The sequence below is a fragment of the Acinetobacter sp. NigerLNRRAM0016 genome, assembly GCF_054112845.1.
In genome coordinates, this window is the sequence record NZ_JBSYVT010000020.1 from 1 (window position 1) to 57093 (window position 57093).

At 42.7% G+C, this 57093-nt stretch carries 57 protein-coding genes (1 of these 57 only partly in view); 32 read left to right on the forward strand and 25 right to left on the reverse strand.

Going from position 1 to position 57093, the window contains the following annotated elements:
• Positions 1-649: P-loop ATPase, Sll1717 family (locus ACWQ4X_RS12670; protein ID WP_457903881.1), on the reverse strand; the 649-nt coding region annotated here is incomplete at its 3' end.
• A 70-nt stretch (positions 650-719) separates the two neighbouring features.
• Here ACWQ4X_RS12670 and ACWQ4X_RS12675 point away from each other — a divergent pair.
• A complete protein-coding gene (locus tag ACWQ4X_RS12675; protein WP_004637176.1) occupies positions 720-1652 on the forward strand; it encodes an IS5-like element ISAha1 family transposase in 933 nt (310 codons plus the stop codon).
• On the opposite strand, the gene ACWQ4X_RS12680 is transcribed toward ACWQ4X_RS12675, so the two are convergent.
• A complete protein-coding gene (locus ACWQ4X_RS12680; RefSeq protein WP_457903882.1) occupies positions 1620-2294 on the reverse strand; it encodes a P-loop ATPase, Sll1717 family in 675 nt (224 codons plus the stop codon). The genes ACWQ4X_RS12675 and ACWQ4X_RS12680 overlap by 33 nt on opposite strands.
• Positions 2295-2721: 427 nt before the next feature.
• Between ACWQ4X_RS12680 and ACWQ4X_RS12685 the strand changes: the two genes are divergently transcribed.
• Positions 2722-3192 (forward strand): hypothetical protein, encoded by a 471-nt coding sequence (locus ACWQ4X_RS12685; RefSeq protein ID WP_457903883.1) that lies wholly within the window; start codon positions 2722-2724, stop codon positions 3190-3192.
• 47 nt (positions 3193-3239) lie between these two features.
• On the opposite strand, the gene ACWQ4X_RS12690 is transcribed toward ACWQ4X_RS12685, so the two are convergent.
• Both ACWQ4X_RS12690 and ACWQ4X_RS12695 read right to left on the reverse strand, forming a co-directional pair.
• Entirely contained in the window at positions 3240-3755 is a 516-nt protein-coding gene (locus ACWQ4X_RS12690) for a hypothetical protein (protein WP_457903884.1), read from the reverse strand.
• Positions 3756-3836: 81 nt separating this feature from the next.
• Entirely contained in the window at positions 3837-4721 is an 885-nt protein-coding gene (locus ACWQ4X_RS12695; protein WP_457903885.1) for a LysR family transcriptional regulator, read from the reverse strand.
• Between the two features lie 113 nt (positions 4722-4834).
• Here ACWQ4X_RS12695 and ACWQ4X_RS12700 point away from each other — a divergent pair, with 113 nt between their 5' ends.
• From ACWQ4X_RS12700 to ACWQ4X_RS12715, 4 genes are all read left to right on the forward strand, one after another.
• The gene (locus ACWQ4X_RS12700) at positions 4835-5410 is read left to right on the forward strand and encodes a chromate transporter (protein ID WP_457903886.1); all 576 of its coding nucleotides are present in this window, start codon (positions 4835-4837) and stop codon (positions 5408-5410) included.
• On the forward strand, positions 5407-5922 hold the full coding sequence (locus ACWQ4X_RS12705) for a chromate transporter (RefSeq protein ID WP_457903887.1): 516 nt from the start codon (positions 5407-5409) through the stop codon (positions 5920-5922). The genes ACWQ4X_RS12700 and ACWQ4X_RS12705 overlap by 4 nt, the downstream gene beginning before the upstream one ends.
• A 163-nt stretch (positions 5923-6085) precedes the next feature.
• Entirely contained in the window at positions 6086-6238 is a 153-nt protein-coding gene (locus tag ACWQ4X_RS12710) for a hypothetical protein (protein ID WP_457903888.1), read from the forward strand.
• Positions 6239-6494: 256 nt separating this feature from the next.
• Positions 6495-7073 carry a DJ-1/PfpI family protein gene (locus ACWQ4X_RS12715; RefSeq protein ID WP_457903889.1) on the forward strand — a complete coding sequence of 193 codons (579 nt, stop codon included), beginning with the start codon at positions 6495-6497 and terminating at the stop codon, positions 7071-7073.
• 67 nt (positions 7074-7140) lie between these two features.
• Here ACWQ4X_RS12715 and ACWQ4X_RS12720 read toward each other — a convergent pair whose 3' ends face one another.
• The 4 genes from ACWQ4X_RS12720 to sbmA form a co-directional block, all read right to left on the reverse strand.
• Positions 7141-7977, reverse strand: a complete 837-nt coding sequence (locus ACWQ4X_RS12720; protein WP_457903890.1) for a hypothetical protein — start codon at positions 7975-7977, stop codon at positions 7141-7143.
• 73 nt (positions 7978-8050) lie between these two features.
• Positions 8051-8977, reverse strand: coding sequence for a hypothetical protein (locus ACWQ4X_RS12725; RefSeq protein ID WP_457903891.1), 927 nt, complete (start codon positions 8975-8977; stop codon positions 8051-8053).
• 284 nt (positions 8978-9261) lie between these two features.
• Entirely contained in the window at positions 9262-10344 is a 1083-nt protein-coding gene (locus ACWQ4X_RS12730) for a DUF1176 domain-containing protein (RefSeq protein WP_457903892.1), read from the reverse strand.
• A gap of 133 nt (positions 10345-10477) precedes the next feature.
• On the reverse strand, positions 10478-11671 hold the full coding sequence (sbmA, locus tag ACWQ4X_RS12735) for a peptide antibiotic transporter SbmA (RefSeq protein ID WP_100242169.1): 1194 nt from the start codon (positions 11669-11671) through the stop codon (positions 10478-10480).
• Between the two features lie 476 nt (positions 11672-12147).
• Here sbmA and ACWQ4X_RS12740 point away from each other — a divergent pair, with 476 nt between their 5' ends.
• Both ACWQ4X_RS12740 and ACWQ4X_RS12745 read left to right on the forward strand, forming a co-directional pair.
• Entirely contained in the window at positions 12148-12342 is a 195-nt protein-coding gene (locus tag ACWQ4X_RS12740) for a hypothetical protein (protein ID WP_457903893.1), read from the forward strand.
• A 260-nt stretch (positions 12343-12602) separates the two neighbouring features.
• Positions 12603-13421: a tetratricopeptide repeat protein gene (locus ACWQ4X_RS12745; protein WP_100242167.1), complete on the forward strand. Its 819-nt coding sequence runs from the start codon at positions 12603-12605 to the stop codon at positions 13419-13421.
• A 78-nt stretch (positions 13422-13499) separates the two neighbouring features.
• Here the strand turns inward: ACWQ4X_RS12745 and ACWQ4X_RS12750 are convergent, their stop codons facing one another.
• Entirely contained in the window at positions 13500-14423 is a 924-nt protein-coding gene (locus ACWQ4X_RS12750; RefSeq protein WP_457903894.1) for an AEC family transporter, read from the reverse strand.
• Positions 14424-14540: 117 nt separating this feature from the next.
• The gene (locus ACWQ4X_RS12755) at positions 14541-15650 is read right to left on the reverse strand and encodes an NADH:flavin oxidoreductase/NADH oxidase (RefSeq protein WP_457903895.1); all 1110 of its coding nucleotides are present in this window, start codon (positions 15648-15650) and stop codon (positions 14541-14543) included.
• 190 nt (positions 15651-15840) lie between these two features.
• On the opposite strand from ACWQ4X_RS12755, the gene mutM reads away from it, so the two are divergent.
• Both mutM and ACWQ4X_RS12765 read left to right on the forward strand, forming a co-directional pair.
• Complete coding sequence (gene mutM / locus ACWQ4X_RS12760; RefSeq protein WP_457903896.1) at positions 15841-16692, forward strand: bifunctional DNA-formamidopyrimidine glycosylase/DNA-(apurinic or apyrimidinic site) lyase; 852 nt, start codon at positions 15841-15843, stop codon at positions 16690-16692.
• Entirely contained in the window at positions 16689-16973 is a 285-nt protein-coding gene (locus ACWQ4X_RS12765) for a peptidylprolyl isomerase (protein WP_100242163.1), read from the forward strand. Before mutM ends, ACWQ4X_RS12765 begins: the two co-directional genes overlap by 4 nt.
• A 63-nt stretch (positions 16974-17036) precedes the next feature.
• On the opposite strand, the gene ACWQ4X_RS12770 is transcribed toward ACWQ4X_RS12765, so the two are convergent.
• The 3 genes from ACWQ4X_RS12770 to typA form a co-directional block, all read right to left on the reverse strand.
• Complete coding sequence (locus ACWQ4X_RS12770) at positions 17037-17366, reverse strand: gamma-glutamylcyclotransferase family protein (protein ID WP_457903897.1); 330 nt, start codon at positions 17364-17366, stop codon at positions 17037-17039.
• A gap of 130 nt (positions 17367-17496) precedes the next feature.
• Positions 17497-17931 carry a large conductance mechanosensitive channel protein MscL gene (gene mscL, locus ACWQ4X_RS12775; RefSeq protein ID WP_457903898.1) on the reverse strand — a complete coding sequence of 145 codons (435 nt, stop codon included), beginning with the start codon at positions 17929-17931 and terminating at the stop codon, positions 17497-17499.
• Positions 17932-18114: 183 nt separating this feature from the next.
• Positions 18115-19944, reverse strand: coding sequence for a translational GTPase TypA (typA, locus tag ACWQ4X_RS12780; RefSeq protein ID WP_100242160.1), 1830 nt, complete (start codon positions 19942-19944; stop codon positions 18115-18117).
• 170 nt (positions 19945-20114) lie between these two features.
• Here typA and ACWQ4X_RS12785 point away from each other — a divergent pair, with 170 nt between their 5' ends.
• From ACWQ4X_RS12785 to ACWQ4X_RS12795, 3 genes are all read left to right on the forward strand, one after another.
• Positions 20115-21485, forward strand: coding sequence for a uracil-xanthine permease family protein (locus tag ACWQ4X_RS12785; protein WP_457903899.1), 1371 nt, complete (start codon positions 20115-20117; stop codon positions 21483-21485).
• A gap of 67 nt (positions 21486-21552) precedes the next feature.
• The gene (locus ACWQ4X_RS12790) at positions 21553-22569 is read left to right on the forward strand and encodes a methyltransferase (RefSeq protein ID WP_457903900.1); all 1017 of its coding nucleotides are present in this window, start codon (positions 21553-21555) and stop codon (positions 22567-22569) included.
• Between the two features lie 17 nt (positions 22570-22586).
• A complete protein-coding gene (locus ACWQ4X_RS12795) occupies positions 22587-24053 on the forward strand; it encodes an amino acid permease (protein ID WP_374529727.1) in 1467 nt (488 codons plus the stop codon).
• Positions 24054-24413: 360 nt separating this feature from the next.
• On the opposite strand, the gene ACWQ4X_RS12800 is transcribed toward ACWQ4X_RS12795, so the two are convergent.
• A complete protein-coding gene (locus ACWQ4X_RS12800) occupies positions 24414-25100 on the reverse strand; it encodes a YggS family pyridoxal phosphate-dependent enzyme (protein ID WP_457903901.1) in 687 nt (228 codons plus the stop codon).
• Between the two features lie 123 nt (positions 25101-25223).
• On the opposite strand from ACWQ4X_RS12800, the gene ACWQ4X_RS12805 reads away from it, so the two are divergent.
• Positions 25224-26261 (forward strand): type IV pilus twitching motility protein PilT, encoded by a 1038-nt coding sequence (locus ACWQ4X_RS12805; RefSeq protein WP_100242154.1) that lies wholly within the window; start codon positions 25224-25226, stop codon positions 26259-26261.
• A 29-nt stretch (positions 26262-26290) separates the two neighbouring features.
• On the forward strand, positions 26291-27409 hold the full coding sequence (locus ACWQ4X_RS12810) for a PilT/PilU family type 4a pilus ATPase (protein ID WP_100242153.1): 1119 nt from the start codon (positions 26291-26293) through the stop codon (positions 27407-27409).
• 143 nt (positions 27410-27552) lie between these two features.
• Here the strand turns inward: ACWQ4X_RS12810 and omp38 are convergent, their stop codons facing one another.
• Positions 27553-28569 carry an outer membrane protein Omp38 gene (gene omp38 / locus ACWQ4X_RS12815; protein WP_457903902.1) on the reverse strand — a complete coding sequence of 339 codons (1017 nt, stop codon included), beginning with the start codon at positions 28567-28569 and terminating at the stop codon, positions 27553-27555.
• Between the two features lie 376 nt (positions 28570-28945).
• Between omp38 and ACWQ4X_RS12820 the strand changes: the two genes are divergently transcribed.
• The 3 genes from ACWQ4X_RS12820 to ACWQ4X_RS12830 all read left to right on the forward strand — a co-directional run bounded on the left by ACWQ4X_RS12820 (position 28946) and on the right by ACWQ4X_RS12830 (position 31334).
• Entirely contained in the window at positions 28946-29464 is a 519-nt protein-coding gene (locus ACWQ4X_RS12820) for a GspH/FimT family pseudopilin (protein WP_457903903.1), read from the forward strand.
• A gap of 100 nt (positions 29465-29564) precedes the next feature.
• Complete coding sequence (locus ACWQ4X_RS12825; protein ID WP_457903904.1) at positions 29565-30740, forward strand: thiolase family protein; 1176 nt, start codon at positions 29565-29567, stop codon at positions 30738-30740.
• Positions 30741-30887: 147 nt separating this feature from the next.
• On the forward strand, positions 30888-31334 hold the full coding sequence (locus ACWQ4X_RS12830) for a VOC family protein (RefSeq protein WP_457903929.1): 447 nt from the start codon (positions 30888-30890) through the stop codon (positions 31332-31334).
• 93 nt (positions 31335-31427) lie between these two features.
• On the opposite strand, the gene ACWQ4X_RS12835 is transcribed toward ACWQ4X_RS12830, so the two are convergent.
• From ACWQ4X_RS12835 to ACWQ4X_RS12855, 5 genes are all read right to left on the reverse strand, one after another.
• Positions 31428-31913, reverse strand: coding sequence for a DUF934 domain-containing protein (locus ACWQ4X_RS12835; protein ID WP_457903905.1), 486 nt, complete (start codon positions 31911-31913; stop codon positions 31428-31430).
• The gene (locus tag ACWQ4X_RS12840) at positions 31906-33549 is read right to left on the reverse strand and encodes a nitrite/sulfite reductase (protein ID WP_457903906.1); all 1644 of its coding nucleotides are present in this window, start codon (positions 33547-33549) and stop codon (positions 31906-31908) included. The genes ACWQ4X_RS12835 and ACWQ4X_RS12840 overlap by 8 nt, the downstream gene beginning before the upstream one ends.
• Positions 33550-34252: 703 nt before the next feature.
• Positions 34253-36643, reverse strand: coding sequence for a glucose/quinate/shikimate family membrane-bound PQQ-dependent dehydrogenase (locus ACWQ4X_RS12845; protein ID WP_457903907.1), 2391 nt, complete (start codon positions 36641-36643; stop codon positions 34253-34255).
• A 141-nt stretch (positions 36644-36784) separates the two neighbouring features.
• Positions 36785-37993: a carbohydrate porin gene (locus ACWQ4X_RS12850; protein WP_457903930.1), complete on the reverse strand. Its 1209-nt coding sequence runs from the start codon at positions 37991-37993 to the stop codon at positions 36785-36787.
• Positions 37994-38155: 162 nt separating this feature from the next.
• Positions 38156-39274, reverse strand: a complete 1119-nt coding sequence (locus ACWQ4X_RS12855) for a CaiB/BaiF CoA transferase family protein (RefSeq protein ID WP_457903908.1) — start codon at positions 39272-39274, stop codon at positions 38156-38158.
• Positions 39275-39484: 210 nt separating this feature from the next.
• On the opposite strand from ACWQ4X_RS12855, the gene ACWQ4X_RS12860 reads away from it, so the two are divergent.
• Entirely contained in the window at positions 39485-40495 is a 1011-nt protein-coding gene (locus tag ACWQ4X_RS12860; protein WP_016165386.1) for an AraC family transcriptional regulator, read from the forward strand.
• A 114-nt stretch (positions 40496-40609) separates the two neighbouring features.
• Here the strand turns inward: ACWQ4X_RS12860 and ACWQ4X_RS12865 are convergent, their stop codons facing one another.
• Positions 40610-41155: an adenylate kinase gene (locus tag ACWQ4X_RS12865; RefSeq protein ID WP_457903909.1), complete on the reverse strand. Its 546-nt coding sequence runs from the start codon at positions 41153-41155 to the stop codon at positions 40610-40612.
• A gap of 187 nt (positions 41156-41342) precedes the next feature.
• Between ACWQ4X_RS12865 and ACWQ4X_RS12870 the strand changes: the two genes are divergently transcribed.
• The 3 genes from ACWQ4X_RS12870 to ACWQ4X_RS12880 all read left to right on the forward strand — a co-directional run bounded on the left by ACWQ4X_RS12870 (position 41343) and on the right by ACWQ4X_RS12880 (position 45165).
• A complete protein-coding gene (locus ACWQ4X_RS12870; protein WP_457903910.1) occupies positions 41343-42548 on the forward strand; it encodes an acetyl-CoA C-acetyltransferase in 1206 nt (401 codons plus the stop codon).
• Positions 42549-42563: 15 nt separating this feature from the next.
• The gene (locus tag ACWQ4X_RS12875; protein ID WP_457903911.1) at positions 42564-44699 is read left to right on the forward strand and encodes a 3-hydroxyacyl-CoA dehydrogenase NAD-binding domain-containing protein; all 2136 of its coding nucleotides are present in this window, start codon (positions 42564-42566) and stop codon (positions 44697-44699) included.
• A gap of 175 nt (positions 44700-44874) precedes the next feature.
• Positions 44875-45165 carry a hypothetical protein gene (locus ACWQ4X_RS12880; protein ID WP_457903912.1) on the forward strand — a complete coding sequence of 97 codons (291 nt, stop codon included), beginning with the start codon at positions 44875-44877 and terminating at the stop codon, positions 45163-45165.
• 56 nt (positions 45166-45221) lie between these two features.
• Here ACWQ4X_RS12880 and ACWQ4X_RS12885 read toward each other — a convergent pair whose 3' ends face one another.
• Complete coding sequence (locus ACWQ4X_RS12885) at positions 45222-45653, reverse strand: GNAT family N-acetyltransferase (RefSeq protein WP_457903913.1); 432 nt, start codon at positions 45651-45653, stop codon at positions 45222-45224.
• 31 nt (positions 45654-45684) lie between these two features.
• Positions 45685-46908 carry a class I SAM-dependent methyltransferase gene (locus tag ACWQ4X_RS12890; RefSeq protein WP_457903914.1) on the reverse strand — a complete coding sequence of 408 codons (1224 nt, stop codon included), beginning with the start codon at positions 46906-46908 and terminating at the stop codon, positions 45685-45687.
• A 102-nt stretch (positions 46909-47010) separates the two neighbouring features.
• Here ACWQ4X_RS12890 and trhA point away from each other — a divergent pair, with 102 nt between their 5' ends.
• A complete protein-coding gene (trhA, locus tag ACWQ4X_RS12895) occupies positions 47011-47652 on the forward strand; it encodes a PAQR family membrane homeostasis protein TrhA (RefSeq protein WP_457903915.1) in 642 nt (213 codons plus the stop codon).
• A gap of 144 nt (positions 47653-47796) precedes the next feature.
• On the forward strand, positions 47797-49107 hold the full coding sequence (locus ACWQ4X_RS12900; protein ID WP_457903916.1) for an MFS transporter: 1311 nt from the start codon (positions 47797-47799) through the stop codon (positions 49105-49107).
• A gap of 100 nt (positions 49108-49207) precedes the next feature.
• Here the strand turns inward: ACWQ4X_RS12900 and ACWQ4X_RS12905 are convergent, their stop codons facing one another.
• Complete coding sequence (locus ACWQ4X_RS12905; protein WP_457903917.1) at positions 49208-50221, reverse strand: metallophosphoesterase; 1014 nt, start codon at positions 50219-50221, stop codon at positions 49208-49210.
• 100 nt (positions 50222-50321) lie between these two features.
• On the opposite strand from ACWQ4X_RS12905, the gene ACWQ4X_RS12910 reads away from it, so the two are divergent.
• A complete protein-coding gene (locus tag ACWQ4X_RS12910) occupies positions 50322-51953 on the forward strand; it encodes a phospholipase D-like domain-containing protein (RefSeq protein ID WP_457903931.1) in 1632 nt (543 codons plus the stop codon).
• Between the two features lie 18 nt (positions 51954-51971).
• Here the strand turns inward: ACWQ4X_RS12910 and ACWQ4X_RS12915 are convergent, their stop codons facing one another.
• Positions 51972-52805 (reverse strand): lysophospholipid acyltransferase family protein, encoded by an 834-nt coding sequence (locus ACWQ4X_RS12915; protein ID WP_457903918.1) that lies wholly within the window; start codon positions 52803-52805, stop codon positions 51972-51974.
• A 185-nt stretch (positions 52806-52990) separates the two neighbouring features.
• Between ACWQ4X_RS12915 and ACWQ4X_RS12920 the strand changes: the two genes are divergently transcribed.
• From ACWQ4X_RS12920 to ACWQ4X_RS12950, 7 genes are all read left to right on the forward strand, one after another.
• Positions 52991-53125: a hypothetical protein gene (locus ACWQ4X_RS12920; protein WP_457903919.1), complete on the forward strand. Its 135-nt coding sequence runs from the start codon at positions 52991-52993 to the stop codon at positions 53123-53125.
• 69 nt (positions 53126-53194) lie between these two features.
• On the forward strand, positions 53195-54526 hold the full coding sequence (hflX, locus tag ACWQ4X_RS12925; RefSeq protein ID WP_457903920.1) for a ribosome rescue GTPase HflX: 1332 nt from the start codon (positions 53195-53197) through the stop codon (positions 54524-54526).
• 48 nt (positions 54527-54574) lie between these two features.
• Entirely contained in the window at positions 54575-54946 is a 372-nt protein-coding gene (locus tag ACWQ4X_RS12930) for a hypothetical protein (protein WP_100242132.1), read from the forward strand.
• Positions 54947-54957: 11 nt separating this feature from the next.
• On the forward strand, positions 54958-55632 hold the full coding sequence (locus tag ACWQ4X_RS12935) for an LrgB family protein (protein ID WP_100242131.1): 675 nt from the start codon (positions 54958-54960) through the stop codon (positions 55630-55632).
• A gap of 90 nt (positions 55633-55722) precedes the next feature.
• A complete protein-coding gene (locus ACWQ4X_RS12940; protein WP_100242130.1) occupies positions 55723-56169 on the forward strand; it encodes a DUF2147 domain-containing protein in 447 nt (148 codons plus the stop codon).
• A gap of 189 nt (positions 56170-56358) precedes the next feature.
• Positions 56359-56811, forward strand: a complete 453-nt coding sequence (locus tag ACWQ4X_RS12945) for a DUF2147 domain-containing protein (RefSeq protein WP_457903921.1) — start codon at positions 56359-56361, stop codon at positions 56809-56811.
• Positions 56812-57024: 213 nt separating this feature from the next.
• A protein-coding gene (locus ACWQ4X_RS12950; RefSeq protein WP_457903932.1) for a DUF2147 domain-containing protein crosses the window boundary here: on the forward strand, positions 57025-57093 show its start. 375 nt of this gene lie beyond the right edge of the window; 69 of the gene's 444 nt are visible here — the first part of the coding sequence; its start codon is at positions 57025-57027; its stop codon lies beyond the right edge, outside the window.

The following is a 57093-nucleotide window of genomic DNA, read 5'->3' on the forward strand; positions in this document are numbered from 1 at the left end:
TCTGAGACACACTATAAAATGATGATAATTCGTTTGTAAGCTCTTTGATTAATTCGGTAGCATACAACCCTATCAAGTTATTTACATAATATTTATTTAAAGGTATTTCATATTCACCATTTTCTAAAGGCTTTAATAAAAGAATAAAATCCCTAGGTCTCAAATATGTATGATCCGAAATATATTTAAAACTAGACTTTGGAGTAAAGTCATCATTAATTAAACTATCCCAAGCCGAACTAGAGTTGTAATTAAATCCTGCCTTTTCAAAAGCGTATTTAGTTCTTCTTTCAACTAGTTTTTTTAAGCCTACACTGCTCTCTTTATCTAAGCTTTGATATTCATCTTGATACCAATCTAATCGAGTGGAATATGATGAGAATATCTTAGCAATATCTGCCCCTTGAGAAGAAAGTGTTCGTTCAACATCATCCCTAATTAATATGATAACTTTAGCTAAAATTCCATTTTTTGCAAAAATGTTATTATTGACATGCTTACTAGCTCTAAGCAATTCCATGATTGTCAATAAAGATTCCTCACTATCGGCATTAAAACCAATATCAAGATCATCAAAGAAAATAACATACTCATTATTATTATTTTTCTCAATTTCAGATTTTAGAATATTTATAATAACTGTTTCCAAGTGTGGTATTAATTTAGGCTTTGTTGCACAAACCTATCTCTAAAGGCTTATTCCACAATATAATTCTCAAATGAATAAGCCCACACCTAAAATCTATCGTACAACCAATTGGTCTTCTTATAACAGTGCATTAATAAATCGAGGAAATCTCTCAATTTGGTTTGATCCCAAGACTCAATGGTACGCTCAACCCAAAGGTAAACATGGTCGAAATCAAACTTATTCAGATACAGCCATCCAATGCTGTTTAATGATCAAATCCTTATTTCGTCTTTCTTTACGCATGGTCACTGGCTTTGTGCAAAGTCTCATTCATCTTTGTAGATTAGATTGGACAGCACCAGACTATTCCACCATCTGCAGAAGACAAAAGCATATTGATATTGCAATTAACTATCAAAAAAGCAGTAATGGTCTCCAGCTACTCGTCGATTCTACTGGCTTAAAGTTTCTAGGCGAAGGTGAATGGAAGCGTAAGAAACACCAACCTGAATATCGTCGCCAATGGCGTAAACTTCATATTGGTATAGATGCTGAAACCCTTCAAATACGCGCTATTCAACTCACTACAAATAATGTGAGTGATTCACAAGTGCTTGGTGATTTACTCGATCAGATTCCACAAGATGAGCAGATTGACTCTGTCTATACTGATGGGGCTTATGACACCAAGCAATGCCGTCAAGTAATTGCAGACCGACAAGCACATGCGGTGATTCCGCCAAGAAAAAATGCGAAACCTTGGAAAGATACAAAGACCAGCTCGCTAGAGCGAAATGAATTACTTCGAACAGTTAAACGTTTAGGAAGAACAATATGGAAAAATTGGTCAGGCTATCATCGCAGAAGTCTGATAGAAACCAAGATGCATTGCATCAAATTATTAGGCGATAAACTCCGTGCGAGAAACTTTCAAAGCCAAGTCAATGAGATTCATGCACGTGTGGCCGTATTAAATAAATTTACAGATTTAGGCCGACCTCACACCCAAGTTGCCACTTAAATTTAGATAACTTGGAAGAAGTTTAGCTTTTGAATGTTTGTGCAACAAAGCCATTAATTTATAAAATGGAGCACGTGATTCTTTAATTTGAATATCGCCACCAATTTTACCTTTAATAAATCTTTTAAGTTGTTCAATATTAATTTCAAAATTATATTTTTTAACTAATTCTAAAATCTCCCCCTTATTGATATCAATAAATCCTGAATTCTTTTTTAAAAACTCTTTTAACAAATTAAATTCTGGTGCATCTTTGATTGCCTCATTCTTAAAAAAAAGGCTTAGTAAATTAGTATAAATCAACCATTTAAATAGCTGTTCCTTCGATATTTCTCCTTCTTTATCCGCCCCAATTTGTACAAGTTTTTCAAGACTAACAACATCTTGTCTTATAAATTTACAAAATATATTTGGTTCATTTTGAGATAGTAAATATGTATATTCTGCAAAAGCACTTTTACCGGAACCTTTTCGGCCTACTACAATAAACTTTTCACTTGCCAATTCAGTATGTAAATCATGGTGATCTTCATAAACATCTGACAAAAATACTCTAGAATTTGGAAGTGACTCTGCTTCCGCTTCTGGTGCACCAAAATATAAAGCAGTTTTATCTTTTTTTCTTAACCCATTGAAAAACATAGTCCACCCTCTTATAAACCATTATAATTAATAATGTTTTTTGAAATTTAATTTTATAATTGGATTATATTTCTAATTTAACCTGAAAGATATTCAATTCTAAAATTTTAAATATAAAATTAATCAAACACCTCACACCAAAAACAACATGACCATCAAAAAAGTATCCTCTATCGCCAAACTCGAAGACTTAGGACATATCCAACTTTCAAAGTCCTTTTTTATACGCGATTTCTGAATCCCTCTAAATCTCCCTTTTAAAAAAGGGAGACTTTGTCATGTGATTAATTTGATACGCGAAGTTCCCTATCCTTTTAGGAGAGGGCTAGGGAGAGCTAAAACTACCTAGCTAATTCCCCAAAATCCGCTAAAATCTGCAAATAATTTTATTACTTCATCCATAATGAACTTAGAACTTTAGAACAATATGAAACTATCTATTATTACGTTGGCTACGCTTACACTTCTAAGCACAACCACCTTCGCTGAAACCAAACCCAATGTTCCAGCTAAAGAAGCTAGCCAAATCTTTAAAGCAGCTGGCTTCAAAAAAACAAAGTATGGTTGGGAAGGCGACTGTGACACAGGTGAAATCACCACATATAAAGACTTAAATGGTGACGGCTTAAAAGACGCAGTCATTTCAGACTACAGCACCATGTGCTATGGCAACACTGGCGTCGGCTATTACATATTGGCACAGCAAAAAAATGGAAACTGGGTAACTATTTTAAAAGAAGCAGGTATGCCCGATTTCTTAAAAACCAAGGGTAAAGACGGGTGGCCTGATATTGAAAATGGTGGCCCAGGTTTCTGCTTCGAAGTTTTACGTTGGAATGGTCAGCAATATAAGGTTCATCACTATGAGTATCAGGGCAAAGCATGCTCATTAGAATGAATGAAGGTGTCATAAAATAAAATCCCTCATGAACGAGGGATTTTTTATTAACGCACCACACCCAACTTATTCCAAATCTCAGGCGTCAAAAAGGTCGTCACCATCTTATTTAAATCCACATAACGCAACAAACCATTTAACTGCTGTTTTACTTCAGTATTCTTTACAATTTCCTCACCCGTAATACGCCCCAACTGCTGAAAACTTTCCCCAACCGCTTGAATACCATCTGCCTGAATCACGGCTTTGGTCTGTGCCGAACATTGTTCAACTAAAATGCGCTGTAACACCTGCGCCACGTTTTTATCCAGTGCGGTTTTCTGATCTTCCGTGACCTGACTGTACTGCTGTAAATCAGGATGCGTCGATAACGCCACAAAAGTCCATTGCAACACCGCAGTTTTATCGGTCGCTGTGGTCGACTTCACCAAACAGTCACTCAGTTGATCCACTGTAGTACTTGCCATACTCATTTGCGTTGCACCCAAAACCGTGGCTGCCAACAACACCGCACGCCCAAGACCCGACCATTTCCCCTGAGTTTTCACAAGCAGAACCGACATATGCTGAATTCCTTTAAATCATTGGCTTCTTTGTAGCATAGCCATTACAGCTCAGTTGTTATGACTCTGTATCTCGTGAAGCTATTTACCTAATAATTGCAACACATGCTGCAAACGGACATTTTCAGGGTTGTGCTTATACACCGCATAAATTGGGGCAATACACGGTAAATCTGCCTTTAAAGGCTTATACACAATCTGTTTATTCCAGAAATCACGAATAGCTTCAGGCACAATGGATAAGCCAATACCCGCTGCAATCAGGTTTAAACTGGAGGTTAAACGCGGGGCTTCTTGCACAATCTTCGGACTAAAGCCCGCCTGATAACAACTTGCCATAATATTGTCGAATAAGTCCTGCCCCGCTAAACGGCGATACAACACAAAATCATACGGTTCCAAAGCCAGCAATTGAATGGCATTCGGCTGTTCCGCCAGTGGATGATTATTCGGCATTGCCACAATCAAGGGTTCATCCAGTACATGCAAGCTATTTAGCCCCGCGCCAAGCGGTGCAGGTTTGCGTAAAAATACGATGTCGTTTTTATCATTAGTGATGGAATCAATCAGTGAATTACTGCCATCTTCTTCTAAATGAATCGACACCACAGGAAAGGTTTCTCGGAAATTACGCAGCAAGGCGGGTAAAAAAGGATGCAAGCCGACTGAATTGGTAAAGCCAATATTCAACTGCCCTTCCAAACCTTGGGTAATGTTCTTGACCCGCTGCGGAATGGCCTGTGCATGTGCCAGTATGGTCAATGCTTCCTGATACAAAACTTTGCCCGCTTCAGTTGCCTCGACACCACGCGGCAAGCGCTTAAGTAACTGTGCATTTAGTTCATCTTCCAGCCCTTTAATAATGCGGGTCAACGGCGGTTGTTGCATATTCAAACGCACCGCTGCACGTGAGATATTGCTCTCTTCCACCACAGCAACAAAGGCTTTCAGCTTGTGAATATCCATCCAATTTCCCGTTATAAAGCATACTTTTTAAGTATAGATTAGATCATAAATAGCATTTTTCATTATATCTCAACAAGCTCATACTTTTGATATTCCAGAGAGCGAGGTTGGAAATGAAAACTGAAATAATTCCCTTAGAGCAAGAGATTCATCCCAATTCTCAGGAATTATTTATGGGATTTATGAAGCTCGGTCTGATGGGGTTTGGTGGGGTGTTACCTCTGGCACATCGCATGATTGTGGATGATCGTAAATGGCTGACAATTGAGGAATTTACCCATTTACTCGGGGTGTGCCAACTGCTGCCCGGTGGTAATATCATCAATATGGCAGTGGCAATTGGCTATCAATTTCAAGGGGTCAAAGGTGCCATCAGTGCTGTGGTGGGTTTAATCTCTGCCCCGACTTTCATTGTGATTCTGCTGTATGAACTGTATGCCCAATTTCAGTCGATTCCTACGGTCAAACACATGCTTGAAGGTTTGGCTGCGGCGGCTGCGGGCCTGCTGTTTGCCATGGGGCTGAAAATGCTGCGCCCGATTATGAAACGCTATTTAACATGGTTCACCATCGCCCTAACCTTTGTGTTTATGCTGATGATCAAAATCCCGTTGCTGCTGACCCTTTTAATACTATTTGCCATCAACATTGGTGTACTCAGTCTGAATAAAGGGGGAAACAACGCATGATTCTGATTGCTCTCGCCATCGTTTTTACTCAATTGTCTTTGCTGGCTTTTGGGGGTGGCAATGCCATTTTGCCAGAAATGCAGCATCAGGTCGTTGAAGTCCATCACTGGTTAACCGCAACCGAATTTAGCACCATGTTTGCCATGGCACAGGCAGCACCCGGTCCGAATATGATGGTTGTACCCTTGGTCGGTTGGCATGTGGCAGGTCCCGCAGGACTCTTGGTGACGTCACTGGCAAAATTTGGACCATCCTCCGTGATTACCGTATTTGCGCTGAAATTCTGGAATCAGTTTAAAGACCATCCTTTACGCGAACGTTTTGAAAAAGCCTTAAAACCCATTACAGTCGGTTTGATTCTGGTCAGTGCATGGATTATTGCCGATGCTTCTGCTCAAAATGTTTTACTGATCGCTATCGTTGTTATATCAACCATACTCAGTATGTTTAAAAAAGTGCATCCGCTATGGGTGATGTTGTTTGGTGCAGTGATGGGTGCAGCCCTGCTGTAACCGCAACTTACGCAATGGCCGAACTATGAATAAAGCATGAAGAAAACCTTACATAATCACGTTCAAACTGTCCTTTATCCTGTTTTTTAAAGCGTCATCATAAGGACGATTTTATTGAAGAGGAATCGTCATGGGCAAAATCAAAATCGCCATTGCTGGTCTGATGGTGATCAGCACACTAGCAACATCGGGATGCGTATTTTTCGATCCGTTCTGGTGGGGTGATGATGGACATCATCATGGTGGGCATGACGGCGGTGGTAGAGGTGGTCATGGTGGCGACCGCGGTGATTATGGTGATCGAGGACCACGCTAAGTTGATGCCAAGCATTCTTTCCCAGCACAGATGTTGGGAAAGAATAAAGAGCGATAATTTTAAAAATACAATTAATACACACTCAACAGCAGTTACTCGCCTAACCCTACACCGTAGTTCTCTCTAGCACTCGGCTAAATGATCTCGCACGCACGTCCATCCGACTAAAGACAACAAAGCACCGCTTAAATCAGTCATCTGGCTATGCTATGGTGATGTCAAACCACTTCATCAATAACAACTCAGAGAGAACAACATGTCTAAACAAATTCTCATGCTGGTCGGTGACTATGCCGAAGATTACGAAACCATGGTGCCTTTTCAATTTTTGACAGGACTGGGCTATAGCGTACATGCGGTCTGTCCAGATAAAAAATCGGGTGACAGCATTGCCACAGCCATTCACGATTTTGAAGGCGAACAAACCTATAGCGAAAAGCGCGGACATAACTTTGCCATTAACTATGATTTTAATGACGTGAACACCGCAGACTATATCGGTCTGGTCATTCCAGGGGGACGTGCGCCAGAATATTTACGTATGAATACGCGCGTGATTGAGATTGTGCAAGAGTTTGATGCTGCGAAAAAACCAATTGCCGCTGTATGTCACGGTGCACAAATTCTGGCTGCAGCAAATGTACTGAATGGTCGTACCTGTTCTGCTTACCCTGCGTGTGCCGCCGAAGTAAAACTGGCGGGCGGTCACTATGCCGAAATTGCCGTGACTGAAGCAGTTACCGATGGTCATTTGGTGACTGCACCTGCTTGGCCTGCACATCCTGCTTGGATGGCACAGTATGTCAAAGCACTGGGAGCTACCATTCAGATTTAAAAATTTGTGTTGAAGCCATCCTGCTTGCGTTCCAAACAAAACATTTGGAACGCATACCAGTCTTGAACTATTTCATCAAGGGCAACTGATGGTGGATGGTCGGAGATTTGTTCCAGTACCAATAAAAATAGCCCCCCTGATTGAGCAACAAAGTATGTGTCTTTAAAACAGTTTGTTGTGCCTGTCCCCAGCACGCATGTGCCGAGTTACGGTTATTGTGCAGGTTCATGTATTCCCGCTCTGAATGCGCAGGCTGAGGCGGTAAATACAGGGCTGAACCCACAGGAATCCACAAATCAGCCAGATAGATTTTCTTACGCTTCGGCCAATAACGCGCCACGCTAATCACCAAAGGTAAGCTTTCATCTGTAGAAGCAAAGATATGTGGAAAATCATGATGTTCCAGATCGGTGCAGATAAAAGGAAATAAAGTTTTGCCACTGCCCGCAGCTGTGCCTGCATCTAGATAGGGGCACCAGTAACTTGCCCACATGCCATAGTCATATTCAATCTGGGACAATTTGGTGACTGGACTTTGAATTTGAATGGCTTGACCCGCTTCGACTAAAGTAAAGCCAAAAGCGGCCGCATTTTCTCGGGTTGCCCATAAAGCTTCAAACTCAAACTGGGTACCTTCAAATTCCAGTTGTGTTTCTAGACCATAAGGTGCTGTGTCTTTGCTGCCTAAAGAGCGTGGAACGCGGTACTCTTTGCCTTTATTTTTCTGACTTTCAGGTGCCAAGCTTAAGGGTTTGACCTTATCTGGCAAAGTGGTGAGATAGCTAGGTCGACCCGCATCATTATAAAAATAAGGGGTGAGCTGAATATCAACCTCATACTCTCTCACCTCCCGATCCAATAAAGGAGCTTCAAAGTAAACGCCATTATCCGAACTGTTACACATCCCATGTTCCTATTGATTGGTTCTCATTCCGTGACCACACCAGTTGCATCTCCCAAATCCATCAAGCCATTATTTATTGCCCCTGTTTTAACATGCGCTTTGCTCCCGCATGGTTATAGTTGCTGGCAAGGTTCTGCAAAATTTTATTGGCTTGACCCTTTGGATTGGAAAAACGGCTACTGTAAGCAGGCACACTGGTCAAACAGCGTGCAACGAGCATGCCTGAATCGGTATAGACATTGGCATTGGTGCCTGCCAGTTTGCCGAAGTTATAGGCACGTTGGGCATTGTTACAAGCATTTAATTTGTTGGTGCCCTTATTCAGATCACGGCGGGCTGCCACATAGGCTTTTAATTGCTGCTGCTGAGGTGTTTCAAGCACAGCTGCCGAAGCGGTTTGTGCTACTTCTGCAGCAGGCTTATTGTCTTTCTTCTTCTCGGCTTCTTTTTTATCTGTGTCTTTGCTGCTTTCTGCTTTGTTCGACTTGGTTGAAGTTGTAGTCTTTGCCGATTTTTTCTCCGAAGCTGCAAATCCACCATTTTTATAGAATTGCTTGGCTTCATCTGCACTTAAAACACGAGTCTGTAAACTCACTGTACGTGCCTTTGCATTCGAATCCAGTTTACCTTCTGCGGTCGGCTCAATCGAAACAATCCATCGTTCATCCGCCATTACACACTGATATGCTCCGACCCCTTGCTTGACTTGGCTATTGGCATTCAGGCGCTTTTTCTGCACCTGATCTTTCACCAGTTGCAGATTACTTTTATACAGCAAGGCAAATTTTCCGCCTTTGGCGTGACAATAGTTGCCTAAATACTTGCGCGGATACAACGCTTGAGTTTCCGTTGAATTCTGTTGTTGTCCCCAGTCATAGACATATTCTTTCGCACTGCCATTTGCTGCATTCAAGTTTTTTTGGTCAATTAACGCTTGTGCAGAGGCATAATTATTATTGGAATCTGAACTAAAACCACCCAAATGGTTACAGCCTTGCATAGTAAATCCCAACACCCCGATAAAAATGAATTTTTTTAAATTCACGTCGTCGTTCTCAATAATTATTTTATTGTTTAAAAATATCGCATATTACATAAAATAACAAACCATAGCTTATTGATTTTATTATTCATTTTTATATTTTTATTGAAAGCTTGATCAAACTTACCCAATTAAATGCCAAACATTTTTTCTTTTTAGAGCTTTGCTTGTTTCAATTAACAGAAATAAAGAATGAGGAACAACTCCCCATTCTTAATGTTCAAGCATGAATAGTCGTAACACTACTTCACGTCCGCTTCAATTTTGTCTAAATTCCAAACTCCACCTGCGGCTAGGCCTCGACACATACCTGTCCAACGATCCATGGTTTGCACAAACTGCTGACCATTCCACACCCATTCGGCAATAGCCCAGCAATCACCAATACCACGTCCTTTTTGTCCACTCACAATCCTCCCTTCGGAAAAGTCGGAAGCCGTTTCCGTGACAAAAGTTGCAGGACCTTTCAGTGAAGCATCTAAAACCCACATGCCATAACCTTCATTATAGGCAGCGCGCCAGCACAGCGTTGAGGCTAGAACTTTTTGTCCACTTAATTTATACAGTTGTATTGGTTGTGGCTCCTCCCCATCTCCCGAATAAACGCCCTCACAAAATCCTTCAGGAACCTCATCCCCTTTGGGTTGTGCCGAGATCAGGGTCTTATACAATGCTTGATATTGGCGATGCTGAGGTTCTAATGTGAGATAAGGTGAATTGGCTGTTTTCACCTGTTTGACTTGTAACTTCGGCGCCGCTGCACGGACTTGGGCTTCGCTTTTCTGCCCTTTTTGAATTAAAGCGCCGACTGTATTGACCCGCTTCTGAACATCATCCATTTTGAGCAAAACTGCAGTCATTCCTACATCAGAAATTTGCCAAGACAAGTCCTGAGTCTTAAATTCTATTTTGGCACTATGCACTGCCAGTTGAAGCAAGGCATTCACTTGTGAAGCGGATAACTTCCCCATCACAGGGAATTCATGACTGTCGACCTTGACCAGTCCTAAATCACGACCATTCAGATAAAAATGAATATTTTTAGCGGCTTGTTGCGCTAAGCTGTCCTGCTCAAAACTAGCGAGAGCAAATTCTGCCCGAACAGGTTGTTTCTCTCCCGCCTGACGCGTCAAAAGAAGAGATGCAGGTTCTAACTCACCATCTTCATCATTTTGATAACCTGCTGCACGGCAAGTCCCCGTATTACTACAGTAAAGTTCCCAGTCTTCATGCGCAAAGGACATGCCTTTCATTTCCTGTGCCCATAGCGTTGTACTGATTGCAGAGATACAGCCTATTGAAAGTAAAGCAAAAATAGATTTCATAAGGAATACGCTGTTATTTATTGTCATCGTGATGCTTCAGTTTAATGCTTTTCCCTATTTTTGCCAGTTCAGCACTCTAGCGTGCATAAAAAAACCTGCTTTTCGCAGGTTTTAAATTAGAAGAATCCGTCCTTTATTCATCCAGAATGGATTCAAAGGCTTTTAAACGCTTGTAAATCGACAACAGTTCAATAATGGTTTTCCACGACATGATCAAATATTGAAACGATTCACGGACTTTATCAAACACGTTCCCAATCTGATTGACCAGACCTAAGGTCATTTTTCCCGCAGCAATCGATGGGAACAGCACCACCAAGCTATACAGGATATCCAATTGGCGGTACCACGTAGCAACCAAGTTAAAATAAGCATAATGAAAATACAGACGGAAATAGTTTTTGCGTACGCGACTAAACAATTCGGTAAGGGTCGCAGGTTGCGCCCGATCTGCATGATCTTCCCCATAGACCAGCTCTTTACGGTATGCGGCTTCGACTTTCTGATTGTTAAATTCCAAGCCTGGCAATTTACTGCCGACCACCATCAACAACACGGTTCCAAAAATTGCCCAAATAATCGAAGCCCAAACCAGTGAATGTTGGATTTCACCGACAATGGGTAACACAGGCACATGCTTAGACAGATCAAATAGAATAGGCAAAAACGCCACCAACACCATAATGGCTTTAATCAGTTCAACGCCTAAATCTTCCATAATGGTTGCGAAGCGCATGGTATCTTCCTGCACACGCTGTGACGCCCCCTCAATACGACGTAACTGTTCCCAACGCTCGGTGTAGTATTCATTCATGGCAGTCCGCCAGCGGAACACATAATGGCTGGTAAAAAAGGCATTTACCACCGCAAAAGTCACAGCAACCATGGCGATATAAAGGAAGGTTAATGTTCCCGTATACAGATCTTTAATATCCCCGCCTTTACCCAACATATTCTGGATTAAATCCCAGAAAGGTCCATACCACGCATTAATCGCAACGCTGACCTGCACGCCAAACCAGATGTTAAATAAAATGAATGCGGAACCCCAAATTGACCAACGCTGCCACTTGTTATCCGAAAAAAATCTCCAAAAAGCAGCGAACAAGGCCGTTGAAATAAAGAACCAAAGATAGAACCATAAGAAGGACGCTGACCAGAAACGGCTCACTCCAATCGGCAGTTCAGCACTTGCATATCCCTGTGGCCATCCAATGGCACTTCCCCATGTATTTCCGCCCGTATACCACAGGGCTACATTGATCACCGACCAGATCAGTACGGAAATAAAAAACCATTTGGGATTTGGAAAAAATGATTTAAACATCGAACCCGAAAATCCTTGAGTTATTGGAATGAATATCCTTGGAATACTAATCCTAATTCTGTAATTTCTGGTACGAAGTTTTGCATAAATTTGTACTTTTTTCTTTTTGAATCACCCACTTATGTAAATAATTCTCATTTATATATTATTTTAGTTGATCTATCTCGTAATTTTTCCAAACCTAGTCAGTTTTCCACTTGCGGTTCGGTTTTCTTCTCACACTTCAGCTTACTTTACATAATTGTTCTATTCCTTTTCATCATCCAACCTTATATTTCTGGTTTATTGCACTTTTTTTAAAAAAATTAAGCTTTACTGAGACCTAATTTAAGTCATTTAGAAAATCGCTTTTACTCTCCCTTGTGATTAGTAATTCCATGACTTATTTCGCATTTCAGATAAATAGCGATAAATGTTTCTGATGAACAATGCTACACTGCTGCCATAAATTTAACCCCATGCATAAGGAGAATAATATGGAATCTTTTGTCATCGAACTGATCAAACCGATTACCCTCGAGAAAGAAAATTTTGCGCCAAAAGTCTTTGAAGAAGGAACTGTACTCAAAGTTTTACTTAAAACACCCAATTCACTCTTGGTGAGTGATGATGCCAAATTTAGTTTTACTGTCGATCTCAGTGCTGAAGATGTGATTTGGCGTAGGCTCTAAGGTTGCAATTTCTCTATTCTCAGTTTTTTGAATCCCGCGAATACACGCTCCATATCTTCTATATGGAGTTCTTCTTCAAGTCCGCAGTGATGTGGTCAACCATCAGACCGCTGTTTCATCCGAATACACAAATACAAAGAATTATTTCTGACAAAACCACTTTGTGATATTTACATTCAAACAATTCAACTTATGATGTAAATGTTTCTCTATCCTACGCACAGATGGAATTGTGTGGACACCCCATAAGGTTTTAAACGATGAAAAAAATAATTCTTGCCAGCCTAATTGCCATTTCGACCCAGTTTGCTTTTGCAGAAAATAAAGCACCAACCGCTGATCCTGCCTTTGCCGAAGTCGAAGCCATGGTGAAAGCCAATAACATGACGGGTGCCTATCAAGCACTGGAAAAACTCGGTAAGGCGGGGAATGCTCAAGCCCTGTATAATTTGGGTTATTTAACCCAGACAGGACAAGGGGCACCCAAAGACGAAAAGAAAGCCATTCAACTGTATGAACAATCTGCCAGCAAAGGCTATCCAGTCGCGGACTATGTCTTAGGTAAAAACTATCTTGCAGGTTCACTGGGTGTAAAACAGGACACTGCCAAAGCGAAACAATATTTTGAGAAGGCCTCTGCTAAAGGCTTCAGTGATGCGACGGTCGATCTTGCCGTGTTACTGTTTTCAGAAAATAATCCCGCATCGGATAAGTTGGCACTACAAAAGCTGGATCCTTTAATCAAAAAAGGTAATTTCCAAGCCATTCATGCCAAAGCCTTATATGACATCAGTACGGGTTTCAAAAATAAAGACGAAGCACCCATCAAGCAAGGTTTAGCCAGCATTCAAAGCTTGGCACAAAAAGGCTATATCCCTGCCTTAATGGCGGTAGGCAATATGTTCACCAATGGTAATATCGTGCCGCAGAACCTGCCTGAAGCGAAAAAAATCTTCTCTGCACTCGCGAAAGAAAATGTACCACAAGCGCAAGAATCATTAGCCGTGGTTGAAAAAATGATGGCTGAACAAGCCAAAGCTCCTGCAACTACAGCAACCAAAGCTGCGAAAAAGAGCTAATTGATTTAAAGTGCTGATCAAAAGCAAAAGAATGCCCATCTTGAATGATGGGCTTTTTTTATCTAAATATTAATGCACCTATCCCCACCATAAAGCAATCAGCCCACTAATGACCCCAAAACCCAAAACAGTGCTCAGCATGAGTGGCGTCAAAGCTTTTTCATTCAGTCCATAAGTTTGACCAAAAATTCCAAAGGCGATCGGCATCGGTAAAGCTGCCAGTAAAGTGCCTGCATACAACATTTCTTGACTGACATTGGGCAACACTGAAAACAACCCAAAGATGGTCAAGGGCATCAACACAATTTTAAATAACACTAAAATCAGACTTTGAATATCTACCGCTTTAAGACCAATACCGACCAGACTGCCACCAATCACAAATAAAGCCAGTGGCGATGCCGTTTTCCCCAGCATTGCTAAAATCTGATCAACTACATTCGGCAGTTTCAGTCCCAGCAGCACGCAGCCCATCCCCAGAATAATCGCCAGAATCACCGGGTTTTTCAGCAGATTTTTTAGGGTAGAAACAACTACCTGTTTCAAACTCCCCTGTTGCAAGCCTGCCTCGGCAATCATCAACACCAATGCCACAATCAACAAATTTTCAATAATTAAGGTCAGTGAAATATAGATGGCCGCATGTTGTCCAATCAACATGGTCAAAATTGCAGTGCCAATGAAGCCCGTATTCGACATTGATGCCCCCATCGCCATGACCGCCGAAGCAGTTAAGCGATGTTGAAAATATTGCCGATACAAAACAAAGGCCGCTACGAACAGCAGCAAGGAGCCACCACCATAGGCAATGAAATAACTCGGATGCCAAATTTCATGCAGGTTACGGCTCGCCAAGGCATGTAATAAAAAGGCTGGTAATGCAATTTTAATCACGAAGGCACTTAGGGCTTTAATTTGCTCAGGCAAAATTAATCCACCTTTGACACAAGCAAATCCCAACATCACCAATAAGATGATGGGTAAAATCGTACTTAAGACCATGCTGGTGCTCCATGCCGCTGACGTTTCAAAATCGCTCCCTAGATTGTCTTGCAAATGCAGCCTTTACTGCACATTTCCCAACTTAATTTTTAAATTCAATTGGGGTGTTCTTCTGGTTTAAGCCGAAAAAGGCTGAAACAGTTGCTTTACCCCATGCGGTTGGCAGCGTAAATATTGAGGGGCAATTTCCATGATTTCACCCAATTCGGCTGCTGCATGCCAAGGCCAGCGTGGGTCATACAGCATTGCACGTGCCAAACCAATCGCATCGGCTTGTTGTTGTTGCAACACTTGCTCTGCCTGTTGTGCTTCGGTAATCAAGCCCACAGCAATCACTGGAATATCAAGTGCCTGCTTCACCGCTTGTGCAAAAGGCACTTGGTAATTGGCACCAATTTGAATCGCTTGTTCGACATGTAAGCCACCACTCGACACGTGAATATAAGCAGCGCCCAGTTGTTGCAGACGTTTAGACAATTCCACCGATTCCTCAACTGTCCAGCCACCATCAAACCAGTCTTGAGCCGAAAGACGTATACCTATCGGATAACCTTCTGGAACTGCAGCTTGCATGGCCTGAAAGGTTTCCAAAGTCATACGAATTCTGTTTTCAAAGTCACCGCCATATTCATCATGACGCTGATTCGCGAGTGGGGACATAAACTGATGCAGTAAATAACCATGTGCTGCATGTAGCTCAATCAATGCAAAGCCCGCATCGGCTGCACGAACTGCGGCCTGAGCAAAATCCTGCTGTACCTGTTTCAGTTCCGCAACGGTCAGTGCATGCGGAGGCAAATCTTTGGGATTAAAGGTAATATCACTGGCAGAAACCGTTTGCCAGCCATGCTGATCTTCAGGTGGAATTTGCCCTCTGCCTAACCAAGGTTTATCGGTTGAAGCTTTACGACCTGCGTGCGCCAATTGAATCGCAAAAGGCATGGGCGAAATGGAGCGGACTTTTTCTAATAACGCACGCATCTGATCACGTTGCTGATCATTCCAAAGCCCTAAATCTGCAAAGCTAATTCGCCCTTCTGGCTGCACAGCCGTGGCTTCAACAATGCACAAACCTGCCCCCGAGAGCGCATAGTTAGCCCATTGTTGTTCATGCCAATAGCTTAATTCACCCTTATCATTGGCTGAATATTGACACATCGGCGCAATAACGATGCGATTTTGCACTTGAAGTGATCCATACTGAATGGGCTGAAATAAGCGTGACATGCAAGGCCTCTTCATTCTAATTTTCGTGACTTATCACGTTATACAGATTCTTACGAGGCTGCAAATACTCTTTTCATCTATTGTTTGAGTTTCATGCTCAAAAGAAATTGAGCGAATTTGGAAAAAACTTGCATTCCCGCGCATTCAGCCCGATATTAGCCATGTTGTTTCTGAGCTGTCATTAAACCCTATGCCTGAATTACCCGAAGTTGAAACCACCAAAACCAGTTTACTGCCTTTGATTGGGCAACAGGTAAAATCCGTAACGGTGCATGAATCACGCTTACGCTGGCCCATTCCAGAAGATCTGCAAAGCCTTCAGGGACAAAAACTGCTAAAACTCACCCGTCGCTCCAAGTACATTTTGGCGGAGTTTGAACGTGATCGCATGCTTTGGCATTTAGGTATGTCAGGCAGTTTTCGCCTATGTGAAGCCCATGAGGACAAACGCAAACATGATCATTTGATTATTCAGTTTGATGACATGCAATTACGTTACCACGACCCACGCCGCTTCGGCTGTATTCTGTGGTGGGATGCGGAGACTGAATCCAAACTTCTAGCTCCTCTAGGACCCGAACCTTTAAGCGATGCTTTTAATGCTGAATATTTAATGCAAAAACTGAAAAATAAGCAGGTCGGCATAAAAGTTGCAGTAATGGATAATCATGTTGTGGTTGGTGTGGGGAATATCTACGCAACAGAAAGTTTGTTTAATCTAGGCATACATCCAGCGCAACCAGCTTCCAGTTTAACGCCCCATCAGGTTGAGAAACTGGTGTTGGAAATCAAACGCATTTTAAAACAAGCGATTGATCTTGGTGGTTCAACCTTACGTGACTACACGAATGCCATGGGAGAAAACGGTTATTTCCAGCAAACCTTGCTCGCTTATGGACGTGCAGGTGAAATGTGTGTGAACTGTGAAACAACACTGGAAAATTTGAAACTGGGACAACGTGCCAGTGTCTTTTGCCCCCAATGCCAACCCTTGAAAAAAGTCTCTACAACTGCATCGATCAAGCGAGGTAAGATCAAATGAAAACAGCCATTGTTCGACATATTCTGGTCAAAGATAAAGATTTAGCCGACCAGTTAAAAAAGAAGATACTTGATGGTGCCGATTTTGCCAAAATTGCCAAGCAATATTCGACTTGTAATTCGGGTAAACGCGGTGGCGAACTGGGTGAGGTGAAAAAAGGACAATTGGTGCCTGTGATTGATAAGTTGGTCTTTACTGGCGCAGAAAATGTGCTGCATGGCCCGATCAAAAGCCAATTTGGCTTTCATCTGGTCGAAATTAAATTCCGTATGGCTTTCTAAAAGACGCTATGGAATGAGAAGTACCTATTCAACATTTTAGGTACTTCCCTGCTTGTTTCGGATTCAATCAATCTTCATCTGATAAACCCAAGCTGTGCTTGGTTCACCTGATTCCAATTCTACTGGTACGCAGACGCGCTCATATTGCATACCTTCAAACTCATCTAAAGCATCCCAATGATCTGTCAATTTGTCTGAAATAAAGAGATAGCCCTCGACTTTCGGTGCATGCTGATCCAGCACAATAGCAAACAGCCCTTTGTCTGGTCCCCAGTCCAAAATATGCACTACACCATTGACATACGCTTTCTGCCAAGTGCCACCAATACGTTCCAGAAGATGCGCATTTTCATGATTGGGACGTAAGGTTCCATAGACAAATAATTGATTCATCGGTGATTCATTTTCAATTTAATAATCTGAACAAATCTTAATGGGTATACAACATAAAAACCAGTGCCCATCCCCCAATTCAAGACGAAAAAAACGGCAACTTAAATTGCCGTTTCGGAAGATCAATTCATTAAGATTTATGTCTTAATTCATCACGAATTTCACGTAACAATTGGATGTCTTCAGGAGTTGGTGCTGGTTCTGGCGCAGCTTCTTCTTGCTTACGACGCATACGATTGATCATTTTCACCATTAAAAATACTACCCATGCCAAGATGATGAAGTTAATGAAAATAGTGAGGAAGTTACCATAAGTCAGAACATTCACACCTGCTTTGGTCAGTTCATCCAAAGATTGCAGGTTATTTGGATTATCCCCCAAAACCAAGAATTTTTGCGTGAAATCTACACCGCCACCTGTAATGACCGTGATTAAAGGCATGATGATGTCTTTCACCAATGAATCAACAATCTTACCAAATGCCCCACCAATGATGACACCGACAGCCAAATCAATCATGTTGCCTTTTACCGCAAATTCGCGAAACTCTTGCACAATACTCATTTAAATCTCCAGTTCTTTTTTGACTTTCATTTATGTGACGAAGTATACATTATTGAAATCTAACTATTTCCATCTAATTTACTTGGTTTTGTAAATTGTCTACAACGCTTTGTTGAATAACTTATACAAAAAAAACCGCTGATCGAAATCAGCGGTTTTTTATCATCAGAAAATAAGAATAACTTATTTGTTACGCTTACGTTCGTTTTCAGTCAACCAGCGCTTACGGATACGGATTGACTTAGGAGTTACTTCAACTAATTCATCATCTTCAATGAACTCAAGCGCTTGTTCTAGCGTGTATTCAACCGCAGGAACAAGAGTCAACGCATCATCCGTACCAGAAGCACGTACGTTAGTTAACTGTTTCGCTTTAGTTGGGTTAACTACCATATCGTCTGAACGTGAGTTAATACCTACGATCATACCTTCGTAAACTTCTAACTGTGGTTTAGCGAATAGACGACCACGGTCTTGTAAGCTGAACAATGCATAGCCCAAGCAAGTACCTTGAACCATAGAAATCAATACACCGTTTTGACGCTTCGCAACAGTACCTTGTTTCATTGGACCGTAGTGAGAGAAGCTTGAAGTCATGATCCCTGTACCAGAAGTCATGGTCAAGAATTCAGAACGGAAACCAATTAAGCCACGTGAAGGAACAGTTGCTTCAATACGGATTCGACCTTTGCCGTCAACTTCCATATTGGTCATTTCGCCTTTACGGTTACCCATTTGTTCCATTACAGCGCCTTGGTGCTGTTCTTCAACGTCAAACGTTACGTTTTCGTATGGCTCTTGCTTTTCGCCATCAACTTCTTTCAAGATTACTTGTGGACGCGATACGCCCATTTCGAAACCTTCGCGACGCATGTTTTCAATTAAAACTGAAAGGTGAAGTTCACCACGGCCAGAAACTTTGAAACGGTCTGGACTGTCAGTGTCTTCTACACGTAATGCTACGTTGTGAATCAATTCGCGGTCTAAACGTTCACGAATGTTACGTGAAGTGACGAATTTACCTTCTTTACCCGCAAACGGTGAGTTGTTTACTTGGAAAGTCATGGTCACTGTAGGTTCATCTACAGACAATGGCGGTAAAGCTTCAACATTTTTCGGATCACAAATCGTGTCAGAAATATGAAGTTCGTCAATACCTGTGATACATACGATATCGCCTGCTTGAGCAGAATCAACATCAATACGCTCTAAACCGTGGTAACCCATGATTTTTAAGATACGGCCGTTACGCGTCTTACCGTCTTTATCAATCACAGTTACAGGTGTATTAAGTTTTACAGAACCGCGTTGAATACGACCAACACCGATAACACCTACGAAGCTGTTATAGTCAAGCGAAGAAATCTGCATTTGGAATGGACCATCAACATCAACTGCTGGTGGTTCAACAATGTCAACGATGGTTTGGAACAATGGCGTCATGTCTTCAGCCAATTCTTCTGGAGAAGGACCAGCAACACCACGTAGACCAGATGCATAAACAACTGGGAAGTCTAGCTGTTCATCAGTACCGCCCAAGTTGTCGAACAAATCAAATACTTGGTCAATAACCCAGTCTGGACGCGCGCTTGGCTTGTCTACTTTATTGATAATTACGATTGGCTTCAAACCACGCGCGAACGCTTTTTGCGTTACGAAACGAGTTTGCGGCATTGGACCTTCTTGAGAGTCAACAAGAAGAAGTACGCAGTCAACCATCGACATTACACGTTCAACTTCACCACCGAAGTCGGCGTGTCCAGGGGTGTCGACGATGTTAATACGATACTCAGTATTCGTACGTGCATCTAACCATTTGATTGCAGTGTTTTTTGCAAGAATGGTAATACCACGTTCACTTTCAATAGCGCCCGAATCCATGACACGCTCAATCTCACCTGCGCGATCACCAAGAGCACCTGATTGTTGAAGTAATTTATCGACAAGTGTGGTTTTACCGTGGTCGACGTGGGCAATAATTGCAATATTGCGGAGATTTTTGATATCTGACATAGAATTCGATAAGCCTAAAACTTGAGGGCAAATTATACAGAAAAATTATAGATTTTAGTAGTGACAGTTTATTGACAAGCTCATTTTTTTTAACGACTGATCGGCATTTTGTTTTGTAAAGCTGTGTATCTCGATTAGAATAGCGCCATCTTGCTAACGCCTTTTGACATATGTCTGATCAAAATCTCTCTCCCAATCAACCAGATCAGCTCGATTTGGTCTACGGTTTAAATGACCGCCCACAACCCTTTATTGCCTTTCTTGCAGCCTTCCAACATTTACTCGCAATTATTGTCCCAATTGTTACACCCGGCTTACTGATCTGTTTAGCTTTAGGTGTTTCAAAACAAGACACCAACATGATTTTATCCATGTCTTTGGTAATTTCGGGCATCGCAACCTTTTTACAATGTAAAAAAGTTGGACCCTTTGGCGCGGGCTTATTGATTGTTCAAGGCACCAGCTTTAACTTCATTGGTCCCATCATCGGGATTGGTTCAGCCATGGTGGCTGCGGGGACACCTGTAGAATCGGTCATGGCCGCAATTTTTGGTGTGGTGATTTCAGGTTCATTCATTGAGATGGGTGTGTCACGTATTTTACCTTGGATCAAAATGCTGATTACCCCATTGGTCACAGGCATTGTGGTGTTGTTGATTGGTCTGACTTTAATTAAGGAAGGCTTAATCAGCATGGGTGGTGGCTATCAAGCCATGTCGAACAATACATTTGCCAATACCGACAACTTAATTATGTCTTGTACAGTGCTCGGCTTAATTATCTTGTTGAACCGTATCCGTATTACTTGGGTAAAAAGTTCAGCGATCCTGATTGCCTTGGTTGCGGGATATGCCCTTGCGGGCTTTATGGGACATCTGGATTTTTCTGGTCTTAAAGATGCACCTTTAATCCAAGTCCCGACACCAATGCACTTTGGACTCAGCTTCTCTTGGAGTCTATTTATTCCAATAGCCTTTATTTACCTCGTGACTTCTTTAGAAGCGATTGGTGATATCACGGCAACCTCGAAGCTTTCCAACCAGCCAGTCGATGGTGAAACTTGGATGCAACGCATTAAAGGCGGTGTCTTGGTTAATGGTGCAAACTCTTTCCTTGCGGGTATTTTCAACACCTTCCCAAGCTCAGTCTTTGCACAAAACAACGGTGTGATTCAACTGACTGGTGTTGCCAGCCGTTATGTCGGGATTTGGATTGCGGCCCTATTGGTGATTTTAGGCTTATTGCCAGCCGTTGCAGGCGTGATTCAAGCTGTTCCGCAAGCCGTACTCGGTGGTGCAGTAATGGTCATGTTCGGTGCCGTGGCTGCATCAGGGATTAACATTCTTGCAGGGGTTCATTTAGATCGTCGTGCGCTGCTGATTATTGCCATCTCATTGGCACTGGGTCTGGGTGTTGCGCAAGTGCCACAAATTTTGGAACATCTTCCAGAACTTTTCCGTAACATCTTTAGTTCAGGTGTTGCGACGGGTGGTATTGCCGCACTGGTATTAAATATTGTGCTTCCTGAAACGAAGAAATAAAATTTAATCCGTATTTAAACACTGCCCAGCTTTGTCTGGGCAGTGTTTTTCAATGGAGCATTCCTTTATGGATCCACGTAGTGAAGTCGTTATTCGACAACAAGATCAACTCAAAGGACGCGTGCTGTTTATCCATACGCCTCACGATCAACTATTAAAAGAATTAGACAGCAATATTGAAGCATCCATCTGGACGTGGAATTATGCCGATTATCAAGGCTTCCTTAAAATGGGCTTAGACGCTCATTTTGGTATCCATTTTCCAGAAAAAACCGTAGATCAGGTGGTTATTTTTGTTCCTAAGTCTAAGGAATTGTTGAATTATATCCTGCATGTTGCCGTCAGCCATCTATCAATTGGTCAGCAAGTGTTTCTGGTGGGCGAGAAAAAAGGTGGTGTAGAGCGTGCTGCTAAACAATTACTGCCTTATGGTAAAGCCATAAAACTGGACAGTGCACGACATTGTCAATTCTGGCAACTGCAACTGAATAAAACTGAACAACTGAAACCCCTAGAAGCTTGGGTTAAATCTTATGAAATTCAATTAGATGATCAGAAGATTGAAATCTGCGCCCTGCCTGGTGTGTTTAGTCAAACTAAACTCGATGTCGGCACAGCCGTACTTTTGCCTTACCTAAAACAGGTAAAATCGGGTACACTCGCCGACTTTGGTTGTGGAGCCGGGGTGATTAGCTGCTATTTAGCCAAGCTTAATCCTGCACATTCAATCATTGCGATGGATGTAGATGCCTTTGCATTGCACTCCACACAACTGAGTTTTGAACGTAATTCAATTCCTGCTTCACAACTCCAGATTCAGGCTGTAACCAGTTTTAGTGATGCCCCATTCAACTTGGATGCGATTGTGAGCAACCCTCCTTTCCATCAAGGTATTCACACCAATTACGATGCCAGTGAAGGCTTATGTCATGAAGCCAAACAACATCTGAACTCGGGCGGTGAACTTTGGATTGTGGCGAACCGTTTTTTAAATTATCCAATTTTGATTGAACAGCATTTTGGTCAATGTACTGTAAAAGCTGATCAACAAGGCTTTAAGGTGCTTTATGCCTGTGCGAAATAATGTGAATAAGGAAAACCATGAGCGAGATTGATCAATCTACCCATCTAAAGCGCAAGCTTGGGGCACGCCATCTGAATATGATTGCGATTGGTGGTTCCATTGGTACAGGTCTATTCCTTGCATCAGGAGCAACTATTGCAAATGCAGGTCCCGGCGGGGCTTTGCTGGCCTATGCTTTAATTGGGGTAATGATTTACTTCTTGATGACCAGCTTAGGTGAACTAGCTACGCATAACCCAACATCTGGTGCATTCTTCACTTACGGCAGTAAGTATGTCGAAGGTGGATTTGGTTTTGCACTGGGCTGGAACTACTGGTACAACTGGGCAATTACCGTTGCATTTGAATTGGTTGCGGTACAGTTCATCATGAAATTCTGGTTCCCTGACATCCCAGGGTTTTACTGGAGTGCAATCTTCCTTGCAATTATCTTTGCCATTAACGCCATGACCGTAAAAGGTTTTGGTGAAAGTGAATTCTTATTCTCCTTGGTTAAAGTGATTGCGATTATCGCCTTCATCATCATTGGTCTCGCCATGATTGTAAAAATCATGCTGACACCAGATATGGTGACTTTTGGCAACTGGACAAAAGGCGAAGCACCTTTTGTTGGGGGCTTACAAGCCATGATTGGGGTTGCCATGATTGCAGGATTCTCCTTCCAAGGCACTGAAATGGTTGGTGTTGCCGCGGGTGAATCCAAAGATCCGAAAAAGACCATTCCTGTTGCGATCAAACAAATCTTCTGGCGTATCTTGTTATTTTATATCGTGTGTATTTTTATCATCGGTACGCTGATTGCCTATGATGACCCACGTTTATTACAAGCAGCATCGAGTGAAAACATTACCCTTTCACCATTCACCTTGCTCTATGAAAAAGCTGGTTTTGCTTTCGCAGCAGGCTTAATGAATGCGGTAATTTTGACTGCGATTCTTTCTGCGGGCAACTCAGGCATGTATACCTCAACCCGTATGCTGTTTAACATGGCACGTCATGGCAGTGCACCTGCTTGGTTTGGCAAACTAGACCCACGCGGTGTGCCAATGAATGCCTTATATGCCACTACAGCAATTGCTGCGCTGTGCTTCCTGACCACCTTTATTGGTGAAGAACAAGTATTCAACTGGTTACTCAACATGTCAGGGATGTGTGGTTTTATCGTTTGGCTGGGAATAGCGGTTTCACACTATCGCTTCCGTAAAGGATATATCGCTCAAGGACATAAATTGGAAAACTTGGCTTACACGGCCAAATTCTTCCCTTTTGCACCATGGTTTGCCTTTATCCTCTGTTCAATTGTAGTCCTAGGTCAGAATTACCAAGCGGTACTTGCGGGTGAGTGGTTATCAGTTTTATCAACCTATATCGGTATTTTCTTATTCTTGGTAATTTGGCTAGGTTATAAATGGAAATATAAAACCAAGTTAATTTCTTACAAAGAAATGGATGTAACCCCAATGAACATTGATCGTGAAGATTAAGTTCAAGCGATTAAACAGCCTACGGGCTGTTTTTTATTGTCCGTTTCATGCCTATTTTGAAATGATGAAAGACTCTATTATAAAGATGATTGGAGTTCCCTGTTTTTAGCATAAATCCAAGCTTTGCTAATCAAAATGAGGCTCAAACTAAAAAGCCCCGACATCCTGTCGGGGCTTTTTTAGATCTTGCTGCGGCATAACTCCTGTCGTACCGTATTGCATCCATTCACCACTATTATTGTTATTCTAAGGAAACATCCTGTTCCTGATGAGTTCAGTATAGAAAGAATCAAAGAGGGTAACTAGACGCCAAAAGGCGCAAATCTTGTCAGCCAAAACCTACAAATACCCCTCACAATTTTATTTTGAATAGTCACGTGCACCAAATAATGCTGTGCCAATCCGCACCATGGTCGAACCTGCTGCAATCGCAGCATCCAGATCAGCCGACATCCCCATACTTAAAGTATCCCAATCTTGAGGATGTGCATGCTGTGCTTTGACTTGATCAAACAACTTTCTTGCCTCCATCAAGGCCGATGTATTGTTTGGGGCTGGAATCACCATAATGCCACGCAATCTTAAATGAGGAAGCTGACTGATTTGACCGACCAACTGCGCAACTTCTTCTGGCTGACATCCGTCTTTGGTATCTTGCCCATCAATATTCACTTGTAGACAAATATTTAAAGGTGGCTGTGTCGCTAATCGCTGACTCGATAATCGCTCTGCAATAATCAAACGATCCACGCCATGCACCCATGCAAATTTTTCCGCCAAATGCTTGGTTTTATTCCGTTGTACATGCCCAATAAAATGCCACTCTATGTCTAAATCCGACAATGCTTCAATCTTTTCCAGTGCCTCTTGCAGATAGTTTTCTCCAAATGCACGCTGCCCTGTTACATACATCTCACGCAATGATTCACTTGGATGAGTTTTTGAAACCGCAAGTAATTGTACCGTTTCAGCTTCACGTCCAGCACCTGAACAAGCAGCCTCTATTTGCTCTAAAACCTGATTTCGCGACTCTTTCAAACTATTCATTGACGATCTTCTCATTTCATTCATCTTTTTTTACGTTCCAGCAACTCTAACTGTTGGTTAAGCAGCAGGAAAGCCTTATTATTCTATCAAAATAATTAAGATTTATATGATCTCGGGGAATTCATGGATATTACAGAATTATTGGCTTTTTCGGCAAAAAACGGGGCTTCCGACTTACACTTATCTGCGGGTATGCCTCCAATGATTCGCGTAGATGGTGAAGTAAGACGTATCAACCTGCCTGCATTAGAACATAAAGAAGTACACAAACTGGTGTACGACATTATGAATGATAAACAGCGTCGCGATTATGAAGAACAACTGGAAACTGACTTCTCTTTTGAAGTTCCTGGAGTTGCCCGTTTCCGTGTGAACGCATTTAACCAGAACCGCGGTGCAGGTGCTGTATTCCGTACCATTCCATCTAAAGTTTTAACCATGGACGACCTTGGTCTGGGCAATATCTTTAAAGAAATCTGTGATTACCCTCGTGGCATCGTGTTGGTCACAGGTCCGACTGGTTCTGGTAAATCAACAACCCTAGCCGCAATGCTGGACTACATTAATGATCGACGTTATGACCATATTTTAACAGTCGAGGATCCAATCGAATTTGTACACCAATCCAAAAAATGTCTAATTAACCAGCGTGAAGTGCATCGTGATACGCATGGCTTTAATGAAGCACTCCGCTCAGCATTGCGTGAAGACCCTGACATTATTCTGGTCGGTGAGATGCGTGACCTTGAAACCATTCGTCTTGCTTTAACTGCTGCTGAAACGGGTCACTTGGTTTTCGGAACACTGCATACCACCTCCGCAGCGAAAACCATTGACCGTGTCATTGACGTATTCCCTGCCGAAGAAAAGGACATGGTTCGCGCCATGCTCTCGGAATCATTACAGGCGGTTATTTCACAAACACTCTTAAAGAAAAATGGCGGTGGTCGTGTCGCTGCGCATGAAATTATGATTGGTATTCCTGCGATTCGTAACTTGATTCGTGAAAATAAAGTGGCACAAATGTACTCTGCCATTCAAACCGGTGCCAACTATGGTATGACCACCTTAGATCAGAGCCTGAAAACACTGGTATCTAAAGGTGTCATCAGTCCTCAAACAGCACGTACTGTTGCTAAACAACCAGAATCATTCTTATAAGAATACTGAAACGGAATTAGGATAAGGTTATGGACTTTAACGACTTACTCAATTTAATGATTCAACAAAAAGCCTCGGATCTTTTTGTCACGGCAGAAGTTGAACCTTCAATGAAAATTAATGGTCAAATTGTACCTGTTGCAAAGACCAAGTTGACTGGCGAGATCGTTGGACAACTAATCAATTCAATTATGAGCGATAAGCAACGTAAAGAATTTACCGAGACTCGTGAATGTAACTTTGCGATCATGAATCGCGAAAAAACAGCACGTTTTCGTGTTAGTGCGTTTCAACAACGTGATCAACCCGGTATGGTACTCCGTCGTATTGAAACCAAAATTCCAACCATGGATGAGCTTAAACTTCCTCCTGTGTTGAAAGACTTAGCCATGACCAAACGCGGCATCATTATCTTTGTTGGTGCGACGGGTACTGGTAAATCGACTTCTTTGGCTTCAATTATTGGTTATCGTAACCAAAACTCTAAAGGTCATATTATTACCATTGAAGACCCGATTGAATTTATTCACGAACATGCAGGCTGTATTATTACCCAGCGTGAAGTAGGCATTGACACGGATTCTTTCGAAATTGCCTTGAAAAACACCTTACGTCAAGCACCCGATGTCATCCTGATTGGTGAGATTCGTTCACGTGAAACCATGGACTATGCCATCGCCTTTGCAGAAACTGGACATTTGGTTTTTGCCACATTACACGCCAACAACGCTAACCAAGCCATTGATCGTATTATTCACTTCTTTGAAGCAGATCGTCATGGACAATTGTTCATGGACTTGTCGTTGAACCTAAAAGCGATGGTGGCTCAGCAGCTCATCCCAACAGTTGACGGTAACTCACGACGTGCTGCAATTGAGATTCTCATCAACTCCCCTTTAATCTCTGACTTGATCCGCAAAGGCGATATTCATGAAATTAAAGATTTAATGAAACGTTCACGTGAACTGGGCATGCAGACCTTTGACCAAGCACTCTATGATCTCTATAAAGCCAAACAAATCACCTATAAAGATGCTCTGAAACATGCCGATTCGCCAAACGATCTACGTTTACAAATCAAACTTTCAGAAGAAGGTGCGGATCGCTTAATGAATGCCAGCTCACACATTACCTTCGATGGTCAATAAATAGAGCTATACTTATCATTTTTAGAACGAGCCAATAGGCTCGTTTTTTAATTTGAGACAAACTCTTTTTTCATTTTTATAATTCATAAAGCAAAGAAAAAGCAGCCTTAAGGCTGCTTTCTCAAATCAAAATCAATAATGAATTATTGAGCTTGACCAGGTTGTACTGTAACAGTACGGCTACCAGTGATTGTCGCGAATACACGACGGTTCATAGCACGACCTTCTTTAGTTTTGTTATCAGCAATCGGTTGATCCCAAGCGAAACCTTGAGTAGACAAACGAGCTGCATCTACGTTGTATTCATTTACAAGAGCAGATTTAACAGAGTTAGCACGAGCTAAAGATAAACGTTCGTTTAGTGCACGTGGACCAGTATTATCTGTGTGACCTTCGATGCGAGCAGTAGCGTTTGGATATTCAACTAACTTCTCAGCAACTTTAGCAATTTCTGGTTTGTATTGATCTTTGATGTTTGATTTGTTCGTATCAAAGAACACACGAAGTTCCATGTTAAGATCTTCAGTCAATTGCTCAGGAACTGGTTCAACTGGAGCAACTGGCTCAACTTCTACGACTGGAGCAGCAGGTTTTAAGTGACCGCCAAGAACAACGTTAAGACCAGCTAAAGCTGTGTAGTTCCAGAACTTTTCATCAAAGTCATAAGTACCACGGGCTTCAGTACGAAGAGATAAAGCATCGTTTAAGCGCCAGAAAGCACCTAAACCAGCATTACCAATTGTGTCTTCTTTATCTTCATAAATGCCATCAAAGTCAGTTTTAGTCTGACCAGCACCTAAAAGTACGTATGGCTTGATTTTGCTGTCGTAGTTTTTAGTAAACAAATCAGAAGTAGCGTAGAAGTTACCTGCAATTGTACGTTGCTTATATTCAGCACCAGCTACAGGAGTACCATCAAGGTCACCTTTCACTTGGTTATATTCAGCTTCAAAACCTAACCATGGAGTCAATTCAACACCAAGTGCTGCACCAACGAACATGTCGTCTTGTAATTCAGCATGACTAGTTAGTTTGTCATTATTATGCTCAGAATCCTGCCAAGTATAACCAAGCATTAAAGGAGTAATGGTTACACCTGCGTTAGCAGCAGCCAAAGGTGCAGCAACGAGGATCGCTAAAGCAATACGACTCATTTTCATGGATTTATCCTCCAGAGATAAACAATTGTTGTTCAAGCTAAGCCTAAAATTTTTGCTATCCTGAGATAGGCTTTTTTAAATACCCCAGTTTTATTTTTAAGCTACTCACCTTGAATAATACAAACACTGAGTTCGTTTGTCCAAGTGTTTGATAATTTTAATCAAGTAAATTATTGACAAAATTACTTACAATTTCAGTTGTAGTTCAGTAAATTTATGGTCTCTTTATTTTTAAGAATAGCTTATTGTCACTTGCGTTTCACTATAGCATTTTCTTATTGGTAGAGAAACACATTTTTCATTATAAAATGAATAAAAAACAAGACATTAATATTCATTATTAAATTAAATAATACAGATACTTAGGTTGTTATTTATGCACCTCAACAAATATATGGCTTTTACATTAGTAGAACTTGCCATCACCGTATTGGTTTTGTCAATACTAATTACGTTAGCTTTGCCTTATTACCATCAATTTAAATCAAGCCAAGAACGTCATCTTGTTTTCAGACTAATTAGCAATAATATTCAACTAGCTAAACAACATGCTGTGATTCATCACACAAACGTCGTAATCTGTCCATCCATTGACATGCTTTCTTGCAAAGATTCAATGTGGGGGCAAGGCTTTATTGTATTTCTCGATTTAAATAAGAATAGACAAGTGGATTACAATGAATCCCTAATTGCAAAAGAACAAACCAATTTATATTACGGTACCTTGAATTGGCGAGGTACTCTTCATTTTTCAAGTCTGAGTTTCATGGCTGAACATGGTCTCCCTATAGGCTCCAATGGCAGCTTTTATTATTGCTCATCCACATCAAAAAATTTAAAAATCATTCTCAACAAAATGGGAAATTCACGCAGTGAAGATCTGTCTCGTTGTTGAAAACCGATGAGTCAACTGCAAAAACAACTTTTAAATTGCAGTTTTCAATATACTGCTGTGGATTGATAAAAATTGATTATAGAGATTCGGAGAGAGATCAATGACTGATATCGTGATTGTAAATGGTGCACGTACTGCCATGGGCGGTTTTCAAGGAAGTTTATCTGGCTTGACGGCACCAGAACTTGGCGCAACAACAATTAAAGAAGCCATTGCTCGCGCTGGTTTACAACCTAGCGATGTAGAAGAAGTCATTATGGGCTGTGTTTTGCCTGCTGGTCTTAAACAAGGCCCTGCACGTCAAGCCATGCGTCAAGCGGGTCTACCCGACTCAACAGGTGCCGTCACAATTAACAAACTCTGTGGTTCTGGCATGAAAGCAGTGATGCAAGCTGCGGATATGATTAAAGCTGGTTCCGCTGAAATCGTGGTTGCAGGGGGTATGGAGTCGATGACCAATGCACCTTATGTATTAACCAAAGCGCGTGCTGGTTACCGAATGGGTCATGGTGAAGTTAAAGATCACATGTTCCTAGACGGCTTAGAAGATGCTGAAACGGGTCGTTTAATGGGTTCATTTGCACAAGATATGGCTAATACGCGTGGCTATACACGTGAGCAAATGGATGAGTTTGCAATTCGTTCTTTACAACGTGCGCAAACTGCAGTTCAAGAAGGTTATTTTGCAGATGAAATTGTCCCTGTAACTGTTTCAACCCGTAAAGGTGATGTTGTTATCGATAAAGATGAACAACCGTTTAATGCCAATATCGATAAAATTCCGACTTTACGTCCAGCATTTGCAAAAGACGGCACGATTACAGCAGCGAATGCCAGCTCAATTTCTGATGGTGCATCAGCTTTAGTTTTAACCTCAGCTGACAATGCATCTGCAAAAGGTTTACAGCCATTGGCTAAAATTTTGGCTTATGCATCAAACTCTCAACACCCTTCTGAGTTTACGATTGCTCCTGTAGGTGCCATTGAGAAAGTCTTGAAGAAAACAGGTTGGGATGCGAAAGACGTTGATCTTTGGGAAATCAATGAAGCCTTTGCGATGGTCACCATGTGTCCAATGGATGACTTCAAACTTGATCCAGCGAAAGTCAACATCAATGGTGGTGCTTGCGCACTTGGACACCCTGTAGGTTCAACAGGCTCACGTATTATTTTGACTCTCATTCACGCACTAAAACGTACTGGCGGTAAAAAAGGTATTGCAGCTTTATGTATCGGTGGTGGTGAGGCGACTGCTGTTGCAATTGAATTGCTTTAAGTTAAAAAAGTACCGTTACTCATTGATTGAGTAAGTTAAAAATCCCCCTTTCATGGGGGATTTTTTATGCTTACATATTTTTCATTCGTCTTTTGCATGGAGGCTGATAAATTAAATCACTCAAAACAAAAAATGGAACTTATAACAATGCTACTCAACCATTATCTTAATTTTCAGGGTGAAGCCGAGGCTGCATTTAATTTTTACAAATCCGTCTTTGGTGGTGAATTTGCCATATTGAAGCGTTATGGCGAAATGCCTTCTGATGGAAACTCTAATCTCAGTGATGCCGAAAAAAATTATCTTCTGCATGTTTCGTTGCCGATTAATGAGTTTACAATTTTAATGGCGTCAGATACCACCGAACAGTTCTGTGCAGCCAACCATCCTTTTGTAAAAGGTACCAATCATTACATTTCAATTAATCTGGATAAACATGAGCAAGATGAAGCCAAACGCTTATTTGAGGCACTCTCTGTCAATGGTCAGATTGAAATGCCCTTAGAAAAAACTTTTTGGGGTGCGCTGTATGGTGCTTTTACTGATCAATTTGGAGTGAAATGGATGGTGAATTGCCAAATTGAAGAGATGTAAACTTTTATGAAATAAAGTTTTATTTTTATAAAAAAGCATCAATCTAAAAATAAAAAAGCCAGATTAAATCTGGCTTTTTTCTAACTAAAGGACTTAAGCCCCAGTTTGATAACTTGCTTGAGCAACCGCAGTTGATGCTTGGTACGGATTGGTGAAGTCACCTAAACCAGCCGCAGCTTCCTGAACATCTTTACCTTCTTTAATCACGAAAGTATCGAAACCAGAGCGCTTCATATAGTTTAAGACATCCTTAAACACATCGCCTGTGGCACGCAATTCACCTTGGAAACCTTGGCGACGTAACAATGCTGCAAATGAATAACCACGACCATCGTTAAAACCAGCGAAATCAATAAAGATCGCATCTAACTGGTCTAACGGAAATTCATTTACTTCAGGAGAAGCATCAACCGTAATCAATAACGCTTTTTTACCTGTAATGTTGGCAAGCTGATCCAACTGTTCAACAGTCAGCACCACATCACCTTGCGGTAATACAGCATCTTCACCAATCAACTGGTAGCTATTGTCTGCAACAGTGCCATCTTTAGAGAGCACTTGTAGTGCGGTATTAAGCATAAGCACGCTCCTTAAATGGTTGAATGCCAACACGGCGGTAAGTTTCAATGAACTCTTCACCTTCTTGACGTAAATCAAGATAAGTATTCAAAATTTCTTCGATGATGTCAGGCACAGCTTCAGCTGCAAATGATGGTCCTAAGATGTCACCAATTGAAGCATCATGGTCTGCATTACCACCTAAAGTAATTTGGTAGAATTCAGCGCCTTTTTTATCGACACCTAAAATACCAATATTACCCACGTGGTGATGACCACAGGCATTCATACAGCCTGAAATATTCAAGTCGATATGACCCAAATTGTAAACCGTATCTAGATCGTCAAAACGACGTGAAATCGCTTCAGAAATAGGAATCGATTTCGCATTCGCCAATGAACAGAAATCACCGCCTGGGCAGCAGATAATATCGGTAATAAAACCAATATGCGCACGCGCCAAGTCGTGTTGTTCTAGGGTTTGCCACAATTCAAACAAATCTTTTTGCGGTACATCAACCAAAGAAATGTTTTGTTCATGCGTGGTACGTAATTCACCGAACGTGTATTTGTCTGCAAGGTCGGCAATCAAATTCATTTCTTCAGTGGTCACGTCACCTGGTGCAATACCCGCACGTTTTAGTGAAATGGTGACAACACGGTAGCCAGCGACTTTATGAGCATTGGTATTAATGTTAAACCACTGTTTGAACTTCGGATGTTCAGCAAACAATGCTGTGAAGTCTTCATCCGCCAATTGTTGATAAGCAAATGGGGTAAATTCTTCATCAAGTTTCGCTAAAGTTTCAGCATCGACTTTTAATGTTTTAATAGTGTGAGCAAATTCTGCTTCCACTTTTTCAGCAAACACTGCAGGCGTTAATGCTTTTACTAAAATTTTGATACGTGCTTTATATTTGTTGTCACGGCGACCATGCAAGTTATACACACGCAGTACCGCTTCAAGATAAGCAATCAAATCTTCACGTGGCAACCATTCTTTGATGATTGAACCAATGATTGGCGTACGACCTAAACCACCACCCACTTTGATTTTATAACCAATCTCGCCTGCCTCATTTTTCACAATATACACACCGATATCGTGGAATGAGGTTGCAGCACGATCGACTTCTTCTAAAGCAGACACGGCGATTTTGAATTTACGTGGCAAGAACGCAAATTCTGGATGGAACGTTGACCATTGACGAATCAATTCGCAAGTCGGACGTGGGTCAGCAATTTCACCTGCCACAACACCCGCATATTGGTCAGTCGTCGTATTACGAATACAGTTACCTGAAGTTTGAATGGCATGCATTTGTACAGTTGCCAATTCGGCAAGCATGTTAGGCACGTTTTCAAGTGCTGGCCAGTTAAACTGAATGTTTTGACGTGTTGACACGTGTGCATAACCACGGTCATATTCTTTCGCCAATTCCGCAACCTTGCGTAACTGCATAGAGCTCATCAAACCATAAGGAACAGCAATACGTAACATTGGCGCATAGCGTTGTACGTATAAACCATTTTGGAGACGTAGCGGACGGTATTCATCTTCAGTGAGTTTACCCGCTAAATAACGTTCCGTTTGGTCACGGAATTGTGCAACACGTTCATTGATCAGTTGCTGATCAAAATCAGTATATAAATACATGGCGTACAGCTAGTAGTTTCATTATAACGACTGACAGCATAACGACATTTAAACTATCAACAAAATGCGTTTTTTACATATTTCATAGCGGTTTTATTGATAAAGATAAATATTCGTGGCATTCAGCTCAAATCCTTGCAGATTTTCTTACTTTAATTATTTTTTATTAGATAGTTATGAACAATTGATATAACGTGGTCTTGCAACAGACAATACCCGATTTTATTGGGATTCAGGCTAATTTTAAAACTCGCATGACTTTCTTCGATGAGCAAAACAAAGCAAATTCAAGAGATAAATTTTAAAATCGGCAGCGCTTGTGAACGCACATCATCATATTAATAATTTTCGATCATCAGCCAATACATGCGCTATAACGTCTTAACTTTAAAACCCTACTGTTGATCAAAAAGATCATCTCTAGAAAAAATTGAAAAGAATCTAGATGACTGAAACACGATTGAGCAAGCTCATGCCATAGGCTCAATAAAGTCGAACAAGCCAATTATCTTCAGAAAAATGCCCTTTCAGTTAAGTGATGTGCTGTACTTTCAAAAACTCACTTAATGAAAATTCATGAATCCGCCTGATTGACATGCATTGCTCCATCACTTACAGGCGAAGACACACTTTTATTTTCACCTCCCAATTCAGACAACAAAAAGCCTGACGAATCAGGCTTTTTTATTCAAGATACAGTCCGTTATTGCAAGGCATAGGCGACCAAGTAGTCCCCCATCTTGGTGCCAAAGGAGCCGTGTCCACCAGCCATAATCACGACATATTGCTTACCATTGATTTCATAGGTCATGGGTGTGGCTTGCCCCCCTGCGGGTAAACGCCCTTCCCACAACTGCTCACCATTCGTGACATTAAATGCGCGAAGATAATTATCTTGTGTACCCGCGACAAACATGACATTACCAGCGGTTGAAATAGGCCCACCCAAACCTGGCACCCCTATTTTTAAAGGCGGCAACTGGAACAATTGCGGCAGACTGTCGCGAATAGTACCAATCCGTTTTTTCCAGACCACTTGATGAGTTTTTAAATCCACCCCTGCCACATAGCCCCAAGCAGGTTGTTTACATGGCAAGCCGAGTGGCGATAAGAACGCACTGATTTCTACGCCATAAGGCACGCCATACATCGGTTGCACTCCTTGTTCAGTGCCTGCACCTTTCGCCATCTCTTGTCGGTTTGGATCGGCTGGAATTAAACGACTGACAAAAGGCAAGCCGATAGGATTCATCACAGCGACCTGTCGATCGGCATTCACTGACATGCCGCCCCATTCAAATACACCTAAATTCCCCGGAAAGACCAAAGTACCATTTTCAGAAGGCGGGGTATAAATGCCATCATAATTCAAGCGATGGAAAGATACGCGGCAAATCAACTGATCAAACATGGTCGCACCCCACATATCTTTATCTTTTAACTTTTCTTGAGGGGCAAGATTCAAAGTAGAAAATGGTTGGGTTGCTGCATAATGCTCACCTTGAGTTTGTGGTCCACGTTTCACGGCTTGAGGAACGGCACGCTCAGTAATTGGCACAATAGCTTTTCCTGTCCGTCGATCCAGCACAAAGACATTGCCTGTTTTGGTTAAGACATAAATGGCAGGAACAGTTTGACCAGTGGCATCTTGTACATCGGCCAAAGATGGTTGCGCAGGCACATCCATATCCCATAAATCATGATGTGTGGTTTGGAAATGCCACACCAGTTTGCCTGTACTGGCATTGATAGCCAGCATGGAATTGGCATAACGTTCTTTTAGTTCGCTACGATCTCCGCCCCAAATATCGGGTGTTCCCACGCCTGTTGGTACATATACGATATCCAGTTTCGCATCATAGGCCAAAGGTGCCCACGCATTCGGTGAGTTATGTACAAAAGTGGTACTTTCATTGGGCATGGCATTCGGATTTTGCGCCCCTGTATCAAAGACCCAAAGCAATTCACCCGTATTGACGTCATAGCCACGAATCACCCCTGAAGGTTCTTTAGAGGAGTAATTGTCTGTGACTGAACCCGCAATCACGATGGTCGTGCCTGAAATAATCCCTGGAGATGTGGGGTTATACCCCCCTGGATAGGCATACGGCATAAATTTTTGTAAATTCACCTCACCTTGCTCACCAAAATCACTACAGACTTTTCCTGTGTCGGCATTGACTGCCACCAAGCGTCCATCATTCACAGGAACAATCACTTTACGTGGACATTCCGCAGATACGGTTTTTCGACTTTGCAAGCTGGTGGCGAATTCGGCGGTATTATTAGCATCGTAATACATCACCCCACGACAGGTCAGATGCTGAAAGGTATGATCGGCTTTGAGTTTAGGATCATAACGCCATTTTTCTTGACCACTGGCAGGGTCTAAGGCAATCAACCATTGATGAGTGGTACACATATACAGATTGTCACCGACTTTAATTGGCGTCACCTGATTGGTGGTTTCCCCTGAATCCTGATCGGTTTTGACATCCCCCGTACGGAATGTCCACACGACCTTGAGGTCTTTGACATTTTTATCATTAATCTGTGTCAGTGGAGAATAGCGCACTCCTGCTTGAGTCCGCCCATAGGCAGGCCAGTCCTGTTCTGCAATACCATCTATTGCCTGCGCTGACTCTGGCTGTGGTTGCTTGATCACACCATTAATTTCTTGCGGATCATTAAAAATCGCATAGACCATAATGCAGATTGCAATCAGCAACGTCCCTGAAAGGGCAATTTTACTACTCTGTACTGCACTCATGTTGCGGGTCACCGCAGGAATCAACAGCCATAATCCGAGGATTCCCAAGATATCCAGTCGGGGGGCTAACGCCCAAAAGTCGGTTCCAACTTCCCATAGACTCCACAAGATGGTCGCCAGCATCAACAAACTATAGAGCCATAACGCAGAAGATTGCCTCTGTTTAAGTAAAAATGCGGATGCGAGAAGCAACAACGCTGCGATCACATAGTAGATGGAACCTCCCAGCACAATCAGCCAGACACCACCAATCAATAAGTAGGCAGCAATCACCAGCATCACAATGACGGTCAAGGTTCGCAGGGTATTCGATGGGTTACTCATTCTATTCACCTCATTCATTTTATTCTGGGTGGCATGTTCTGCAATGTCCTACATGACAGAGTGCCTATTGTTTTGGTTTCTTTTATAGTTCGCTGCAAATTGATGTTGATAAAATTCATTCAGAAAGGATGCTTGAGGCATTTAAAATGCAGTCTGGAACTTGATTCCCCCAACCCAGACATTTTCTCCGTCCTTATAGGCGCCGACATGTCGGATGTATTGCAAATTTGGGCGGATCATCAACCAATGGGTCGCCTGTAAACCGTAATACAATTCCGTGTTGTATTCTTCGTCTTGCCCCGTGTTTAAATCATCATTCAGATGAATACGCGCAAATCCCAATGCAATTTCATCTCTCGGGCGCATGTCCAGCAGACCTGTATAGATCAGACCGATATTCTGCATGTTATCCACACTATTGGTCTTGTCATCATGCATGGTCAGATTGATAAATCCCGTCACTCCACGGTGAGGATCTTGCGCATGTTGCAATAACTGTTGTTTTGCCACCATCCACATGCCTTGCTTATGCGATGTGGCATTCGGATTCTGAATTTCTACGGCATCCGCACTGCTATAGTAATAGCCCAGTCGATATTCACCAGTTTTGTCTTGCACGCCAATTTTAGGCTGCCAGACCAACTCGATTGGGACAATGACACCATCCGAGCCCGAAGTACTTAAATTAAAGCCCTGACTGCGTTTTAAGTTCTCGGGGTTATATTCATAGGCTCCTATTTGGCTAAAGAGTTCAGGGGAGATTTGATATTTCACTCTTGCCGCCCATTGACTAACGGGCCAGTTAAACCATTGATCTCCAACCCAGTTCCCTACCTGAGAACCGCATAAAGCCAAATTCTGAAAATCACAATCGAAACTATTAAAGTCCTCGCCTTCGCCAAAGCGTCCGACTTTGATATCCAATTTTTGATTTAAAAATTGCTTTTTAATCCAGAGATTGGTCAAGCGCCAAGTTTGCCCACGCCCCCAGACTTCTTGAGTTGAGCTTAAGTGCCCTTCCAGTGCATCCGAGGTTTGCGATAGCGAATGTCCATTGCGTTCCGTGACAATGATTTGCACTTCCGTATCTTCCCAGCCGAGAATCTGCCCGAGATCAAAATGGCTTCCAAGCACAAACTGATCGGCATATTCAGTGCCATGATTGGAATGAACTTTGGCATCCATTAAAGATGCCATTTCACCCGTATAGCCCAAATTAAAGCTGTACCCCTTGGCTTGCAATTCAGTTCGGGCACCGTTCCAATCCCCAAACATCCAAGGGCTGTCTAGAGCAAAGGCGGATTGCGCATGAGCCCCAGAATTCATACTCAAGCCCATCAAACAGCACATGAAGCAGTTCCTTGTGATTCGGAGCTTTTGCATACCTGCAACCTTTTATAATTATGTTATTCCTGTTCAGGTTACGCCTGTTTTTTATGGTTAAAATATGATCTTTTTGTCGTTTTTTTGTTAAAATCCTCATCATCAATGGCTGAATTTATGAGATGCAGCTTACCAACTGCCTGCACCTAAAGCCTGCCCCATAAAGTCATAACGCATGACAGAACGGGAAAATTTGATTGGACAGGCCAATTGCGCTTGGGTTTCAGTGGACTGTTCCTGTAAGGGCACTTGTACCACCCAATGTCGTTGTTGTGCCAAGTCGGAATGTAAGGCCTCATTTAACTGTAACACGGGCTCGACACAAACATCCTGTGCCGAAAACAGTTGCTGCCACGCCTCTAAAGATCGGGTTTTAATCTTTTGTTGTATTGCCTGTCTCACTGCAAGACGCTCTTCCGCATGGAGTGAAGCACCTTTCTCTAACAGCAGCGGCAGTTCCAACAAGGTTGCCAAACCTGACATAAATTGTGGTTCTAGACTGCCAATAGAAAGATAACGCCCATCTTGCGTTTCATAGTAATCGTAGAAGCTGGCACCATTCAGGATTCCTGATTCTGGCTGTGGGGTGATATTTCCTGCCAATGCAGCCGCAGCAGCCATACTGTTCAACGCCACCACACAATCGGTCATGGAGATATCAATATACTGCCCTTGCCCACTCTGGGCGCGTTCAATCACCGCGGTTAAAATGCCAATCACGGCATGTAGCGAACCGCCCGCAATATCTGCCACCTGAATACCCAAAGGGGGTGGTCCACTCTGCTGACGTCCACTGTGCCCTGCAATACCAGATAAGGCTAAATAGTTAATGTCATGCCCTGCCTTATCTTTATAGTCACCTGTTTGACCATAGCCTGTAATGGAACAATAAATCAGTCGTGGGTTAATTTCCGCTAAAGTGGCATAGTCCAATCCCAGTCGCTGCATGACCCCAGGGCGGAATTGCTCCACCACAATATCGTATTCTCGGATCTTCGCTTTAATCGCAGCAATGTTTTCAGGATCTTTTAAATCTAAGGCAACCGACTGTTTATTGCGGTTTAAATACAGATGCGCTGTCGCCTGTCCATGGGCATAGGGTGGGAAAAGACGAATCAGATCAGGTCGGGTTGGCGATTCCACATGAATCACTTCAGCCCCCATATCCGCCAAATATAAAGTGGCAAATGGGCCAGGTAACAGTGTTGAAAAATCGAGTACTTTCAATCCTTTTAAAGCATGCTGCATGTTCTTTTTACTCTTGAACTATTGTATTTTTATGTATCTTAGAAATATAAAATCAACAAAACAATGTCATGTTCAGCCATTTACCTTGATCATTTCGGCAATTTACCATGTAGAAAGGCAAATTTTATTATTGTAAATTGCCTATAAAAACTTTTTTAGCGTCATTTAGGTCATACGCAAGTGAATACAAAAGAGACTGAAGGATTTAACATGAGCCGCGATACAATTAGTATCCACTTTGTCAATGCGGCTTTGACTGGCGTAAAACGCCTCGGCATGGATGTCGAAACCTTACTTTCGCACGTCGGAATTGAAGCCGAACTGCTACGTCAGCCTAAAGCTCGAATTTCTCCAGAACAATACACACGTTTTGTGAAAATGTTATGGATGGTGACTCAGGATGAACATATTGGTTTTGATACTCAGCCGCGTCGCTTGGGTACATTTGCCATCATGTGCCAACTGATCATCCATGCAAAAACCTTGGGTGATGCACTCGAATTATCGACACAATTCTATAAATTGTTTGGCGATGAGTGGTGTGTTTCGCTTGAACGCGATAAGCACGAAGCCCGCCTTGTTCCCCTGATTCCAACCGAGATGGATCCGAATCATTTCATCACCGAAAGTATGTTGATGATTTGGCATGGCTTGGCATCTTGGTTGATTGAACGTCGCTTGCCTTTAGAACGTGTTCATTTTGGCTACCCGCGTCCTGCTCATGCCGATGAATATGATGCCCTGTTTTTCGCACCCGTGATGCAGTTCGACATGCCACGTACCGAAATCACCTTTGCGGCAGATTATTTAGATTTACCAATTCGCCAAAACGAAGAAACGCTAGAAGAATTCTTAAAAGCAGCACCAGCACAGCTCTTGGTTAAATTCAAAAATACCAACTCGCTCACTTCTCGTATCCGTGAAGTGTTAAAGAGTCAAATTGGTGAAGAAATGCCAACGCTGAATGATGTTGCTTCGATGCTGTATCTTTCACCGCAAACTTTACGTCGTCGTCTGGCTGCGGAAGGCAAAAGCTATCAAGGTGTAAAAGATGCCTTGCGTCGTGATGCTGCGATTCACTTACTCCTCAATCCAAATCTCACTTTGGAAGATGTGGCACAGCAAGTTGGTTTTAGTGAAACCAGTACTTTCCACCGCGCCTTCAAAAAATGGACAGGTGTGACCCCAGGTTTATACCGTCAATTACACGGTTACCTATAATCGTGTAATTTGGGATAGACAGCTTTAATATAAAGCTGTCTATCCTGGCTTGTTCTCGCTTATTACAGTCAATATTTTCCCCTAGATCCCTCAAAGACATTACGCCACTATACCTCATGATACGCTCTTAATTTTTTGTAAAAACTCTGCGGCTTGTTTCGGTGAAGCTAAACGAATGAGTTGGAGATGCTGATATTGAGGGTCATGCATCATCTTTAAATATTTCTGGCGGTTTTTCGCATGATGGTTGATCATCCATAAAATAATGGAGTCTTTGGACAAAAAACTTCGTCGAAACGTTTCATGATTATTTGAACTTTTCCACAAGGGTTTTTGGCTCATTGCTCGGCTGATCGCACGTTTAATAGAACGATAAAAATTTAAACGAAATGAATAATCCAACCAAATGATCGTATCTAACTTTGCTAGTTTTAAAGGCAACGTCCGCGAATAATTTCCATCTAGCACCCATCCCTCATCCGCAGCATTCATCTGACTTTGTAATTTTAAGAAAAACTGATCATCTGGCGTTTCTTGCCAATTATCGAGCCAAAATAAATCATCCATTTCAATATGAGATAAATCTAATTTCTGTGCTAACTGTCGGGAAAATGTGGTTTTACCTGAAGCAGTTGTTCCAACAATATTAATAAATTTCATTTATGTAGATTATTTTTTATGGCTACGTAGTTTACTAATCAAGCCCTACCTTGATCAAGTTAATAGGCACACACCCCAATTGACCAAAACTATCAAGTTCACTCAACCACTCTTGTCATTGCGCTTCCTCAATTAATCATTACACTCGAAAAGCAGAAAATCATGAAAATACACAAGGAATCAGAATATGAGCGAGGCTTACATCATTGATGCGATACGCACGCCACGCGGAAAAGGGAAAAAAGATGGCTCACTCTATGAAGTGAAACCAATCAGCTTGGTCGTTGGCTTATTAAAAGAATTACAACAGCGCCATCAACTGGATACCGCCAAAGTTGACGATATTGTACTGGGATGCGTGACCCCCATTGGTGATCAAGGTGCAGACATTGCAAAAACCGCTGCCATTGCGGTAGGTTGGCATGATGATGTGGCAGGTGTACAAATTAACCGTTTCTGTGCCTCAGGTTTAGAGGCCGTCAATTTAGCCGCGCAAAAAGTCCGTTCAGGTTGGGAAGATGTCGTGGTTGCAGGCGGTGTCGAGTCCATGTCACGCGTACCGATGGGTTCAGATGGCGGTGCCTGGGCACTCGATCCTGAAACCAACCTAAATTCGGCTTTTGTGCCACAAGGGATTGGTGCCGATTTAATTGCCACTTTAGATGGCTATAGCCGTGCCGATGTGGATGCTTTTGCCGTCGCTTCACAACAAAAAGCCGCTGCTGCACAAACCAAAGGTTATTTTGATCAATCCGTTGTCCCTGTCAAAGATCATTCAGGGGTGATGATTTTAGAAAAAGATGAATTTATTAAAGCGCATACCACGACTGAAGGCTTAGCTAAACTCAACCCAAGCTTTGAAATGATGGGACAAATGGGCTTCGATGCGGTGGCCTTACAAAAGTATCCTGAAGCGCAAAAAATTCAGCATGTACATCATGCAGGCAATTCCTCAGGCATTGTCGATGGCGCTGCTGTGGTGTTACTCGCCTCTGAAAAAGCCGTGAAAGAACAAGGTTTAAAACCACGCGCCAAAGTGCTTGCAACGGCACTGGTGGGTACCGATCCAACCATCATGCTCACGGGTCCTGCGCCTGCTGCACGTAAAGCCTTAGCCAAAGCGGGCTTATCGATTGATGATATTGACCTGTTTGAAGTGAATGAAGCCTTTGCTGCGGTGGTGATGCGCTTTATGAAGGAGCTAAATGTGCCTGCCGAGAAAGTCAATGTGAATGGTGGTGCGATTGCGATGGGACATCCGCTGGGTGCAACAGGTGCCATGATCTTGGGAACGCTATTGGATGAACTGGAACGTCAAGGCAAAAAACGTGGTTTAGCCACTTTATGTGTCGGTGGTGGGATGGGCATCGCCACCATTATTGAGTTGGTCTAAGGAAGGAAAATACAAATGAGCGCGATTAAATACGAAAAAAACGCAGAGAATATCGTCATTCTTACCCTCGACTCATCAGGTCAATCTGCCAATACCATGAATGCAGAATTCCGTGATTCCCTGGGTGCAGTCAATCAAAAGCTGCAAGCGGAAACGGATTTGAGCGGCATTATTTTCCGTTCTGCCAAAAAGACTTTCTTTGCAGGCGGTGACTTGGATGAACTGATTCAAGTCCAGCCCGAACATGCTACTGATTTTTTTAATATGGTGGAAAAACTGAAAGGCAACCTGCGCAGTATTGAAACCCTTGGTGTGCCCTTAGTCGCGGCTTTAAATGGCACAGCACTCGGTGGCGGCTGGGAAATTGCCCTCGGCTGTCATTATCGCATTGCCATCAATGACCCTAAAACTCAATTTGGTTTACCTGAAGTGACCTTAGGCTTATTACCTGGTGGCGGTGGCATCGTCCGTATGGTCCGTTTGCTCGGTTTGCAAAACGCCTTGCCCTTCTTGATGGAAGGCAAACAATTTGGTGTTGAAAAAGCCAAAGCGCTCGGCTTGGTGCAGGATACCGCAGAGAATGAACAAGAGTTGCTAGAAAAAGCCTTAGCTTGGATTAAAGCGAATCCAAAAAGTCAGCAACCCTTTGACGTTAAAGGCTACAAGATTCCAGGGGGCGATCCGAAAAGTCCTGTCGTGGCGCAAATGCTTGCCATTGCCCCAGCCATGCTGCGAGACAAAACCAAAGGCTGCTACCCTGCTCCTGAAGCAATTCTGGCAGCAGCAGTTGAAGGTGCTCAGGTCGATGTCGATACGGCATTAAGGATTGAATCACGCTACTTCACGCAACTGACCGTTGGTCAGATTTCTAAGAATATGATTGGGACTTTTTGGCATGGCTTAAATGCAATCAAATCTGGTGCGAGCCGTCCTGCCCATGTTGCCAAGTGGCAAGCCAGCAAAGTTGGGGTGCTCGGTGCGGGTATGATGGGTGCAGGCATTGCTTATGCCACCGCCAACAAAGGCATTGCTGTCATCTTAAAAGATGTCTCTATCGAAAATGCAGAAAAAGGCAAAGCCTATACGCAAAAGCTATTGGATAAACGCGTTGCCCAAGGTCGATTAAGCGCAGCAAAGCGTGATCAGATTTTGTCATTGATTACTGCAACGGCGGATGCAGCAGATTTACACGGTTGTGACCTGATCATTGAAGCCGTATTTGAAAATCAGGAACTTAAAGCCCAAGTGACTCAGGAAGCTGAACTGTATCTGGCAGATGGAGGAATTTTTGCCTCTAACACCTCAACTTTACCGATTACTGGTTTAGCGCAAGCCAGCAAAAATGATCAGGCCTTTATCGGTCTACATTTCTTTAGCCCTGTCGATAAAATGCAGTTGGTTGAAATTATCAAAGGTAAAAACACTGCTGCCGAAACACTCGCCAAAGCCTATGACTTTGTGCAACAAATTGGGAAAACACCAATTGTAGTAAATGACCGTCGTGGCTTCTTTACCAGTCGCGTGTTTGGTACCTTTATTCAGGAAGGCATGCGTTTACTGGCTGAAGGTGTGCACCCTGCCAAAATTGAAATGGCAGCCCTTAAAGCAGGTATGCCCGTCGGTCCACTGGCGATTCAAGATGAAGTCTCCTTAACTTTGAGTGAACATGTCGCGAATGAAGCACATAAAGCCCTACAAGCCGAAAGTAAAACCCTAGCGCAAACGCCTGTAGATGAGGTGTTACACTGCATGATTCACGAGCTAAACCGTAAAGGTAAAGCTGCGGGTGCAGGTTTCTATGACTATCCTGAACAGGGCAAAAAACACTTATGGCAAGGACTCGAACGCTGGGCTAAAGCAAATCAGATCTCTGAACAAGACATGATTGACCGTTTCCTGTTTGTACAAGCGCTAGATACCTTGCGCTGTTATGAAGAAGGTGTTTTAGAATCCGTAATTGATGCTAATGTCGGCTCGATTTTCGGAATTGGTTATGCCCCTTGGACAGGCGGTGCCATTCAATTCCTGAATCAATATGGACTAGACGCTGCACTGCAACGCGCAGAACAATTGGCTGAGCGTTTTGGCGAGCGCTTTAATCCACCACAACTTTTAAGAGAAAAGGTGCAACGCAACGAGCGCATTCAATAATTTTCTATCAAGACATGCTGATTTGGGTGGCACCTCCTTCCAAATCAGCGATATGCCATCAGCTAAAATAAGAACAATTAAGCTTTTTATAAAATTTGGTCTGCATCTATCACATTTTATGTTATAAAGTTACATAAATTTTAGAAGTTTCTTTTTATCCATTGGGTTATTTGTTATGTCAGACAATACTTCTCCTGAAAAATCCCCATGGGGTTGGAAGGCCCTGATTATTGCCACAATTCTGAGTATTATTTTTCTAGTGGTGTTCTATTTAGCCATGCAGAACGAACCTGACTATATGCCAGGTAAACAACGTGAAGCACGTGCAGCCCAAGCCAGCAGTGCACCAGCAGAACACACAATGGACATGAGTGCTGCATCCGATGCTCAACACATGAATATGAGTGCCGAAGAGCATGCCGCGATGAATGAGTCCTCAGCCTCAACCGCGCATCACGGACACTAATCAAAAAAAGCCATCTTGTTTAAGATGGCTTTTTTATTTGCTCTCGCTAGATTCGATCAAGCAGACTCAACCAAACTCATCTGCATCTCAATATGTGGAATACCACACTCTAAGTAAGCTTCCCCACGAACTTCAAAACCTAAATTTTGGTAAAAGGCAATCGCATGTACCTGAGACGACAGTTGCAGTAAAGGACGATGTTGTTGCAGGGCTTGCTGAATCATATCGAGCATCAACAGTTTGCCAATGCCTTGTCCACGATGTGTAGCCAAAACGGCTACACGACCTATATTATGACTTGGCAATAAGCGTGCGGTCGCTATCGGGTGTTCATCTGCATAGACCACAAAGTGCTGCGAGACGTGATCCTGCTCATCCCACTCATCCGCCTCAGCTATGCCTTGTTCCTGAATAAAGACCTGCTCGCGAATCAGTATTGCATCACTCTGCAATTCAGCCCAAGTCCCGGTACGAATCTGTAATGTCATGTCGATTTCCTTTTGCATCTTGCAGATACGATTAGCACTTGGCCCCAATATCGCGCTGATCCCATTGATCATTTAACAGCAATTCCAAGGAATGCTTGTGAATACCATACATATTTTTTAAAGCCTCAATTTGTGCCAATACTGCTGGATCTGGTGCAACAAAATCGGCACGTTTGGTGGCTAAAATCATTTTATTTTTGCTGGTATGTTCCAAAGACACAAATTCGAACACCTTGGTTTCATAGCCATAGGCTTTTAACAGTAAGGCACGGATGGTATCGGTCAACATTTCCGCCTGCTGCCCTGCGTGAATACCAAAATGTAGCATCGGTTTCAGCACCTCGGGGCTTTTCAATTGTGGACGTAATTCTTTATGACAACATGGCGCACACATGATCATCTGCGCATTTAAGCGAATACCCGTATGAATGGCAAAATCGGTTGCCACATCGCAGGCATGCAAGGCAATCATCACATCTAAACGTTCGGGTTGATAGGTTCTCACATCGCCTTGGAAAAAGTCGAGTTGGCTAAAGCCAGAAGCCGCAGCCACCTGTTGACAGAACTGCACCATCTTTTCATTCAGTTCCACGCCCGTGACAAACGGGACTTGCTGATGTTTCGCCAAATAATCGTACAACGCGAAGGTTAAATAGCCTTTGCCAGAACCAAAATCAACCACACGCAAGGCCTGATCTTGATTGGGAAGTTGAGTCAAAGCACCCGAAAAAATTTCCACAAATTTATTAATCTGTTTCCATTTCCGCGCCATGCTCGGAATGATCTGCACCTGCGCATCGGTAATACCTAAATGCTGTAAGAACACACTTTCCTGTTCTACAAAGCGATGCTTGCTACGATCATGCGCTTGGGTTGCACGTGTTTCAGCTTTGCTCGAAGTGGTTTTCTGGGTGATTGTCAGTAAGTCTTTTTTCTTATTGCGTTTCAGTTGTAGGTCTTGAGTCGAAGCAAATAAATTGCCTTGTTTACAACTCGCCAAATGCTCCGCAATGATTGGCATCGCCTCAGAGATTGGATAGTTTTTAGTAACATCTTGGGTTTTATGTCGATATAAAACATTCAAAACGGGTTGCTGTTGCAACTCAATCATCCGAAATGTCATTTTTTCTAACTGCTGCATTTCCCCCTTATATTGGCTCAGGATTAAACGCTCAAAACTATGTGTTTCAAGGGCTTGCTGCACAGCATCAAGAAACTGTTGTTCCTGAGCAGAAGGAGAAGTCGAGTCAGACATACTATAAACCTAATCAAATTTGCGACTAAATTTTAAAGCGTCTTACACGAAAAGCAAAATTGAATTACTATACAGTTGTATTTTTAATAAAAAGCAGCCCCTATGACCGCGCCCCATGTGCAAGATTACCATCCGACTGAAGAACAGTTTAATGTCTGGAGCCATGCGCTCGGGGCAGGTCTTGCCTGTATCGCCACCATCCTGCTGGTAATTAAAGGCTCATATTTAAGTACGGGACAATGGATCGGGCTTTGGGTCTATGGTTTCAGTATGATTCTATTGTTTACAGGCTCTACCCTGTATCACATGGCGCAAACTTATGAAAAACGCTTTTGGCTAAAAAAACTGGATCACACCGCCATTTATTATCTGATTGCAGGCACCTATACCCCATTTCTGTCTATCGCCATCCCAACCGAAAAAGCCCATAAGCTGTTAATTGCCCTTTGGGTGATTGCACTACTTGGAACACTATTCAAATTAATTTTCATTCATCGCTTTCAGAAAGTTTCCCTGATTGCCTATTTGGTCATGGGCTGGCTTGCGGTGTTATTAGTCAATGATATGCAACGTTATTTATCTTCCGATGCGCTCTTTTGGCTGGTGTTTGGTGGACTGGCATATACTGTCGGAGCATTGTTTTATGCCTTAAAACGGGTAAGATATACCCATGCGATCTGGCATGTATTTGTACTGATAGGCGCTGGATCACACTTCCTAGCGATCAATCTGTACGTGATTTAATCGGCTTCTCTCGCGTTTTAGTGACCCTAAAAGAGTAGATGTGAGTTCGATTTTCCGTTGTTTTTTTAAGAAATTACGCCTTTTTTAAAAAGATTACGCTTTTAAAACTAAGTTCTTTTAATTTTAGTAAGTGTAAGGTTATCCATGGCGTCATCAACTACAGCTACATTAGAAGTAGCAACCAATTCAAAATTACGTGTACTGACCGCAAGTCTGGTGGGTACCACCATCGAATTCTTCGATTTTTATATTTATGCGACTGCTGCGGTGATTATTTTCCCGCATCTGTTCTTCCCTGCAAGTACAGACCCAATGGCAGCCACCATTCAGTCACTGGCGACCTTTGCCATTGCCTTTATTGCACGTCCAATTGGTGCCGCTCTGTTTGGTCATTTAGGTGACCGGATTGGACGTAAAGCCACCTTGGTTGCCGCCCTGCTCACCATGGGGATTTCCACGGTCTGTATCGGCTTATTACCCACCTATGCCCAAATCGGCATTGTCGCTCCCTTGCTTTTAGCCCTTTGCCGTTTGGGGCAAGGTCTAGGTTTAGGCGGCGAATGGTCAGGTGCGGTGTTATTGGCAACTGAAAATGCCCCTGAAGGCAAACGTGCTTGGTATGGCATGTTCCCACAGTTGGGCGCACCAATCGGCTTTATCTTGGCGACTGGTTCATTCTTGACCCTCGGTGCATTTATGTCTGAACAGGACTTTATGCAATGGGGCTGGCGTATTCCGTTTATTGCCAGTGCTGTTTTGGTAATTGTTGGTCTTTGGATTCGTCTAAAACTGCACGAAACCCCAGCTTTCCAGAAAGTACTGGATAAGCAAAAAGAAGTGAATGTGCCATTTAAAGAAGTCATGACCAAGCATTTACCAATGCTGATCCTCGGTACCATCGCGGCAATCTGTACCTTTGTGGTGTTCTACCTGACCACCGTATTTGCACTGAACTGGGGAACGACTCAACTCGGTTATTCACGTGCTGAATTTCTAAAATTACAGTTAGTTGCAACGCTATGCTTTGCGGCTTTTATTCCGCTTTCAGCAGTTTTGGCAGAAAAATTTGGTCGTAAAACTACGTCTATTGCTGTGTGCGTACTTTCTGCCTTATTTGGTTTAGTGTTCTCAAGCATGCTGGAATCAGGCAATACCTTTGTGGTGTTCTTATTCCTGTGCACAGGCTTAGCCATTATGGGACTGACTTATGGTCCAATCGGAACCGTATTGTCTGAGATTTTCCCGACTTCTGTACGTTATACAGGCTCTGCCTTGACCTTTAACTTGGCGGGTATTTTTGGTGCTTCATTTGCACCTTTAATTGCCACTAAACTAGCAACCACTTACGGTTTGTATGCGGTTGGCTACTATCTGACTGCGGCTTCCATCTTGTCACTGTTGGCGTTCCTTGCCATCCGCGAAACTAAAAATGATGATGTAAATAATCAGGTTTAATTCCTGTCACACCCGACAATAACAACACACAACGGAAAGCCCTCCAGCATTACATCGCTTGAGGGCTTTTTTTAGAACTTTATTTTGAAGTAAATAGCGCTTAAACCAACTCAATAATATCAATGGTCGGTGGGACGCGAAAACGGAACGGAACTCCCACCATCCCTGTACCGACCGTCACAAACACATCAGCATGTTCATGGTTATACAGTCCTTTCTTATGCCCCAAAATTGACACTTTCTTCATCACATAATCGGTCAGCCACGGCAGCTCGACCTGTCCACCATGCGTATGTCCAGACAACATGAGTGGGCGATTTGGTAGTTTTGGCACCATATCCACCGTATCAGGGTTATGCGACAGAATCACCCAAGGTTTGTCTTGTGGTAAATCAGGCAGATAGCGCATATCGGCTTTTCCTGCCCACAAATCCCCCACACCGATGAGACGAAATTCTTCAAACTCGACAATCTGCCCTTCAATATCGATCACTTCATTGACAGACAACGCATGACTCAATAACGCCTGAATCGGAGGTCCGGGATATTGCTCATCATGATTGCCATATACCGAATACACAGGCGCCTGAATATTTTTTAACGGTGCCAGTTCATCCGCCAAAGTATCTTCGGGTTCGTAAGTCCAATCTCCTGCCACCACCACCAAATCAGGCTGCTGCTGATTAATTTTCTCGACAATAATTTTTAACTGTCGTTCATGTCCTGAAAATAAACCAATATGTAAATCGGCAACCAAGGCAATTCTCACGGGTTTATGAATACGCGTGCCCGCATCTAACTGATACTGTGTCGTTTTAACCAGTACACAATGCGGTTCAACAAAGCGCGCATACAACAGCAACAAGCTCAGCAAGAATACAAAACCCGCTTCATGCAGGGAATAATAGCCGCTCCAGCCTGCATATAAACTGAAGAATGCCAGAGGCCATAACAAATAAGACAAATAAAAGGCAAGTAAATGAACAAACGCTTTGAAGGGATGGATGGTTTCCGTGTGCGACTGGCTATGCCAAGCCTGTGCAATCGCCCACAGTGCAATCAGCACGAAACTTGCATAAAAAATGTAAATCATCGAGTCATTCGTCAAAATCATTACTCGCTCTACCAGTTACTAATTATCTATTTATATTTATCTTTTCATAGCTGACTATTATACTCAAACCAAATCTAGCGATTATAGTGCAATGAGTATAATGGGCCCGAGCAATCACGTTGTGCAACGTCAGTTAACTGTAATGAATAAGAAGACCTCATCTAAAGCTGCCATTTTGCTGTGTAGCAGTTTACTCTTAGGCTTGCCTGCATGCTCGACTCTTCCCCAATATACGCCACAACCCGTCGTCAATTCATTTGATATTGACACTTCTCATACATCTTTAGCCAAAATCATTGAACCCTTACGAGATCAAAATCCAGACTTAACTGGCTTTCATGTATTGAATGATCCTCTAGAGGCACTGGCAGCCCGTATTCACCTGATTGAACGTGCCGAAAAAACTCTGGATTTACAATACTATATCTGGGATAACGACAAAATTGGCGCGATTGCCTTACATGCGATTATTCAAGCTGCCGATCGCGGAGTGAAAGTCCGCATGCTGATTGATGACAATAATGCCAGCAAGATGGAAGGCGTGTATTTGGCGCTGGCACAACACCGTAATATTGATGTCAAACTGTATAATCCTTACGGTTTCCGCGATTTTCGTGCCATGGACATTCTGCTGGACTTAAAACGCGTCAATCGTCGTATGCACAATAAAAGCTTTATTGCGGACAATCAGATTGCCCTGATTGGCGGACGCAATATGAGTAACCAATACTATAACGTCAGTGATCATTATCAGTTTTCTGATGTCGATGTGATGCTGGTCGGTACCGCTGCAGACCAGATTTCATCTTCGTTCAATGAATACTGGAACGACGCTTATGCTTACCCCGTGAACCAAATTGTTGATCCGAAAAAATACACCTTACGCTACGATGGCTTAAAACAGCAGGTCAATGAACACTATGCCGATGTTGCGGTGCAAAATTACCTCGATTTGGCCAATCGCTCTCAGGCGTTTGAAGAGTGGCTCAATCACAGCATTCAATTTGACTGGGTCAAAGCAGAGGTGGTCAAGGACTCTCCAAACAAGACCCGAGATCAAGCCAAACCTGAAGATTATCTCAATCATCAATTGATCTCCCGCCTAGAAGCACCAAATGACAGCCTAGATATTGTTTCGGCCTATTTTGTGCCTGAAAAGAAAGGTGCCGATGTCCTTGAAAAAATCTCGCAAAAAGGCGTACAGGTTCGTGTCTTGACCAACTCTTTTATTGCCAATGATGTGGCGTTGGTGCATGCCTTCTATGGTAAATATCGCCAAGATCTCTTAGAAAATGGCGTGCAAGTCTATGAGTTTCTTGCCGCACCCGAACAGGAAAACTGGTATCGCAATACAGAAGAACTGTCACAAAAAGCCAAAATCAGTTTAAGAGGTCTGAGTCATTCCAGCTTGCATGCCAAAATGATGGCGATTGATGAAAACCAAGTCTTTATTGGCTCGTTTAACTTCGATCCGCGCTCTGCTTATCTGAACACCGAAATTGGAGTGATTTTAAATAGTCCGCCATTGGCAAAAGCCGTGCATGAAACCATGGACAAAAATCTGTCCAAATACGCGTATAAACTGGTTTTAGATGCCAACAATAAAATTAACTGGCAGCTCACGCATCCAAATGGTGAGGTCAAAACCTTCACCAAAGAACCAAAAATGAAATGGTGGCACAAAGCAGGCGTCAAATTTATTTCATGGTTACCTGTAGAAGGCTTTATGTAACCCTGCTAAATGTAGCGCTTAAACCAAAGCGCTGCTGGAAGAAGGTTGAACCGTATGCAGCACGCGCTGGTGTAACTGAGCCAAACCTGCATTCATTTCACGCTGTACCAAAGCCGTCAAACTGTCGACCGTGTGCCCTTCGGTATGAAGGGTCGGTAATGTCAGCAAATGCGCGGTCACTTTCGGCATTTCCAGTACATTTTTAATATGGTCAATAAAGGTCACATCGCCAATAAACGGCGCAATCATGTCCAGCTCACCGTGCTGATTCACATAACAAATGACACAGATTTGCACTGGGCGCTGTGCTTCTATCGCTGCCCCTAAAAGTCGCCCATGTACTTTTTTAATACGTGTACCATCCGACGTGGTCGCTTCAGGAAAAAACAGCACTGGAATGTCTTGTTTGAGAAATGCGGTAATTTGTTCGCGAATCTTAATCGAATCTCCCGAACCACGTTTAATAAATAACGTTCCGCCCGCTTTCGCCAACTTGCCAAAGACTGGCCATTTTTCAATTTCAGCTTTTGCCAAAAAGAACACCCGCGCACCTGAGCCTAATACTGCAATATCTAGCCAAGAAATGTGGTTACTCACCCACAGTGCGGGTTCACGCGGAATCGTACCATGCACTTCGACATCAATATTAAAAACCTTGCACAACTGGCGACAAAAATACTGCACGTAGCGGGTATTGTTGGCATTGTTCGGATCTTTATACAGACCGTGGCGGGCAACCAGATAAAAGCCCTCTGAAACCACACCAAAACCCGCACTGAGTTTACGACCATACAAAAACAGTTTAGAAATTGGATTCAAGGAAGACGTTTGAGCAGCTGCATTTTCTTTCATAAATTTATTACTAACCAGCGAAACGATGAATGTCTGTTGATGAACTTTGCTCCATTCTATACTGTTCAATCTGCATGTGCATTGATTATAAAAACCGAATATCAGCATTACAAAATCCAATTTTAATTCATCTCACAACACGCTTATGATGATTTTGTAAGCATCAAAATTGATAGGTGAACCAGATGCATACTCATACTCCTCCACGAAAATCCAAACCTCATCACTGGTTGCATATGCTGCAATTGATTGTTGGCTTTAGCATCTTATATTTCGCGGCCATCATCCTGTTTGCCAAATTGTTCGCAGCCACACTATAAATCGACTAATCTCAAGCATCTCTGACCTTTTTCCACTAGAATAGAATTTTAAAGTGGAGAAATGGCTGAGTGGCAAATTTACAACGACATCAAGGTGGTGAACGCATTATTCTGGTCAGCGTTTCTGTGCAAATGCTGGAAAATCTTGATGCCGAAGAATTCAATTTGCTGGCTCAATCTGCGGGTGCTGAAATTTTGGCACATCTGCAAGCGCAACGTGTGAAACCCGATGCCAAACTGTTTATTGGTTCAGGCAAGGCAGATGAAATTGCGGAGCTGGTGGCTGAGCATGACGCCGAACTGGTGATTTTCGATCATGCCCTGACACCTGCACAAGCCCGTAATTTGGAACAGATTTTAAAGTGTCGTGTCGTGGATCGAAACGAACTGATTCTGGATATTTTTGCCCAGCGTGCGCGTACCTTTGAAGGTAAACTGCAAGTTGAATTGGCACAACTCCAGCATTTATCATCGCGTTTGATTCGTAGCCGCGGTACCTTGGACAGCCAAAAAGGCGGGATCGGTTTACGTGGTCCAGGTGAAACCCTGCTTGAAACAGACCGCCGCTTACTCAAAATTCGCATGGGGCAACTCAAAGCCAAATTGGATAAAGTGCGACAGACCCGTCTACAAGGTCGTGTTGCCCGTCAAAAAGCAGCAGTTCCCACGGTATCCTTGGTCGGTTATACCAATGCGGGAAAATCCACGCTGTTTAATGTCCTTGCCAATAGCGACGTCTATGCGGCGGATCAACTGTTTGCGACCTTAGATCCAACCTTACGCCGCCTGACTTGGGAAGGTATTGGTACCGTGGTGTTAGCCGATACCGTCGGTTTTGTCCGAAATCTCTCTCATTCTTTAGTCGAATCCTTTAAAGCCACTTTAGAAGAAACACTGGAAGCCACCCTGCTCTTGCATGTGATTGATGCAAGCAGCCCAGAAATGCTGGAGCAGATTGAAGCGGTCGAAAAAGTTCTGAAGGAAATTGGAGCAGATGTACCTGTACTTCGGGTCTATAACAAAATTGACCAAAGTGGTGAAGAAGCCAAAATTATGTATAGCCAGCCAAATTGTCCAGAACGTGTTTACGTCTCTGCTCATACGGGACAAGGCATTGCGCTGTTACAACAGGCGGTACATGAATGTCTTATGGGACAGATTCAAAGCTTTGAATTAACGCTATTGCCTGCTTATGGCAAATTACGGACTCAACTGTACGCACTGAATGTCATTCAAGCCGAACATTATGATGAGGAAGGTCATTTACATCTCACTGTGAAAATTGCACCAGCCAAATTAGAACAACTGATTCGACAAGCACATTTACCACTTGATCAAATTCTGGGGGAGAAAGCACGCATGTTCGAGAGAACCCTTGAGGAGTTTGAAATAAAACCTTAAATCGGTTAAAACGTGATAAGTAAAATTTATTAATGTAATGACTAAATCATGGATTGGATAAAAAGTACGGATTGGCCAGCATGGGTTGGCACACTGGGTTTAATTGTCGGATTTCGAGAGTGTGCCGTATGGATCATGACCCAGTTCAATCATCCTGAACTGGGTAACCTGATGGGCTTAATCAGTTTACTGATCTTATTGTTAGTCTGGCGTAAGTTTCGCAAAGTCCCTGCTCGTTTGGTCGATACCAACAATAAAATCATGAAAGAAAGTGCCTTTGCTTTTTTACCGATTAGTGCAGGCTCTTTGCTGATGCTGGTCCATATGGGCAGCGAGATTCCTTTATTTTTGCTGGTTCTGGTGGTGAGTACGCTCATTCCGCTCTGGATTTACGCCAAAATGGCTAAGCACTGGCTATAAGGAATCATCATATGTTCTCTGTTCTCTCTGGATTTCTCATTACGCTGGTTGCCTATCTCTGTGCCAAGCCGATTAATAAAAAAATCCCGCAAGTGCCTGTCATCGTGATTGGCATGTTTTTCGTGATTGGCTTGCTGTTCTTATTCGGCATCCCTTATGAGTCTTATATGGCACAGACCAACAGCATTTTTAGTCATTTATTGGGCTATGTTACGGTTGCGCTGGCCATTCCTTTGGCTGCCATGCGCTATGATGATTTACCACCCAAGGCAATTGTCAGTATTTTGGTGTTTGCCAGTATCAGTGCTGTCGCCCTACCGATGAGTTTGGCCTATCTGTTACACATGGCAGATTCAACCATCATGGCGTTTGCCACCCGTGCCGTCACCACACCAATCGCAATTAATATTGCCACTTTATTGCACGCACCAGTCACGCTAGTCATTCTGATTGTGATTTTATCTGGAGTGATTGGCGCTGCTTTTTCCCCGCTAATTTTACGTCACATCAATGATGAACGTGCCTCCGGACTCGCGCTAGGGCTTGCTGCACATGCAATTGGCACGGCGCAAGCTTGGCAACGTGGAAGTGTGGCAGGACGATATGCTGCATTTGGTATGGCCGTAAATGCTGTTTTTACCGCAATTTGGCTACCAACTTTCATACTTTACCTGCAAAATATGTGACCAACAAAACATTCCAAAGGTTGTTTTGTGCAGCAAACATGCCTAAGATAGTTTTGGTTTAGTCAATAAGTCAGTAAAAAGGAATTTATGATGGGGAAAGCTAAATTAGTTGGCGCACTTGTTTTTTCTGCTTTGAGTAGCATGGCTTTTGCAGAAGATATTTCGGGCACATGGAAAAATATTGATGATAAGACAGGCTCATCCAAAGCTGTTTTAGAGATTCGTCAGGAAACCAATGGCACCTATACTGCCAAAGTGGTGAAGGTCACTCCACGCCCAGGCTATACACCAAAAGACACCTGTATCGACTGCCCTGCACCATATACCAACAAGCCCATTTTAGGCATGGATGTACTGAAAGGCTTAAAGCATGAAGAAGGCTTAAATTATACAGGGGGTAAAATTATTGACCCGCTTTCTGGCAAAATTTACAGTACCAAAGCCAAGATGAGTGCCAACGGTAAGCGTTTAACTTTACGCGGATATGTCGGTGTTTCTGCGCTAGGACGCAGCCAGACATGGATTCGCCAAGAATAAGAAATTCAATCCATTTAAACCGCCGCAGAGGCGGTTTTTTTATGGTGAAACTCATCATCTTCAAATTCCAAGCAAACTGACTCTGTAGTTTACCAAATCTTAACATTTTCATTGAGATACACGATAAAGTGAGTGTACATATCCCAGCGATATAACAATGTATAAGGTTTTTACATCAACAGGGAATACATGAAAAAAATCATCTCTTTAAGCTTCTTCACAGGTTTAGTCATCGCCAGTACGGGTGCGCTAGCACAAGATATCACAGGCACTTGGCAGCAAATTGACGATAAAACAGGTTCACCCAAGGCAGTCATTGAGATTCGTAAAGAATCTAACAACACCTTCACGGGTAAAATTGTCAAAATCACACCACGCCCAGGTTATACCCCACGCGAACGTTGTAATAATTGTCCCGCTCCCTACACCAATCAACCGATTTTAGGCATGGAGATTTTAAAGGGACTGAAACAAGTGGAAGGCACTTCCAGCTATGAAAAAGGACGCGTGATCGACCCGCTTTCTGGCAAATTCTATGATGCAAAAATGAAGTTAAATGCCTCAGGCAAACGTCTGTCGTTAAGGGCCTATATGGGGGTTTCTGCACTAGGACGTAATCAGACTTGGTTAAGAATCGACTAAGTCGTCTGGCTGATACGGCATTGGGCTAATCTGGTCCAATCCGTATGCAAAAAACTCTACAACATACTAAAAATAAAAGTAAAACCCAATAAAATCAACAGTTTCCAATTGAGCAGTTTTCTCATTGCTGCACTTCTAAAACTTACCTAACATAATTTTTATAAGGATATAACAACGTCAATGATTTCTAATGGATAGAAAAAAATGAGAAAAATGCTCTCTTGCATGTTTATTTACGGTTTAATGCTGACGGCAAGCCCCGTATTCGCCAAAGACATTACA

Coding starts and splice junctions, on each gene's coding strand:
- ACWQ4X_RS12675 (WP_004637176.1), top strand. CDS start 720: ATGAATAAGCCCACACCTAAAATCTATCGTACAACCAATTGGTCTTCT.
- ACWQ4X_RS12680 (WP_457903882.1), bottom strand. CDS start 2,294: ATGTTTTTCAATGGGTTAAGAAAAAAAGATAAAACTGCTTTATATTTT.
- ACWQ4X_RS12685 (WP_457903883.1), top strand. CDS start 2,722: ATGAAACTATCTATTATTACGTTGGCTACGCTTACACTTCTAAGCACA.
- ACWQ4X_RS12690 (WP_457903884.1), bottom strand. CDS start 3,755: ATGTCGGTTCTGCTTGTGAAAACTCAGGGGAAATGGTCGGGTCTTGGG.
- ACWQ4X_RS12695 (WP_457903885.1), bottom strand. CDS start 4,721: ATGGATATTCACAAGCTGAAAGCCTTTGTTGCTGTGGTGGAAGAGAGC.
- ACWQ4X_RS12700 (WP_457903886.1), top strand. CDS start 4,835: ATGAAAACTGAAATAATTCCCTTAGAGCAAGAGATTCATCCCAATTCT.
- ACWQ4X_RS12705 (WP_457903887.1), top strand. CDS start 5,407: ATGATTCTGATTGCTCTCGCCATCGTTTTTACTCAATTGTCTTTGCTG.
- ACWQ4X_RS12710 (WP_457903888.1), top strand. CDS start 6,086: ATGGTGATCAGCACACTAGCAACATCGGGATGCGTATTTTTCGATCCG.
- ACWQ4X_RS12715 (WP_457903889.1), top strand. CDS start 6,495: ATGTCTAAACAAATTCTCATGCTGGTCGGTGACTATGCCGAAGATTAC.
- ACWQ4X_RS12720 (WP_457903890.1), bottom strand. CDS start 7,977: ATGTGTAACAGTTCGGATAATGGCGTTTACTTTGAAGCTCCTTTATTG.
- ACWQ4X_RS12725 (WP_457903891.1), bottom strand. CDS start 8,977: ATGCAAGGCTGTAACCATTTGGGTGGTTTTAGTTCAGATTCCAATAAT.
- ACWQ4X_RS12730 (WP_457903892.1), bottom strand. CDS start 10,344: ATGAAATCTATTTTTGCTTTACTTTCAATAGGCTGTATCTCTGCAATC.
- sbmA (WP_100242169.1), bottom strand. CDS start 11,671: ATGTTTAAATCATTTTTTCCAAATCCCAAATGGTTTTTTATTTCCGTA.
- ACWQ4X_RS12740 (WP_457903893.1), top strand. CDS start 12,148: ATGGAATCTTTTGTCATCGAACTGATCAAACCGATTACCCTCGAGAAA.
- ACWQ4X_RS12745 (WP_100242167.1), top strand. CDS start 12,603: ATGAAAAAAATAATTCTTGCCAGCCTAATTGCCATTTCGACCCAGTTT.
- ACWQ4X_RS12750 (WP_457903894.1), bottom strand. CDS start 14,423: ATGGTCTTAAGTACGATTTTACCCATCATCTTATTGGTGATGTTGGGA.
- ACWQ4X_RS12755 (WP_457903895.1), bottom strand. CDS start 15,650: ATGTCACGCTTATTTCAGCCCATTCAGTATGGATCACTTCAAGTGCAA.
- mutM (WP_457903896.1), top strand. CDS start 15,841: ATGCCTGAATTACCCGAAGTTGAAACCACCAAAACCAGTTTACTGCCT.
- ACWQ4X_RS12765 (WP_100242163.1), top strand. CDS start 16,689: ATGAAAACAGCCATTGTTCGACATATTCTGGTCAAAGATAAAGATTTA.
- ACWQ4X_RS12770 (WP_457903897.1), bottom strand. CDS start 17,366: ATGAATCAATTATTTGTCTATGGAACCTTACGTCCCAATCATGAAAAT.
- mscL (WP_457903898.1), bottom strand. CDS start 17,931: ATGAGTATTGTGCAAGAGTTTCGCGAATTTGCGGTAAAAGGCAACATG.
- typA (WP_100242160.1), bottom strand. CDS start 19,944: ATGTCAGATATCAAAAATCTCCGCAATATTGCAATTATTGCCCACGTC.
- ACWQ4X_RS12785 (WP_457903899.1), top strand. CDS start 20,115: ATGTCTGATCAAAATCTCTCTCCCAATCAACCAGATCAGCTCGATTTG.
- ACWQ4X_RS12790 (WP_457903900.1), top strand. CDS start 21,553: ATGGATCCACGTAGTGAAGTCGTTATTCGACAACAAGATCAACTCAAA.
- ACWQ4X_RS12795 (WP_374529727.1), top strand. CDS start 22,587: ATGAGCGAGATTGATCAATCTACCCATCTAAAGCGCAAGCTTGGGGCA.
- ACWQ4X_RS12800 (WP_457903901.1), bottom strand. CDS start 25,100: ATGAATAGTTTGAAAGAGTCGCGAAATCAGGTTTTAGAGCAAATAGAG.
- ACWQ4X_RS12805 (WP_100242154.1), top strand. CDS start 25,224: ATGGATATTACAGAATTATTGGCTTTTTCGGCAAAAAACGGGGCTTCC.
- ACWQ4X_RS12810 (WP_100242153.1), top strand. CDS start 26,291: ATGGACTTTAACGACTTACTCAATTTAATGATTCAACAAAAAGCCTCG.
- omp38 (WP_457903902.1), bottom strand. CDS start 28,569: ATGAAAATGAGTCGTATTGCTTTAGCGATCCTCGTTGCTGCACCTTTG.
- ACWQ4X_RS12820 (WP_457903903.1), top strand. CDS start 28,946: ATGCACCTCAACAAATATATGGCTTTTACATTAGTAGAACTTGCCATC.
- ACWQ4X_RS12825 (WP_457903904.1), top strand. CDS start 29,565: ATGACTGATATCGTGATTGTAAATGGTGCACGTACTGCCATGGGCGGT.
- ACWQ4X_RS12830 (WP_457903929.1), top strand. CDS start 30,888: ATGCTACTCAACCATTATCTTAATTTTCAGGGTGAAGCCGAGGCTGCA.
- ACWQ4X_RS12835 (WP_457903905.1), bottom strand. CDS start 31,913: ATGCTTAATACCGCACTACAAGTGCTCTCTAAAGATGGCACTGTTGCA.
- ACWQ4X_RS12840 (WP_457903906.1), bottom strand. CDS start 33,549: ATGTATTTATATACTGATTTTGATCAGCAACTGATCAATGAACGTGTT.
- ACWQ4X_RS12845 (WP_457903907.1), bottom strand. CDS start 36,643: ATGAGTAACCCATCGAATACCCTGCGAACCTTGACCGTCATTGTGATG.
- ACWQ4X_RS12850 (WP_457903930.1), bottom strand. CDS start 37,993: ATGTGCTGTTTGATGGGCTTGAGTATGAATTCTGGGGCTCATGCGCAA.
- ACWQ4X_RS12855 (WP_457903908.1), bottom strand. CDS start 39,274: ATGCAGCATGCTTTAAAAGGATTGAAAGTACTCGATTTTTCAACACTG.
- ACWQ4X_RS12860 (WP_016165386.1), top strand. CDS start 39,485: ATGAGCCGCGATACAATTAGTATCCACTTTGTCAATGCGGCTTTGACT.
- ACWQ4X_RS12865 (WP_457903909.1), bottom strand. CDS start 41,155: ATGAAATTTATTAATATTGTTGGAACAACTGCTTCAGGTAAAACCACA.
- ACWQ4X_RS12870 (WP_457903910.1), top strand. CDS start 41,343: ATGAGCGAGGCTTACATCATTGATGCGATACGCACGCCACGCGGAAAA.
- ACWQ4X_RS12875 (WP_457903911.1), top strand. CDS start 42,564: ATGAGCGCGATTAAATACGAAAAAAACGCAGAGAATATCGTCATTCTT.
- ACWQ4X_RS12880 (WP_457903912.1), top strand. CDS start 44,875: ATGTCAGACAATACTTCTCCTGAAAAATCCCCATGGGGTTGGAAGGCC.
- ACWQ4X_RS12885 (WP_457903913.1), bottom strand. CDS start 45,653: ATGACATTACAGATTCGTACCGGGACTTGGGCTGAATTGCAGAGTGAT.
- ACWQ4X_RS12890 (WP_457903914.1), bottom strand. CDS start 46,908: ATGTCTGACTCGACTTCTCCTTCTGCTCAGGAACAACAGTTTCTTGAT.
- trhA (WP_457903915.1), top strand. CDS start 47,011: ATGACCGCGCCCCATGTGCAAGATTACCATCCGACTGAAGAACAGTTT.
- ACWQ4X_RS12900 (WP_457903916.1), top strand. CDS start 47,797: ATGGCGTCATCAACTACAGCTACATTAGAAGTAGCAACCAATTCAAAA.
- ACWQ4X_RS12905 (WP_457903917.1), bottom strand. CDS start 50,221: ATGATTTTGACGAATGACTCGATGATTTACATTTTTTATGCAAGTTTC.
- ACWQ4X_RS12910 (WP_457903931.1), top strand. CDS start 50,322: ATGGGCCCGAGCAATCACGTTGTGCAACGTCAGTTAACTGTAATGAAT.
- ACWQ4X_RS12915 (WP_457903918.1), bottom strand. CDS start 52,805: ATGAAAGAAAATGCAGCTGCTCAAACGTCTTCCTTGAATCCAATTTCT.
- ACWQ4X_RS12920 (WP_457903919.1), top strand. CDS start 52,991: ATGCATACTCATACTCCTCCACGAAAATCCAAACCTCATCACTGGTTG.
- ACWQ4X_RS12930 (WP_100242132.1), top strand. CDS start 54,575: ATGGATTGGATAAAAAGTACGGATTGGCCAGCATGGGTTGGCACACTG.
- ACWQ4X_RS12935 (WP_100242131.1), top strand. CDS start 54,958: ATGTTCTCTGTTCTCTCTGGATTTCTCATTACGCTGGTTGCCTATCTC.
- ACWQ4X_RS12940 (WP_100242130.1), top strand. CDS start 55,723: ATGGGGAAAGCTAAATTAGTTGGCGCACTTGTTTTTTCTGCTTTGAGT.
- ACWQ4X_RS12945 (WP_457903921.1), top strand. CDS start 56,359: ATGAAAAAAATCATCTCTTTAAGCTTCTTCACAGGTTTAGTCATCGCC.